Here is a 52,636-nt window from a genome sequence, read left to right on the forward strand (position 1 = left end):
GCGATTTCACGAGTCATGCTCAGTTCCTTGCGCAGCGGTTGCGGTGGCTTCGGCCACGTCCAGCAATGAGGTGTGGATCAGGTGCAGATCGGTCAGCGCCCGCTGGATGCGCGCGGCGCGTTCGGGTTCCGCCAGCGCCAGATGGGCGCGCAGCGCCGGTCCGGCCGCGCGCATGGTGGCGATGGCCTGTTGCAGCCGTTCCGGCGACGGCGCGGCGAAATAGCGTTCCAGCTGCGCCACCGTGTGTTCCAGATCGGCGCGCAACTGCGGCGACGGCGATTCCGCGGTCAGCGCGCGCAGATTGATCACCGCCAGGCCCAGCTCCAGCAAGGTGATGGCTTGGGCGGTGATCGCCTGTTTCAGTTCGGCCTGGGCCGGGCTCAGCGTGTTCAGCAGATTGAGCAGGTCGCGGATGCGGTTCTCGTAGCGCTGCTTCAAGTGGGGCAGCTTGGCGTCGCAGGCGCGGCGCGCTTCCCGCCACAGGGCGGCGGCGATGTGGCGCGGCGAACCCATGGTGTGCTCGGGCAGCACCAGCTGGAAGAAGGCCGCCGCCAGCGCCAGCCCGAGGATGCGGGCGATGCCGTTGTTGAGAAAGGCCACGATGTCGTAATTCATCGGGTTTTGCGGGTTGACGGCGCTGGCCAGCACGATGGTCATGCCGGCGCCGACGCCGGCGTATTTGGGCAGGCATTTCAGATAGCTGCCCAGCGCCAGGAAGGGCAGCAGGCCCAGCATCAGTATCGGGAAGCCGTTGCCCTCGCTCAGCAGCCAGAACAGGCTGACATAGGCCAGCGGCGTGCCCAGCGCGAAGCCGGTCAGGAATTGTTTGACCATCAGCACCGGCCGCGGCGAGGAGGCGGCGAGACCGCAGAGCACGGTGGCCAGCAGCACCGCCTCCAGCGCGCTGGGCCAGGCCAGCCAATACCAGGCGACGGACAGGGTGCCCAGGGTCAGCGCCGCGCGCACGCCGCCGGCGACGGCCACCGGCAGCGGCGTGCCCGGCACATAGGCGGCCAGCGCGTCGATCTGCTGCGGCGTCTTGCTGGCGAAGCCGTGGTAGACGCCGACGAAGGCGTGCATTTCCTCGATGAAGCGGCTCAGCAGCTCGGTGGCGGTGTCGAAGTCTATCCGCCAGTGCTCGGCCCGCTCGCCGCCCGGCAGCAGCGCGCGGGCGGCGTCTATGCGGCGCGGCCAGCCGGCGCGGAGCCGGCCCAGCTGCGCCTCGGTGTCCCGGGCTTCCGCGGCGTTGCGCGCCGGGCCGTCGACGCCGCTGAGCACGGCGGCCACCTCGGAGAACAGCGGCAGCAGCAGGCCGGGCAGCGGCGAGTCCGCGTCGCGGCGCAGCCGTTCCATTTGCCGGTGCAGGGTGTGGAAGGTGGTCAGCGCGGCCATGAAGGTGGCGTTGAAGGCGTGCAGCTGATTGCTGCGCGAACGCACGTGTCCGGCTTCGAAAAAAGCCGTGGCGCGGCCGGCCTCCAGCGCGGCGATGTCGGCGGCGAACTTGAGCTGGGCCTGCTCCAGATCGCTGGCGTGCAGCTTCTGCGCCAGCGCGTCCTGGCACAGCAGGATGAAGCGCAGATAGCGGCCGCGCACATTGCTGACCACCAGCTCCGCCTGGTAGCGCGGAAACACGATGTCGTAGACCACCGCGCTGCAGATCAGGCCCAGCGAGATTTCCGAGACCCGGGTCACCGCCAGGTCGAACACCGTCAGCGGGCGGCCGATGGCCGGCAGCGCGATGATGCAGGCGGTGTAGCCGGCCAGCACGAAACCGTAGGAACGCGAGTTGCGGTACAAGGTGGCGCAGCCGGCGCACAGGCCTATCCAGAGCGACAGCGCCGCCAGCAGCAAGACCGGCTGCGAGGCCAGCATGCCGACCAGGATCAAGGCCGCCGCGCAGCCGGCCAGCGTGCCCAGGAGCCGGTAAAAGCCTTTTTCCAGCACCAGGCCGCTTTGCGGCGAACCGACGATGAGCACGGTGATCAGCGCGGTGCCCGGCGAATCGAAGCCCAGGCGGAAGGCCAGCCACAGCGCGGCGAAGCAGGCCAGCAGCGTCTTGAGGATGAAGATCCAGCGCTCGCCCTCCTGCCGCAGCCAGTCCTGTCCGGCGCCGCGCAGCGCCCGGCCCAGCCAGCGGCGCCGGGCGGCGAGGCTAGTCGTGCTCATCGTTGGGCGCCGCCTGGTTCAAATTGCTGAGCTGGCGCAGGTAGAACTGTTCCTGCTGCTGCATTTCCTCGGCGCTGAAGCCGGCGAAGGTATTGCCCAGGTTGCCCCAGACATCGGGCAGCAGCTTGCGGATGCGTTCGCGGCCGGCGTCGCTGAGGGTGACGGCGACCGCGCGGCGATCGTCGCTCAGGCCGCCGCGATGGATCAGGCCCTGCTTTTCCAGGTCGTTGCAGATGCGGGTCATATTGGCCGGTTTTTGCGAGCAGGTTTCCGCCAGAGAGCCGGGCGTCGTCGTCTCTTGCTCGGAGCCGTAGAGCACCGCCAGCACCAGATAGCTGCTCTCGGTCAGCCCGTGTTTGCGCAGGGCGGCGTTGGTCAGGTCCTGAAGGCGTTTTTGCACATGGTAGTTCAGCCGCGTCAAGGTCAGCAGCGCCAGCGGAAATTCCGGAATTCTGGTCTTGACGCGGAGCAGGCGTTTGCGGGTTTCTTCGAAGTGGCTCATGGGCTTTCTCCGCCGACGATGGGATTGGGGGATTCGACGCCGCCGCCCAGCACGGCCATCAGAGCGGCGTAGCTGTCCAGGCGCTGGGCTTGGGCCTGAGCGCGCTTTTGCCGGGCGGACAGCTCGTTCAGCCGCAGCTGGCGCACCGCGCTCTGATCGCTGAGGCCGGCGCGGTAAGCCTGTTCGGCCAGCGCCCGTTCGCGGCTGGCGGCGTCCAGCGCCTGTTCGGCCTGCCGGCTTTGCTGGTCCGCGGAGCGGGCGCGGACGATGGCGCTGGCGGTTTCGCTCAGGGCGTTGATCAAGGCGGCGTTGTAGCTTTCCACCGCCTGATCGTAGGCGGCGGTTTGGGCGCGCAGCTGGCCGCGCAGGCGGCCACCTTCGAATATCGGCAGGCTGATCGCCGGGGCGAAGCCGCGCAGAGTGGCGGCCGGGGACAGCAAGTCGGCGAAGCCTATCGCCTGATAGCCGGCGAAGGCGCTGAGATTGATATTGGGATAGAAGGCGGCGCGGGCGACCTTGATGCGCGCGGCCTCGGCCTCCACCCGCCAGCGTTGCGCGCTCAGGTCCGGCCGCCGGCCCAGCAATTGGGCCGGCACCGCGGCGAGCGGGTCCAGCGCCTGGTCCAGACGCAGCGCGGGGCGCGTCGGCCGGTTTCCGGCGTCGGGCGCTTGCCCGCTGAGCGCGGCCAGCTGATTGCCCAGGGTGGCGATGCGTTCGTCGATTTGAGTCAGCTGGACGCGGCCGGCCGGCAGCCTGCCGCGCTGCTGTTCCACCTCCGGCTGGGCGGCCAGCCCGGCGGCCTTGCGGCGCAGGCTGAGGTCCAGCAGCGCCTGCTGCTGTTCCAGTTCCGCCGCCGCCAGATCTCGCTGCTGATATTGCTCGGCCAGCTGCAGATAGCCGCGGATGATGGCGCTCTCCAGGTTCAGCGCGCTTAGCCGGGCGTCGGCCGCGGCCATCTGGGCGTCGCTCAGCGAGGCGGACAGCGCCTGGCGTTCGCGCCCCCAGGCGTCCAGATCGTAGCTGAGGTTGACGGCGGCGCGGGTCTGCCAGTCGTAGTTGCCGTGACCCGCCGGCACCACCAGGTTTTTCTCCGCGTGCAGCTGCCGGGTGCTTTGCCATTGCGCGTTGATTTGCGGCTGGGAGGCGGCGGCGCTGACCTCGCTCAGCGCCTGAGCCTGGCGCAGCCGCGCCTCGGCGCCGCGCAGGCCGGGGTTGTCCTGCAAGGCCTGGCGGATCAGCCGCTCCAGTTGGGGATCCCGCCATTGCCGCCACCAGGCCGCCGCGGGCATGCCGGCCCAGGGCGCGTTCACGGCGGGCGGCGTTTTGAGCTGGGACTGCGGTTTGACGGCGTCCATTTGGGCGCAGGCGCTGAGCAGGAGCGCGCCGGCAAGGGCGAGGGTGGCGGAAAACGGCTTCATCTGTCTATCCATGTTTTACATCTGTGTATATTTTATTTGTAGATATTACATTTGTAAAATATAAAATCGATGCGGTATCGCGAAGCGGCCAAGTCATGCGCCTGGCCGGGCCGCTTGCGACTGACGCAAATCAAGCATATGTCATTAATCATGGCCAGCTGATTAATGACGGGTGTATTATTTGGGTTTGCTTAATAAAACCAGCGAATAAACCGGACCGCCGCGGCATGCCTGCGACCCGGTTTGCCGCCTCGTCAGCGATTTTGGAGACATCATGCAAGCGGGCCTTTCCTTGAAGCAGCGTTTGTTGTTATTGATTTTTAGCGTGATCGCGTTGACTTGTCTGCTGGGCGGCCTGGTGCTGCGCAGCATGCATCAGCAAATGATGGCGGACCGGCAGGATCTGATCCGCGGCCAGGTGGAGAACGCCTTGAGCCTGGTGGCCAATTACGAGGAGCGGGCGGCGGCCGGCGCCATGCCGGAGGCGGAGGCGCAGCGCCAGGCGCTGCAGGCGCTGACCCGGCTGCGTTTCGCCGGCAAGGAGTATTTTTTCACCCTGGACAAGGGGCTGGTCTGGCTGGCGCACGGGGTCAACCCCAAGCTGGTGGGCAAGGACATGCACGCGGTCAAGGATTCCAGCGGCAGCAGCCTGGGCGACAAGTTCGACCAGACCCTGAGGCAGGGGCAGGGCAAGGGCTTCGCGGAATTCGTCTGGGACAAGCCCGGCTCGGCGGAGCCGCAGCCCAAGCTGGCGTATTTGCAGTCCAGCCCGCGCTGGGGCTGGGTGGTGGGCACCGGCCTGTATATGGTCGACGTCTGGGCGGCCTTGCGCGTGCAATTGCTGGGCGTGGCGGTCCAGGTGCTGCTGATCGCCGCGGTGTGCGGCGGCCTGGGCTGGTGGCTGTTCCGCAGCGTGATGCGGCAATTGGGCGCGGAGCCGGCGCAGACCGCGGCCGTGGTGCGGGAAATCGCCGGCGGGCGGCTGGATGTGCCGGTGCCGGTGCGGGCGGGCGACGCGGACAGCCTGATGGCCAATATCGCCCATATGCAGCAGGCTTTGCGGCAGATGGTGGCCGACATCGTGGCCAGCGCCGGCGAACTGGGGCGGCTGAGCGAGGAGGTGGTGACCGGCGCGCAGGCGGTGGCGGACAACTCCCAGCAGCAAAGCGAGAGCGCCACTTCGATGGCGGCGTCGATCGAAGAGCTGACGGTGAGCATCAACCACATCTCCCAATACGCGCAGGACGCGCGCCAGGTGTCGCAGCAGTCCGGCAGTTTGTCGGACGAGGGCGGCGAAGTGATCGCCAAGGCCGTGGCGGAGATGAAGGGCATCAGCGAGACGGTGGACCTCACCGCCGGGGCGATCTCGGCGCTGGCGGACAAGACCGCCACCATCTCCAGCATCATGCAGGTGATCAAGGACATTGCCGATCAGACCAATCTCCTGGCCCTGAACGCGGCGATCGAGGCGGCGCGCGCCGGCGAAACCGGCCGCGGTTTCGCGGTGGTGGCGGACGAGGTGCGCAAACTGTCCGAACGCACCGCGCAGGCCACCGAGGAGATCGCCGGCATGATAGACGAGATCCAGCTCAGCTCAGATCAGTCGCGCGCCAATATGAGCCAGACCGTGGAGCGGGTGCGCGCCGGGCTGGCGCTGGCCGAGCAGGGCGGGGAGATGATTCAGCAAATCCGCGGCAGCGCCGGCCAGGTGGTGCAAGTGGTGCGCGATATCTCCCATGCGCTGCAGGAGCAAGGCGTGGCCAGTCAGGACATCGCCCGCCACGTGGAGCAGATCGCCCAGGTGGCCGCCGGCAACGCCGCCGCCGCCACCCAGGCGTCCAGCGGCATTCAGAGCATGGACGAGGTGACCGGCGGCCTGCGGCAGACGGTGGCCGGATTCCAGGTGTAGCGCGGTAGACGGCGCGCGGCAGGCCGGCGAACAGATTCTTACGGGAAGTTTGCGTCTTGGCGATAGGGTTAAGAGCGGTTTGCCGCTACAATACCGCCTCGTTGAATAGACACCAACCCGTACTGGAATTCAAGATGTTGCGCATTACCGAATTGAAACTGCCGCTGGAACACGCCCCGGAAGAGCTGAACGCCGCGATCGCGGCTTATCTGGGCGTGCCGGAGCAGGACATCCGCCAGGTCGTTGTCTTCAAGCGCAGCTACGACGCGCGCAAGGGCATGATGAACCTGGCCTACATCGTCGACATCGACGTGGCCAACGAAGCCCGTCTGCTGGCCCGCTTCAAGGCCGACAAGCACGTGATGCCGACGCCGGACACCCAATATCACTATGTGGGGCAGGCGCCGGAAAACCTGGAGCGCCGCCCGGTGGTGGTGGGGTTCGGCCCCTGTGGCATCTTCGCCGCGCTGCTGCTGGCGCAGATGGGCTTCAAGCCCATCGTGCTGGAGCGCGGCAAGAAGGTGCGCGAGCGCACCAAGGACACCTGGGGCCTGTGGCGCAACAAGGTCTTGAACCCCGAGTCCAATGTGCAGTTCGGTGAAGGCGGCGCCGGCACCTTCTCCGACGGCAAGCTGTACAGCCAGATCAAGGACCCGCGTCATCTGGGCCGCAAGGTGCTGACCGAGTTCGTCAAAGCCGGCGCGCCGGAGGAAATCCTCTACGTGGCCAAGCCGCATATCGGCACTTTCCGCCTGGTGAGCATGGTGGAAAAAATGCGCGCCGAGATCGAGGAGCTGGGCGGCGAAATCCGCTTCCAGCAGCGCGTCGCCGACATTCATCTGGAAGACGGCCCGGACGGGCGCAAAGTGGCGCGCGGGCTGACCTTGGCCAGCGGCGAGCAGATCCGCGCCGATCACATCGTGCTGGCCCTGGGCCACAGCGCGCGCGACAGTTTCGAGATGCTGCACGGCCACGGCGTGTATATGGAAGCCAAGCCGTTCTCGGTGGGCTTCCGCATCGAACACCCGCAGACGCTGATCGACAAGGCGCGCTGGGGCAAATACGCTGGCCACCCGCTCTTGGGCGCGGCGGATTACAAGCTGGTGCACCACGCCGGCAACGGCCGGGCGGTGTACAGCTTCTGCATGTGCCCGGGCGGTCAGGTGGTGGCCGCCACCTCGGAAGAGGGTCGCGTGGTGACCAATGGCATGAGCCAATACTCGCGCGCCGAGCGCAACGCCAATTCCGGCCTGGTGGTCAGCATCGGTCCGGACGATTATCCGGGGGATCCGCTGGCCGGCATCGCCTTCCAGCGCGAGCTGGAAAGCCGCGCCTATGTGCTGGGCGGCGGCACTTACGAAGCGCCGGCGCAGCTGGTGGGCGATTTCCTGGCCGGCAAACCGTCCACTCAGGTGGGTTCGGTGCCGCCGTCCTATCAACCCGGCGTGCACTGGACCGATCTGGCCGCGGCCTTGCCGGATTATTGCATCGCGGCGATGCGCGAGGCGCTGCCGGAGTTCGGCAAGAAAATCCGCGGCTACGATATGCACGACGCGGTGCTGACCGGGGTGGAAACCCGCACCAGCTCGCCGCTGCGCATCACCCGCGGCGAGGATTGCCAGAGCTTGAACGTGCGCGGCCTGTACCCGGCCGGCGAGGGCGCCGGCTACGCCGGGGGGATTCTGTCCGCCGGAGTGGACGGCATCAAGGTGGCGGAGGCGGTGGCGCAGGCCATCGCGGCGGAGCGCCGTTAAGGAAGGCGTTTAGGGGTCATTGCCGCAATGCCTTGAATCCGCCGCTTGGCTGAGGACGCGCTGAAACGGCCCGCAATCGCGGGCCGTTGTCTTTGGCGCTAGGGACTTCCCGCCGCATGGCCTTTCACGCCGCCGGCCGGGCGCTCGCGCCCGCCTGGGCGCCAAGCTTTGGGGATGGACAACAAGGGCGGCGCGCCCTCCGGCCGGCGGCGTTCCAGCAGCAGCCATAGGCCGATCGCCGCCATCAAGGGCAGATGCCCTGGCCCCGCGAGCAAAGGCGGCAACATCCAGGCCCAGCAGGCGCCCGCGCACCAGACGCCGGCGGCGAGGCCGGCGCGCAGCGCCGACAGCGCGGCCGGCCAGCCGAACGGCGACAGCCTGGGCTGGCGGTGGCAGGCTTGCAGGCAGCGCAGCCGCTGCGGCGCCGCCTGCCAGAGCCCCGCGACGCCGCAGGCGACGACGAAGGCCTGCCATGGCGCGGCGCTGAAGGTCAGCAGCGCCAGGCCGAGCAGGTGCAGCAGCAGGCCGGCGACGAGCCAGGGCACTAGATAGCCGCAGCAGAACATGGCCAGCGCCAGCGCGCGCTTGCGCGCCAGGCTGCGCAGCCACAGTTGCCGCAACGGGTCGGCCAGCAGCGGCGCCATCATCGCCAGCAGCATCAACAGCCAGGACGGCAGCCATTGCGCCGGCGGGTTCAGCCACAGCGCGCCGGTCAGCGCGTCCCAGCCGCCGCCGGGACGCTCCAGAACCCAGGCGCCGCAATAACCCGGCGCGGTCAGCCGCCGCTCCAGGGCGATCAGGCCGAGCCAGCCCAAGAGGCTGGCGCAGCGCAGCGGCCAGGGCGTGTCCCGCAGCGCGGCGATCAGGGTCTTGACCGGCATGGACGCTTACTGGCCGTGGCGGTAGACGCTGATGCGGCCTATCGTCACCTCGTCGTCGTCCTCGATGTCGGACACCGGCACCAATTGCACCCCCATCGGCGCTGTGTCCAGCGTCTGGCTTTGACACATGCGGTCCACGATGTCGGTGATCTCCAGCGTCTGGCTGACGCCGTTGCCGCCGTGCTCGGCCAGCGAGGCCTTGCGCGCGCCGAACAGCGCGATAGTGCCGGCCAAGTTCTGCGGGTGTTGCGCCGGGTCGGCGCCCTGGGGCAGGCCGACGTAGACGTTGAACGTGCCGCCGTCCACTTTGCAGCGTATGTTCTCCAGGCTGAGAAAGACGCGGTCCGGCTCTTGCGGCGCGGCGTCTGGCTGGGCCTTGAACTGGCGGGCGGCGGCCTGGCTGGCCTGGAAGCTGCTCAGCACCTTGTTCTTGGCGTCGTCGTCCAGCTGCATCTGCGCGTGGACGGTGTTGTTGCCCAGTTTGATCGCCGCCGCGTTGGCGCCCAGCAGTTCGGTTTTCGGATTGTTCGCCATGGTGTTTGCCGCCGCGGTGTCGGGATGGATGGCCGCCAGCGTCTGCATGCGCTGCGCGACACGGCTGGCGCCGCCGAGAGGGTCCGATACGTCCTGGTAGACGTAGTTCAGGTTCGGCGCCTGGGTGTTGAGCATGTCCTTGGCGACAAAGGTGTAGCCGCTGCCGTTGGGGCGCGGCATCGCGAACTTGCGGTTGACCGGGCCTTCCAGCCAATTGTCGTTGCTGGGGTTTTTGTGGCCGGGATTGCGATTGAGCCATACCTGCCACAGCCGGTCGATATTGGAGTGGTGGATCCAGAACACCGGGTCCAGGCCGGCGAGGTCGGGGTCCGACATCAGGCCGTTGCGGCCGCCGATATTGGTGTGCACCGGATTGTGCGGCAGGTTTTCCAGCCCGCCGCTATTGCCGCCGCCGTGCCAGAACGGCGTTTGCGGCCCGCCGTAGCCCGGCGGAATGCCGTTGGCGGTGCCGATGAACTGCGCGTCCTTCAAGGCGGTGAGCTGCACGGTTTCCGGGCGCAGCGTGATGTGATTGGGCTGGTTGTTCCAGCCGTAGCGTTGGGCCAGCCACAAGGGATTGGCGCCGCCGTCCGGCAAGGTCTTGGACTGGAAACAGGTGGGCAGGTCGCGCGCCTTGGCGTTGGCGCCGTCGCTGTAGTTCCAATAGGGCAAGGCCCAGTCGGCGGGGCCGCCCAGCTTGACGACCTCCGCCAGCACAATGGCTTCGAAGGCCGCCAGATAGCCGCGGTGCCAGGGCATGAAATACCAGCTCTGGTGCTGGCATTGCCGCCAGTAGGTGTTCTGATCGGCGGCGCTGGGCAGCGCTTCGCCGGCTTGCAGATAACCATGTTGTTGCCAGAGCTGGGAGTCGAAGCCGTGGATGGCGGCCAGGTAACGCCAGCTGGTGGGGTCCTTGATCGGGCGTTTCTGCATTTCCCGCACCGCCCGCGCGTACCACAGCACGGTGGGGTCCCAGGGATTGCTCATTTTCAAGATGTCTTTGCGGACGCGAGCCATGTCGTTCTCCTCGATGCGAACGCCGTTCCGGCGCGGCCGAGGCGGGAGTGGCTAAGGCTGGCGGTGAGGCGGTGTATTCGGATTAGCAAACCGCAAAGCTTTCGAACTGTCCTAAAGAACAGTTTTTGCCTCGGGGCAATTACTTATTTGAAGCGCCGCTTGCAAGTGGCCGGGCTTTGGCGCGGTAAGGGCTTGAAAGCGCGCCGGCGGGAAGGCGCCAAGCTGGTATCCTTGACCGGTTTTGATTTGGATCGCAGACATGAAACGATGGCATTGCCTTTGGGGCGTCTGGCTGGCGCTGTGCTGGCTTCTGCCGGCGGCCTTGGCCGCGGCGGCGCCGGCCTACGGCCCCTTGTTCACCTTCAGCAAGCAGGGCCGCACCCATTATCTGTACGGCACCATGCATGTGGGCCGGCCCGGCTCCGACGCGCCGGACTGGGGCTTGAAACAGGCGCTGAGCGCCAGCGACGCGCTGGTGCTGGAATTGGACCCGACGGCGGAGGCTGCGGTGGCCGAGGTGACGGCGCTGGCCGGCGCCGCCGCGCCCAGGCAGTGGCGGCAGCTGGACGCCGCCAGCCGGGACTCCTTGCTGAGTCAGTTGGATCAGATGGGCGTGGCGCGCGAGCAGGCGCGCGGCCTGGCGCCCAGCCTGTGGCTGATGCAGCTGGCGCTGCGGGAATACCAGCGCATGGGGCAGCAGGCGCAGCACAGCCGCGAAGCGATGTTGCTGGAGATGGCGCGCGCGGCCAGGCGGCCGGTGCTGGCCCTGGAAACGGCCGGCCAGCAGAGCCGTTTATTGTTTGAGATGCCGGCGCCGGCGCTGCGCGAATGGGTGCGTCAGAGCGCCGAATGGCAGGGTGCGGAGGAGGCGGATCGTTATTACCGGGATTTGATTTCAGCTTGGGAGCGCGGCGATCTGGACGCCTTGCAGGCCTTGGTGGCGCTGCCCGGCTATCCGCGGCTCAGCGCCTGGACCCAGCATGAAATGCTGGACCGCCGCAATCTGGCGATGGCGCGCCGCATAGACGACTGGGCGGCTTCAAAGCGGCTGTTCGTGGCGGTGGGCGCGCTGCATCTGGCCGGCCCCCAGGGCTTGGTGCGCCAGCTGCGGCAGCGCGGCTACCAGCTGAGGCCGGCGCCGCGCGCGCCGTGAGCGGGCTTTAGCTCGCGTCCTTGAGGTTCTTGGGTCCGAAAGCGCCCGGCAGCAGCACTTTCAGCGTGGTGTCTATCTGATCCTCGCCGTCGCAGATGGCGCGCACGCGCATGGACGGGCCGAATTCGTTCAGCACCTGGCGGCAGGCGCCGCAGGGCGGCGTAGGCGTGGCGGTGGGGGTGTAAATGCAGACCGCCAGGACATCCTGGATGCCGTGGTTGGCGCGCGCGGCGTAGATCGCGGTGCGCTCGGCGCAATTGGTCAGGCCGTAGGAGGCGTTTTCCACATTGCAGCCAATGTGGATCTTGCCGGCGCCGTCCAGAATGGCGGCGCCGACGGCGAACTTGCTGTAAGGGACATAAGCCTGGCGAGCCGCCAGGCGGGCGGCCATTTCCAACTCGGCCCATTGCTCGTTGTTGGGTGTGTTGCCGGTCATATTGCCTCCGTTGCGGTTGGCGTGGCATGTTGCGCCGCGCGCGGCCGGGCTGTCAATATCCCGCCGCGGCGCGCGCGTCCGGCTTCAGTACAGCAGAGGCGTCCGCTCCGGCGCAAGCCGCGCCGACTGGTCATTGGCGCAGGTGGTCCCGGCAATGCCGCGCCATCGCGTCGGCCAGCGCCTGCGACAAGGCCGACTCCACCCGCCAGTGGTGCCAATACAGCGGAATGTCCAGATGCTGCTGCGGAAACAGGTCGATCAGCCGGCCGGAGGCGATGTCATCTTCCAGCATCAGTTCGGGCAGCAGGCTGTAGGCCAGGCCCTGGCGGGTGATTTCGACGAAGCCCTGCGGCGTGGGCACCGTCAGATAGGGGAAGCCGCCGTGATAGGACACGGTGTGCAGCAGAAATTCGCGATGCACGTCGTCCTTGCGGCTGTACAGAATGGTGGGCGCGGCGGCCAGCGCCGTTTCGGTGACGCCGTCCGGAAAGTAGCGGCGGGCGAAATCGTGGGTGGCGACGCATAGATAGCGCATATGGCCCAGGAACAGACTGTCGCCGCCCTGGATAGGCTGCGGCCGGGTGCTGACGCAGCCGACCACGTGGCCGGCGCGCATCAACTCATGGGTGTAATCCTGATCGTCCACCATGATGTCCAGCAGCACCGGCTGGCTGTCCAGCACCGGCTGCACCGCCTGCAAGAACCAGGTGGCCAGGCTGTCGGCGTTGACGGCGATGGCGAGGGTGGTGAACTCCGGCCGCGGCCCGCTGGGCAGCAGGGTGTTCATCAGCTGGTTTTCCATCAGGCTGATCTGGCGGAAGTATTGCAGCAGCTGGCGGCCGGCCTCGGTGGGTTCGGCCGGGATGGTGCGGGTCAGCACCGGCTGGCCCAGTTGTTCTTCCAGCTGGCGGATGCGTTGAGAAATGGCGGACTGAGTCAGGAACAGCTTTTTGGCCGCCTTGTCGAAGCCTCCGGTTTCGGCGACGGCCGATAAGGTTTCCAGTTGTTTCGGATCAAGCATGTTTTTACGTCCTTGCCGTGATAATTCCACGGTGTTTCTTGCCTTATCGCCGCCACCTATGGCATGTTGTGCTGCTTCGTCCGAACACGGACGGTGCAAAGGTTTGCCTGCACGCGGTGGCGGCATAAAAATAATTAGAGCGGCTGGCGGCGACGGTTCTGATCGGCTGGCGCCGGCGGCTCATGGCCAATGACAGGCATGTTGAAGATGCAAGCAGATAATAAGGCACTATTGGATGGCATGTGCCGTTTTATCGGAGTTCGGGCGGATCATATGGCGACGCTCAGCGCCCATGCTCCGTTGTTGTTGTCGCGCAAGGAGGCCTTGGGCAAGGAGTTCTACTGGTATGCGATGAAATGCCCGGACACGCTGGCGCTGCTGAGCGAGCGCCTGCCGGGCGGCATCGATTCGCTGGTGGACGCCTTATTGCAGTATTGCGAGCGGATGCTGACCCGCCCGGTCAACGGACGCGCCGCCCGGCGCGTGGTGGAGCAAGGGCGTTTGATGCGCCAGCTGGGCGTGGGCCTGATGTGGGTGGTGGGCGCTTACGAGCGCTGCCAGGCGCATTTCCTGGCGCGCTTGACCGAGGCCGGGCTGGCCCTGGACGAGCTTGCCGCGCTGTCGCGGCTCTTGCGCAAGCGCATTCTGCTGGACCAGATGCTGCAACTGCACGGCCACCAGCAGTCCTTGCAGGAGGCGGTGGACAGCAAGCACCGCCATTTGCAGACCATGTCCGGCCTGTACGCCACTCTCAGCGGGGTCAGCATGGCCCTGGTGCGCTGCTCTGAGCGCCGCGAACTGTTCCAGGCGATTTGCGACGTCTGCGTCCGCGAGGGCGATTTCTCCCATGCCTGGGTGGGCCTCTTGGACGCCGACTCCCAGTGCGTGCGCCCGGCGGCGATGGCCGGCGTCCACGCCGAAGCCTTCATTCCCCGGCTGCAAGTCTCCGCGCTGTCCGAAAGCCTGCATGGCCGCGGCCCCAGCGGCCGGGCCATCCGCGGCCTGGCGGTCCAGGTGGTCAACGACTGCGGCGAAGACCCGTCGATGCAGCCGTGGATGCGGGTGCTCAACGCCAGGAATGTGCGCAGCGCGCTGGTGGCGCCGCTGACGCTGCGCGAGCAGGTGATCGGCACCTTGTCGCTTTACTCCGGCCAGCCGGGGTTTTTCGACGACACCAAGGTGGCGCTGGTGGACACCATGGCGCGGGAGATCAGCCGCGCGCTGGAGCGCCAGGACGCGCTGGAGCGCAGCCATCGCGCCGAATCCGAATTGGCCTTCCTGTCCTTCCACGATCCGCTGACCGGCCTGCCCAACCGGCACCTGATGAAGGAACACATCAACAAGCAGCTGCAGATCCGCCGCGCTAACGCGCGGCTGGCGGTGCTGGTGCTGTCCATCGAGGGCTTTCACGAAATCAACGCCCGCCTGGGCCACGAAGGCGGGGACGCGGTGCTGTGCGAGGTGGCCAACCGGCTGCGGCGCTGCATCTATCCCTATGGCTACGTCGGCCGGGTGGGCGCTTCGCGCTTTGTCGCCTGCAGCGACCGTCACGAGCAGCTGGACCAATTGGTGGACAGCCTGATGGGCAGTCTGCAGCAGCCGGTGGACTGCATGGGGGTGGTGATCCACACCCGTTGCAGCATGGGCATCGTGGTGGAGCCGGTGAACGGGCGCAGCGACGCCGCGGCGCTGCTGCGGCGCGGCGAGCTGGCGCTGAGCCGGGCCAAGGAAGCCGGCGGCGGCCACTGCCGTTACTACCATGTGACCATGGACGAAGAAATCCAGCACATGCACGCGGTGCGCAACGCCTTCGCCGTGGCCATCGCCCGCGATGAACTGGCGCTGTTCTACCAGCCCAAGATCAATCTGCGCGACAACCGCATCGAGGGCGTGGAAGCGCTGGTGCGCTGGCGCCGGGACGGCCGGCTGGAAATGCCGGGCGCCTTCTTCCCGGCGATAGAAAACACCGATCTGATGCGGGAGCTGGACTGGTGGGTGCTGCGCGAGGCCTTGCGCCAGTCCGGCGAATGGCTGGCGGACGGCCGCCATATTCCGGTCAGCGTCAATCTGTCCGCCATCACCTTGAAACACGAGGGCTTCGTGCCCGGCATCCAGGCCTTGTTGCAGGCCTACCCCTTGCCGGCCGGTTATCTGGAGCTGGAGGTGCTGGAGAGCGTGACCCAGCAGGAGGCGGAGCAGATCACCGCCAAGCTGGAGCATTGCCGCGACCTGGGCCTGTCCATCGCCTTGGACGATTTCGGCACCGGCGCGTCTTCGCTGGTGCATTTGCAGCAGCTGCCCTTCGACACCATCAAGATCGATCAGCGCTTTGTCCGGCTGTTGCTGGATACGCCGGGCAACGAGGCCATCATCCGCAGCATGGTGTCCTTCGCCCATTACACCGGCCGCAAGCTGGTGGTGGAGGGCGTGGAGAGCCGGGCGATCTGGGACCGTCTGCTGGAGATAGGCTGCCTGGACGGGCAGGGCTACGAGATTTCGCCTCCGGTGGACCCCAAGCACTTGCCGGCGTGGATCGCGGATTGGGAGCGGCGGGTAAGTATTAATTCAGCTTATATATAATAATTTTTATTAGTTTTACTTTGATGCGTCGCTCCCTTAGTCTGTGTCCAAACTTTCCGGGAGCGGTACGTGTTCAACTTCAGCGTTTATCTGTCTGCCCTTGGGCTATCCATCGGGCAGATCGTCGGCATTGGGCCGCAGAATGCCTTCGTGCTGCGGCAGGGCATAGGCCGCAGCCACATCCTGCCCATCATCGCCATCTGCATCGTCGCCGACGTGTTTCTGATCGCCTGCGGGGTGATGGGGGTGGGCAAGCTGCTCAACGCCATTCCCGGCTTCATCGTCACCGTGACCTGGCTGGGCGCGGGCTTCATCCTGTGGCTGGGCTACAAGGCCTTCCGTTCCGCGCTGACGCCGGGCGCGATGTCGCTGGCCGGCGGCGTGGAGCGGGACCGCAAGCGCGCCATCCGCACCGTGCTGGCGGTGACCCTGCTCAATCCCTATACCTGGCTGGATACCGTGGTGTTGATCGGCGGCGTGTCCGCCATCTACGGCGAGAGCGCCGCGCCGTCCTTCCTCTTGGGCAGCCTCAGCGCCTCGGTGCTGTGGTTCGGCGGCATCGGCTGCTTCGCCGGCAAGCTGGCCCCCTTGTTCCAGCGGCCGCAAAGCTGGCGGGTGCTGGATTGCGTGATCGGTCTGGTGATGTTGTTCACCGCCTTCATGTTGTTGCGCAATTACGGTTTTGAAGGAATGGCCTGAGCGGCTGAGACGGCGTTTGACGCACGGTTTTTTGAAAGTGACGGCTTGCTTTTGGGCAACCCGTCACTTTTTCATATGCGGTTTGTCGTGACAAGGTAATTTTTCACTGCGTAAATATTCATTTGGAATTGCAAAATAACTTTGTAAATACCAAATCATTTACCATAACTAAATCTCCGTTGTGAACAACATAAGGAGAGTTAGTCATGAAAGCTTTGATTCAAGCCAGTCTGATGGCGGTTTCCGTGTTGGGCGGTCTGTCTTCCCCGGTGGTGGCAGCCCCGGTGAACAACAGTTATATCCAGTCCAGCGCCAATGAGATCCGCGGCTTCCTCGGCGGCTACGCGCGGCCGACGGTCTACGTCAACCAGTATGCCTGCCGCGAGCCTCAACTCAGCGCGATGGCGTGCGGTCCTTACACCATCAGCGTGGGCACCGGCTTCCTGCAGCAGCAGGAAAACAGCTATGGCAACTATGTGGCCAAGTTCATCCTGGCGCACGAATGGGGCCATTCCATCCAGTTCACCCATAACATCTACCGTCAGGCGCCGATGCAGGAGCTGCAGGCCGACTGCGTGGGCGGCACTTTCGCCAAGTACGCCGAAACCAATCTGCGTTATCCGAGCTTCATCGAGAACGCGGTGGCTTCGGCGCGCAACGCCGCCGATTACGGCGAGCACGGCACGCCGTCGCAGCGCGATTACTATTCGCGCTACGGCCACGCCAACGGCCTCAACGCTTGCCTGAACTCGATCTGATCGATAATGGGCAAGCGAGCGTGGGGGCTGGCCGGCGGGCTGGCCTTGCTGGGCTTGGCCTGGCTCAGCCTGCCTGAGCCGGTCCGCGCGCGGCTGGGTCTGAGCGAGCCGGCGCCGGAGGCTCCTGCGGCCTTTGTCGCCGCTCAGTCGGGGACTGCCGCGCCGGCCAAGGGCGCCGGTCCGGCGCGGGCTTACCAGGGCCTGAGCTTCGCGGTGGGCGACGGCCCGCCGCCGGCCGCGGCCCCGGCGGAGCCCTTGCCGGAGAGCAAGGCCGAACGCCAGCGCAAGCAGGCCTTGCGCCAGCTGGGCTATGCCATCGACGAGCGCTTCTACCGGATGTCCCTGGCCGACTTGCGCAAGCTGGCCGCCGCCGGCAATGTCCAGGCCCTGACCCATCTGGCCGAACGCTATTTGTTCGAGCTGGACGGCAAGCCGCAGCGGCCCGGCTTCGAGCCGGAGATGCGTTACCGCGAGGAGGCGCGCGCCGCCTTGCAGCAAGCGTATCGGCTGGGCAACCGGCATGCGGCGGCGATGATCTCCGAGAGCTATCTGCTGGAGAGGCAGCCCTTGGAGGCCGCGGCCTGGAATCTGGTGGCGCGGCGAGCCGGGGACGCGCTGAGCGCGGACTGGTTTCTGACCACCAAGGACTACCGGCAGTTGAACGCCGGGCAGAAAGCCGCGGCGGCGGAGCGGGCCGAGCAGATCTGGCGCGAACTGCATCCGGGCGCGGTTCAGTCCAAGGGCTAGCGGTCGCAAAAAACCGGCGACATCCGCAAGGGTGTCGCCGGTTTTCTCCTTAGAGCCTGTTCAAAGTCTCGCGAGCAATGGCGAGACAAGGCGAAAACAAGCGAAAAAGCGGAATGTACTCGTGGTACATGAGCATTTTGAGGATGTTTTCAACGCCGTATCGCCGAAGCACAGCAGACTATGAACAGGTTCCTAGCCGAAGCTTGGCGTTATCCACGCCCTTGTCCAACAATTCCGCTGGAGCGCAGCGGACTTTGACACGTTTTTACTGCGCGTCGGCGGCCAGACCGGCCACCAGGTCCTCGCGGGTGATCAGGAAGACGAAGCCGTCGCCGCTTTCGGTTTCCATCCACATGAAGGGCAGGGTGGGGAAGCATTCTTCCAGCATGTCGCGGTTGTGGCCGATTTCCACCAGCAGCACGCCCTTGTCGTTCAGGAAGTCCGGCGCGCGGCGCAGGATTTCGCGGGTGGCGTCCAGGCCGTCTTCGCCGGAGCCCAGCGCCAGTTCCGGTTCGTGCAGGTATTCCGGCGGCAAGGCGTCCACCGATTCGGCGTCGACATAGGGCGGGTTGGAGATGATCAGATCGTACTTGTCCTCGATGCCCTCGAACATATCGGTGTGGATCAGCTGCACGCGCTCGTCCAGGCCGTAGTTCTGCACATTGATGGCCGCCACTTCCAGCGCGTCCAGCGAAATGTCCACCGCGTCGATTTCCGCGTCCGGGTAGTGGTGAGCCAATTGAATCGCCAGGCAGCCGGAGCCGGTGCACAGATCCAGCGCGCGTTGGACCAACTCCGGGTGTTCGATCCACGGCTGCAGCGGCTCGCCCAGCAGTTCGTAGATGAAGGATCGCGGCACCAGCACGCGTTCGTCCACGTAGAAGTTGAAATCGCCCTGCCAGGCTTCGTGGGTCAGATAGGCCACCGGCACGCGCTGTTCGGCGCGGCGCTCGATCATGTCGATCACGTCCTTGACCTCGGTGGGCAGCAGTTTGGCGTCCAGGAAGGGCTCGAGCTGGTCCACCGGCAGCTTGAGCGCGGACAGCGTCAGATAGGCGGCTTCGTCGTAGGCGTTCTGGGTGCCGTGGCCGTAGAACAGGCCGGCGTCGTTGAAGCGGGATACGGCGAAACGCAGCAGGTCGCGCAAGGTGTTGAAGCTGGATGCAGCCTGGGCGTACATGGTTTTCCTTTCAATACAACAGGGACATGGCGGCGGCCATGTCCCCGGCGGTGTGGGTTCGCGCTCGCGCGGAGCGTGGTCAATGTGGCTGGGCCGTCGGCGTCAGAACGGCAGCTTGGCGTCGGTGGCGGTGCCCAGCACGCGGCGGAAGTCGCCCTTGATGCGTTCCAGCGCCGCGTCGTTGTCGGCCTCGAAGCGCAGCACGATGACCGGCGTGGTGTTGGAGGCGCGCGCCAGGCCGAAACCGTCCTTGTATTCCACGCGCAGGCCGTCCAGGGTGTTGACCTCTTCGGCACCGTCGAAGCGGGCGGAAGCCTGCAGCTTGGCGATCAAGGCGTGGTTTTCGCCTTCCTTGGCCATTTTCAGATTCAATTCCGGCGTGGACACCGCATTGGGCAGCGCGTTGAGCAGTTCGCTCGGGTCGTCCACGCGGGACAGCACTTCCAGCAGACGGGCGCCGGCGTACATGCCGTCGTCGAAGCCGTACCAGCGCTCCTTGAAGAAGACGTGGCCGCTCATCTCGCCGGCCAGCAGCGCGCCGGTTTCCTTGATCTTGGCCTTGATGAAGCTGTGACCGGTGCGCGCCATCACCGGCACGCCGCCGTTCTGTTTGATCCAGGGCTTGAGCAGACGGGTGGATTTCACGTCGTAGATGATCTTGGCCTTGGGGTTGCGCTCCAGCACGTCGGCGGCGAACAGCATCAGCTGGCGGTCCGGCCAGATGATGGCGCCGTCCTTGGTCACCACGCCCAGGCGGTCGCCGTCGCCGTCGAAGGCCAGGCCGATTTCGGCGTCGGTCTTCTGCAGCGCGTCGATCACGTCCTGCAGGTTTTCCGGCTTGGCCGGATCCGGGTGGTGATTGGGGAAATTGCCGTCCACGTCGCAGAACAACTCGCGCACGCGGCAGCCCAGGCGGCGGAACAGCACCGGGGCGAAAGCGCCGGGCACGCCGTTGCCGCAGTCCACCACGATGTTGAGCGGGCGCTCCAGCTTGATGTCGGAGGTGATGCGATCCAGATAGGCTTCCGCGATGTCGTGGGTGCCGTAGCCGCCTTCGCCGCTGGCGAGATCGCCGTCGACGATGCGCTGGTACAGCTTCTGGATGTCGTCGCCGGCCAGGGTGTTGCCGGCCAGCATCATCTTGAAGCCGTTGTAGTCCGGCGGATTGTGGCTGCCGGTGACCATGACGCCGGACACCGAACCCAGCTCGTGAGCGGCGAAGTACAGCATGGGGGTGGCGACGCGGCCGACGTCGATCACGTCGACGCCGGCGGCCTGGATGCCTTCGGCCAGCGCCTGGCACAGATCCGGGCCGGACAGGCGGCCGTCGCGGCCGACCACAACGGTTTTCACTTTGCGGGCCTTGGCTTCGGACCCGACGGCCTGGCCGATCTGGCGGGCGACTTCATTGGTCAGAGTCTTGCCGACGATGCCGCGGATGTCATAGGCCTTGAAGATGTCTTTGGACAGTTTGCTCATGGCGTTCTTATGCAATCGAAATGAAAGAGGCGCGCGGAGCGGCGGCGCTCCGCGTCGGAAATTAGGGGCTCAGGCGGCCAGCGCGGCGCTCAGGCTGATCAATTGGTCCAGCTTGGCGCGCGCCTGTCCGGAGTCGAGCGCTTCGCGCGCCATGGTAACACCGTCGGCCAGGGTAGGGGAAACGCCGGCCGTGTAGATGGCGGCGGCGGCGTTGAGGCAGACGATGTCGCGCGCCGGGCCGGCTTGGCCGTCAAGCACCGACAGCAGAATGTCGCGCGAGGCGGCGGCGGTGTCCGCGCGCAATTGCTTGAGTTCGGCGAAGTCCAGGCCCAGCTCGCGCGGGTCCAGCTCGTACTCTTCGATTTGCCCGTTCTTTAGTTCAGCCACCATGCTGGGGCCGGACAGGGTCAGCTCGTCCAGGCCGTCCAGGCCGTGCACGATCAGCGCGTGGCGGCTGCCCAGCTGTTTCAGCACCCGCGCCTGGATGCCCACCAGGTCCGGGTGGAACACGCCCATCAACTGGTTTTCGGCGTCGGCCGGATTGGTCAGCGGCCCGAGGATGTTGAAGATGGTGCGGGCGCCCAGCTCCTTGCGGATGGGGGCCACGTGGCGCATCGCGGTGTGGTGGTTGGGGGCGAACATGAAGCCGATGCCGATTTCGTCGACGCAACGGCCCACTTGCTCGGCGTTCAAACTCAGCTTGACGCCCAGCGACTCCAGCACGTCGGCGCTGCCGGAGCTGGACGACACCGAGCGGCCGCCGTGCTTGGCCACGCGGGCGCCGGCCGCCGCGGCGACGAAGGCGGAGGTGGTGGAGATGTTGAAGGTATGCGATTTGTCGCCGCCGGTGCCGCAGGTGTCCACCAGGTGGTCGCGTTGGCTGATGGGCACCGGGGTGGCGAACTCGCGCATCACCGTGGCGGCGGCGGCGATTTCCAGCACCGACTCCACCTTGACGCGCAGGCCGATCAGGATGGCCGCGGTTTGCGCCGGCGTCAGTTCGCCGCGCATGATCTGGCGCATCAAGTCCAGCATTTCGTCATAGAACAGCTCGTTGCCGTCGATCAGACGGTTCAGCGCGGCCTGCGGGGTAATCATCGGGGGAGTCCTTTTGCTTGCGTGGGCGGCGTCGCGCGAAGGCTCGCCGTCCGGTGATTCAATTGCCGGCGTGCGCCGCCAGTTGGGAGAGGCGCTGCTCGATCAGATCGACGCGGCAGGCGGTCCGCGCCTGATCCGCGCCGTTGCCGCTGGCGTAGCTGCTGGCCACCCAGCGGCACTGCTTGTCCAGATAGGTCTTGAAGGCGCGGCCGGATTGGCTGAGCGCCAGCCGGGCACGGTAGCGGTTGCCGGTGATCTGGTCCAGTTCGCGCATCGCCGCGGCGGCCTGGTTCTCGCCGCGGCTCAGCTCGGCCTCGGCCTTGCTCAAGCGCTGTTGCAGACAGACGGACACGGCCGGGCTTTGCGCCTCGGCCCGCATGCAGTCGTCCAGCGCGCCGGCGCCGCAGACGGCCGGCAGCGCCAGGGCGGCCAGCATCAACATCCTCTTCATCAGGCGAACTCTTTCAGGAAGTTGTCCAGCATCGTGTGGCCGTGATCGGTGAGGATGGATTCCGGGTGGAACTGCACGCCTTCGATCGGCAGCGTCTTGTGGCGCACGCCCATGATTTCGCCGTCGTCGGTCCAGGCGGTGACGTCCAGGCAGTCCGGCAGCGTCTCGCGCTCGATCACCAGCGAGTGATAGCGGGTGCAGGTCACGGGATTGGGCAGGCCGCGGAACATGCCGACATCGCGGTGTTTGACCGGCGACACCTTGCCGTGCATCAGTTGTTTGGCGTGGACGATGCGGCCGCCGAAAGCCTGGCCTATGCCCTGATGGCCCAGGCACACGCCCATGATGGGCAGTTTGCCGGCGAAGTGCCGGATGGCCGACACCGATACGCCGGCTTCGTTGGGCGTGCAGGGGCCGGGGGAGATCACCAGGTATTTGGGCTGCAGCGCTTCGATTTGCTGCAAGTCGATTTCGTCGTTGCGGAACACCTTGACCTCCTGGCCCAGTTCGCCGAAGTACTGGACCAGGTTGTAGGTGAAGGAGTCGTAGTTGTCGATCATCAATAGCATGTTTGGCTTAAACCTTTGATTTCACTGGCCTTAAAGGGTTTGCCAGCTATTTGATGCCTCCGGCGGCGTCCGCGCGTTTGAGCGCGTGCCGAACGGGGAGGCGGTTGGAGCATGAGAATCAATATACCGGATCGGGCAAAAGTGCGCAGCTAGCTTGGCGGCCTGCCTATTCGGCGATCGGGTCAAGGTCCGCCGCCGCGGCCTGGCCGCGCTCCGCCCGCGCCAGATCGACGACGGCCTGGATCGCGGCCCTGGCCTGCGGGCTGTTGTGCCAGCAGCTGGAGCCCATCATGTCGGCGATCTGGCGGGTCAGCAAGGCCGGGTCCTGGTCCGCCAGTTGCGGCAAGGAAGAAAAGCCGATTTGCTCCAGCCTTGAAACCACGGTGGCGCCCACGCCTTTCAAAGCCACCATCTTGTCTTTTTCATTTGCGCTGAAACCCATGCGGCCTCCCGGTCTTGATTGCGGTCCGCCTCACAGGATACACGCGCAGCGCGGTTTGAATGAGAGGCGGCGGAGATGTTTCGCGCCGAGGCCGCTCTTAGAACGTGTTTACGATCTCGCGAGCTAGAGCGAGACAAGGCGAAAACGGCTGAGAAAGCGAAATGTACAAGGGGTAGATGAGCATTTCGAAGCGGTACTCGCCGTGTCACGTTTTACGACGCGCAGCGGATCGTAAACAGGTTCTTATTCCCAACTCATCGCCCAGGCGTACAGCGCAATCATCATCATGACTTCCATCATCAGGCTGCCCAGTATGAAGAGCAGGGGCATGAACAGCAGCGAGCCGTAATGCAGCACCAAGGCGGCGGCGAAATAATGCAGCGGCGCTTCCAGCAACAGGTAGGCGAGGGACGCACCGCTCAGGGCAAGCTTGTGCCAGAGCGGCTTTTCCAGCACGTGAAAGGTCAGCGCGTGCACCCAGGGCATCAAGAACAGCAAGGTCAGCACAAAGGTCAGGCAGGAGCTGTGATATTCGGGAAGCGAGTGGCTGAAGGCCGCCGGCAAGAAGGCGAAGTACACGCAGGCGCAAGCCTGGATGATGACGAATAAGCGCAACAGATAGCGCAGCGGCATGTTTTCCGGGCTGATCAAGAACGACAGCAACAGCAGCAGCAAGCCGGCAAGCCCATTGCTCCACCATTGCCAGAACGAGGGCACCGAGGCCGGCAGATCCAGCCACGGCAGCCATAAACCCGGTATCCGCCCGTCCAGTATCTCCAGGCGGGAGAGCTGGGCGGGCACGCCGGTCGCCGCGATGCTCCACTCCGTAACCGCCTGCCAAAAGGCGAGCGTCTGCGGCAGGAAGGCGAGCAGCAAGAGATTGAACAGCAGCGGCAAGCCGAGGATTTCCAGCCAGCGCAGACGCCGGAACGGCTCGGTGCGCATGGCCCGGTGCAGGGAGATGCGCTCGCCGCCGTGACCGGTGTGGCGGACCGCCTTGAAGTGTTGCAGACGTTCTTGAAGGCTCATGGCAGGTTCCAGAACACGGCGGTGGTGATGCCGGAGCGGTCGTAATAAGGGCTGTGGTAGCGCTCGACCCCGACATGGATGCCCCAATGCCGGCCTATCCATTCCCTCCAGCTCAGTTGATAGAGCTGGCTGTCGAAGCTTTGCTTGGGCTGGTCGACGCCGATGGGCATATAGCCCTCGCCGCCGGCGTTGACGGCCAGGGTGATCAGGCGCCAGCGGTCGCGTCCATAGGTCACCGCGCCGTAAGCCTGCATCGAACTCACGCTGCCGGGATTGCTCAGCGTGCGGTGCACGCCGCCTTCCACCACCCAGGGCGAGTCGAAGTAATAAGCCATGCCCAGGGTCAGAATGCGGTCGCTATAGCCTTGGCGGTTGTCGTTGTAGGCCAGGCCGAAGGAGCTGACCAGATTGCGGCCGGGCAGCCATTTGCGGTTGAGGGCGGCGCCGTAATGGGTGCCGGGCCAGAAGGTGCCGCTGCTGCTGCGCCCCAATTCCAGCCGGCTGTACCAGTCCGGGTTGATGTCGTGGTTCCAGCCCGCGTTCAAGGCGATGCCGTGTTCGCCGAAACGGCTGTCCTGCTCCGCGATCCAGTCGAAGACGTTGCCGGCGTCGGTTTGCCATACCCCGGACAGATAGACGCCGTTCCAGGCGGGATTGTTTGCGGTGAGGCTGGAATGCTGTCCGCCGACTTCGATGCTGCGCGCCCAGGAGTACGGCTCCGGCGTTGATGCTTCCGTCTCGACATCGGCGGCGGTCGGCGAGGCTTCGGCCGCCTCCGGGGCGGCGGCCTCGTCGGCGCGGGCTTGGCCGGCAAGGCAGCAGGCCAATAGGCAGAGGTGGGCGAGTGGTTTACTGAGCATGGCGGGTCTCCGTCGTGTCGCTCGTTGTTTGCAGATAGTCAAAGCGCAGGTCCTGCCCCGATTGGGCGCTGACGCGCCAGGCGTCCGGCAGCGCTTCTATCTCCGCTTTGCCGGAGCGCAGCACCGGTCTTGCCGAGCTTTTGGGCAGCAGCCAGCTTTGCCGCGCCAGGCTGCCTGGGTTGTGCGCGCTCACGCTGACCCAGGACGCGTCCCGGCCTTCCGCCGGCGCGACTTGCCATTGAGTCAGTTCGCGCTGGGACAGGAAGCGGGACAGCTGGGTCATCGTGTACCAGTGAAAGACGCCCTGGTCGCGCAGCGCCCGGGTTTGAGCCAGCCATTGCTTGACCGTCTGCTGATAGAAGTAGACGCCCGGCGGGTGGAAATAGACCAGGCGCGCCACTCGCTGTTGCACGGCGAAGCGGGTCATGTCCTGCAGCCAAAGCGTCATTTGCTCGCTGGGCAGCTTATTGCGTACCGCTTCTTCGAAGGAGGCGATGCCGCCGTTGGCCGATACCGGGAAGGCCCAGGGCCGGCCATGCATGTCGGCGGGGTCGATATAGGTCCGGGTGGGGCCCATGGACAGATCGCCCACATAGTAATAAGCCAGCACCCCGTGTTGGCGCAGCCAGGCGGTCACCCAGTCCGGATGGTGGCCGTTGGGCGCCGAATACTCGGTGAGCGCTTGCTGGGTGAGGTTTTCCAGGTCTTGCTTGTTGTTGGCGAGATAGGACGCCCACTGCTTGCCGTTGTGCTCGTTGATGTTGAAGGCGAAGTAGTTGTGCATCCAGCCGCCGTGCGCGCCGATGTCGTAACCCAGCGCCCGCAAGCGGCGAACCCAGTCCTGGGCTTGCGCGTTATGGGCAAGGTCCATGCCCCGGCGGTCGCCGGGCTGATTGGTGTCCGGACCGGTGGTGAAATGGACGGAATAGGGGCCTTGCTCGAGAAAGCCCAGTTTTTTCAGCAGGTCCAGATAGGGGATGGCGTTGGCGTCGTCCACGTGCCAGTTCATCACCAGGCCGCCGACGCCGTCCGGCACCGAGGCGAGCTGAGGCAGATGCAGCACCCGCGTATTGAAAAAGTTCAGATAGGACTGCAGCCACAGGCCGTCGGTGCGTATCTTGAGAAAAGTGACCGGCAGGTTGACGAACAAGACTTTGCCGCGGCCGTAATCCCGCAGGCCGGCAATCAAGGTGCCGTCCGGGCCTTCGGCCAGCACCCGTCCCTGGAAAGAACCGCGGGTCGCCAGATAACTGAAGGCGGCCTGGTCGTAGCCGTAGGTCGAGGCCTGCAGCAAGGAGGGCTTGCCGCCGGCATAGGGCTGGAAGCGGCCGGGGGTGATGCCGAGTTCGGCCACCGCGGACGGCGACATCAGCATCAGGTCCCTGCGCACCATCTGCTTGCCCAGTTCCCGGTACAGCAGATAATCCACGCCCACCATGCGAGCGAGCGTCGGCTTGTCCAGAAAACGGCCGCCGGCGTTTTCGCTGGCGGCGTCGTAATTGATCCATAAGGCGCCGCCCGCCTGCACGTATTCCTCCAGCACCCCGGCCAGCGCCGCGTCGACATGGCGGTGAATGGTGTCCGGCAAGATGATGCCGCGGATGCGGGCGCGTTGTTCCGGCTCCATGTCCACCAATTGGCTGGCGGTGATCTGCATCATCGCCACGCCGCCTTCGTTGGCCGCGTCCTGCCAGGCCAGCGCGTATTTGTTGCTGGCCGGCTTGTCGGGCAGCAATAGGGCGATGAAGGCCCTGGGCGGCGGCGTCCGGCTTGCGCTCAGCTTGTGCCAGATCGCGCTTGCCGCCAGTAATAGTCCAAGCAATAGGATGATGAACACCCAAAGAGGACATGATCGAATCTTGTTCATTCTTCCTGCCTTTGTTCTTGCTCCGCCGCTGTCGCCAGGCGGTGCGTCAATCCTTGAAAAACCGCTTCCTCCAGCACGTTCCAGCGCGGCGTTCCGCGCGCCGGCGCCGCCTGACGAAGCCAGGCGCGCGCCGCGTCCTCGCGGCCGCCTCTCAGCGCGGCCAGGGCCAGCACGCCCCAGGGAAAGTCCAGATGAGCCTTGTCCTGGACAAGCCAGGGCCGGCCTTCGCCGCGCAGCCAGGCGTCGAAGGAGGCTTGACCGGGCATCGCCGGCAAATCCGCCATGTCGGGGAAGAGTTGCGCGGCGGCTTCCGGGTAGAAGGCGATGGGAGGGATGTCGCGGCTGGCGACGCGCCAACGCCGGGTTTTCGCCTCCCAAAAGGTCTTGGGCAGCGCCGCGGCCAGCTGGCGCATCCTCCGGCAGCTGGCGCCGGCGTTGACGCAGTCGTCGCGCAGCGCCGCGTAGACCTCGACGTTGTCCATCAGGTAAGCCAGCTTGGCGCCGGCTGTGTAGTCGTAAACGCCGCTGCGCGCTTGCCTCAGCCGCCACAACGCGCGCCGGGCGCGCGCCAGCGAGGCCTGCAGGGCCGGCGGCATTTCTTGTCGCCGGTAGCGCCGGTTCAGCAAGGAAATCCACATGGCCAGCGTGGAGTCGTCGGCGTCGGCGTCGGCCGCCCGACGCCAAACGCCGTCGGCCTGGCGTTCGAAACGGGGAAAACTGCCGTTGCTTTCCTGTCTGGGCGCCAGCCACGCCGTCCAGGCGTCCGCGGCGGAGGCGATGGACAGGCCCAGTTCGTCGGCCGTCAGCAAGGCTTTCATCGCGAAATAAGGGTCGACATGGCGACCATGCGCTTGCAGCAGGATGGCACCGTCCTCGTCTTGATAGCCGGGCCAGCTGAGCAGGCCGGCTGCGGCCTGTCCCGCCCCGCAGCACAAGGCCAGCAGCAGATAGAGACGCTTCATCATCCGCGCACCTTGCCGCGGACGCGGGCCCAGATGGTGCCGTGCGCGCGCAGAGGCGGCGTCAGCAAGACCCGGCGCGAAGAAACGGTGTTGGGCGCGTCCGGCGCGCCCAGCGCGGAATGAGCGCCGATGGCGACGAGCCGGTCCGCCACGACCGGGCCCAGCAGCTGGCAGTGTTCCCGGCAGATGATGGAGTGGTCGGATACGACGGCGCCGGTCACGACCACCCCGCGGGCCAGGCGCACCGGCCCGCTGGCCTTGACGCTGCCTTCTATCCGGCAGCCGGCGCCGATGCGCAAGCCGCCGCGCACCACCAGATGGCCGCGCAACAAGCTGTTTGCCGGCAACTGGAAATCGCCGTCCACCACCGCGCGGCGCATTTCCGCGTTAAAGGGATGGGTCGCGGGCAAGCCGCCGATGTCCACCTCCCTGAGCGGCCCGGCCGCGGCCTGCTGCGGCGGCGCGTCTCCCAGGCGTATGCTTGCGGCTTGGATGCGTTGGAACAGGATGGGGCCAGCAATGTCCAGCGTCTCCTCCGCCACGGCCCGTCCGAACAGCTGGCTGTCCGGTTCGATGCGGACGTTCCGGGCGCCGGCCCAGCGCAGGATGGAGCTGCCTTGCCCCAGGCTCAGCTCACCGTCGGCCAGGACGCTGCGCAGGATCGCGCCCGGGCCGGTGGCGATGTCGTCATCGCAATGGATTTCCTTCAGAAAGCTGAAGTGGGCGGGGATGCGCAACGCGCCCGCGGCCAAGACTTCTTCGTCCACGACGGGGCGGGGTGTTTGTCCGAGGGCTTCCAGGCGGGCGTTCCAGTCTTGCCGCCATTCGCCCGAGTCCAGCGAGTCCAGCCGCTGCCGATAGTTGCGGGCGAAGACGTTGGCTGTGCCGATATGCAGCCGGTTGATGCCCAGCGCGGAGGTGTCGGTCTTGCGCAGCAATTCCAGCAGGCCGGGCAAGAGCGGCAGGGCGACCAGCGGCGCGACGCCCAAGATATAGATCAAGGCCATCATCCCGGCTGCCTCCGATAACGCTTGGTTTTGTCCCAATGCAGCGTTCTGTTTTTCTTGAAGGGTTCGATCAGCGACTGCTGCAGCGTGGCGCGGGAAATGGTGACCAGGCTGACGAGAAAACCCAGAATGGCGAAAGGCAAAATGCGCAGCCTTTTGCCGTTGCCGTCCAGATAACAGGCGACGCCGATCTCGAAGAAGGCGGCGAAATTGCCCATCGCGCTGTAGCAGACCAGGGCCAGGATCAGCAGCACGCCGGGAGACGGCAACATGCTGTCGAAAAAGAACAGCAGCAAGGTAATGGCCCAGCCCAGCAGCAAGAGCGGGGACATGGCGTAAGTGCCCAGCAGCAAGAGCCCGTCCAGTTTTTCCCGCTTTTGCACCCCGCGGGTGCTCAGCAGGCGGCCGACGTGCCGCGCCAGCGCCTGATTGTGGCCGCGCGTCCAGCGCATCAATTGCCGGATGCGCACCGGCCAGCTTTCCGGCACCTCCTCGTAACACTCGGAGCGATTGGTGTAGACCGTGAGCCAGCCGCCGATCAGCAGCCGGTAGGTCAGATCGGTGTCTTCGGCCAGCACGTCGTCGTGCCAGCCGCCCACGCTGTTGAGCGCGGCGACGCGGATGCCGCCGACCGTGCCGCCGTACTGCGGCACCAGTTTCATATTCATCCTGGCCTGCTGGTCCACCTGATAGCCGCCGGCGCGCTCCATGTCCAGCATGCGGGTCAGCAGATTGGCGCCCGGATTCAAGGGCACCACGCGGCCCATCACCGCGCCGACCTCGGGATCGAAAAACGGCGCGATCAATTGCTTGAGCAAGCCGCGGCTTGGCAGGTAATCGGCGTCGAAGACGATGAACAGCTCGGTGTCGATCAAGGCCGTCGCGTCCTTCAGCGCCGCGGCCTTGCCGGGCTTGCCCTGGCTGCGGTGGAAGGGCCTGATCACGTCCGGCCTGCGCGCCGCGATGCGGTCTATGATGGCGCGGGTGCCGTCCGTCGAGCGGTCGTTGACCGGCATGATGATCATTTGCCCCGGCGGGTAGTCGGATTCGAGCAAGGCCTCCATCGCATCGGCGATCACGGCCTCCTCGTTGTGCGCCGCGATGAAGACCGTGACTTTGGGCCAATGCGCCGTCTCAATGTCCAGATAAGGATGACGCTGATGGCCGAACAGCCGGTTCAAGGTGAAGGCCATATGCCGCGCCGCGTACACCATGATCAGGAGCACCACGCCGTACAGCACCATGTTCAGCGCGCGCAAGGGCCAGATGAAGGGTTGGGCGCTGGCGCGCAGCAGCAGAGGGTCGTCCTCCTGGCTGACCGTGCGGCGGCGCGCTTCTTCGATCTGATCCAGGATCAGCTGCTGGGTATGGCGCAGGTCGACGTTGTCCGACGCCCCCTTGATGCTGACGGAGGGACGGACGGCGGCGGGGAGCGCGTCCGGGTCCATGGGCAGCGCCTCCATGGCGGCCCGGCTTTCCGACGACGCGGCCGCGCCGCGCCGGGAAGCGTGATGGCCGGCGGCGGCCGGCTCCTTGGCGGACCAGACCGGCGAACAGAAAATCAGCAGGATCAGCCAGAGCAGGGCTCGCGGTGCCATTCCTATCTCCCCGGCGCGGAGGCGAGAGCGCTGGCGGCCTGCCGCGGGCGCGGCAAGGCGGAGAGAATGGCGGCGATGCGTCTGCCGGCGCTGCCGTCGCCATAGGGGTTGTGGGCTTGAGACATGCGCTGGTAAGCGGCCTGGTCGTCCAGCAAGGCGCTGGCGTGGCGGACGATAAGATCCGTTTCGGTGCCCACCAGCTTGGCGGTGCCGGCCGCGAGCGCTTCAGGCCTTTCCGTGGTGTCCCGGGTGACCAGAACCGGTTTGCCCAGCGCCGGCGCCTCTTCCTGTATGCCGCCGGAGTCGGTGATGATCAGGTGGCAACGGGCCATCAGGTAGACGAAGGGCAGGTATTGCAGCGGCTCGATCAGGTGAATGTTGCGCACCCGGGACAGCAGCGCGTACACCGGTTGGCGAACATTGGGATTCAAATGCACCGGGTAGACGATGTCCACGTCCGGATAACGTTCCGCCAATTGGACCAGCGCGCGGCAGAAGCTTTCGAACTTCTCGCCGAACTTCTCCCGGCGGTGGCCGGTGACCAGCACCACTCTCGCCTCCGGCCGCAGATAGGAGAAGGCGGCGGCGACGACGGCCTTGAGCTCCGGCTGCTGCTCCAATTTCTTCACCGTCAGCAGCAGGGTGTCGACGACGCTGTTGCCGGTGATGAAGATCCGCTCGGGGTCGACCTTTTCATTGCGCAGATTGAGACAAGACTCCTCTGTCGGGGCGAAATGCCAGGACGCCAGAATATCGGTGACGCGGCGGTTCATCTCCTCCGGCCAGGGGGAGTACAAGTCCCCGGTCCGCAAGCCCGCTTCCACGTGTCCAATCGGAATCCTGCGGTAAAACGCCGCCAGGCTGGCGCCCAGCGTGGTGGCGGTGTCGCCGTGCACCAGCACGACGTCGGGCTGGACTTCCTCCAGCACCTTGTCGACGGTTTCCACCAGTCTGGCGGTCAAAGACGCCAAGCCCTGAGCCTGTTGCATCAGCTTCAGGTCGAAGTCCGGCTTGATCTCGAAAAAATCCAAGACCTGATCCAGCATCTCGCGGTGCTGGCCGGTCACGCACACTTTTGACGCCACGCCCGGGCAGTCTTGCAGCGCGTGGATCACGGGCACCATCTTGATGGCCTCCGGACGGGTGCCAAAGATTGTCAGTACAGTAAACATATTGTCTCCATTGCAGCGATTCCAGGGCCTTGATACGGCTGACTTTGTTTGTTTTGTTAAAACTACTGTTTTTGTTTGTTTAAATTAAGCTAGCACAGATCTCGCTAGAAACAAAGTTAAATATTTGTTTAAATCAAGTGGTTTAATATTGAGCGAGTCAGTCGCCTGTTCGCCAGCGGGCCGAGGCCGTAGCGGATTGGGCGGATCCGCAGGCGTCGATCGCAGGATTCCGCCGGAATGCACCTGACCGAAGCGCTAGTGCCCGGGCCGGGATTACGGTGTGAAACTGCAATGGCATTTTTTTGTTAGCATGCGAGGACATATGCATGCGGGCGCTAATAACGTTTGAGAAGCGGGTCCGAAGCGCCGGAGAGCGCGGTCGGCTTCAATCTGGGGAGTTGTGCCCATGGAAAAGAAACAATGTCTTCATTGCGGGTACTGGCGCGGCGACGCGCCGCGCGATAGGCGGGCGCCGGCTTACGCCTGCCCGCTGTGTCAGGCGCCTTATCAGGAAATGTATCCGCAGCCGTTGCCGCGGCGCGAGCCGGAGCCGGCGTCCCGGCTCAAATGGGCGCATGCGGGCGCGGTGATCGTCGTCCTGCTGGCCGGCGCGGCGGGCTTGACGTACACGGTCTGGCCCAGCCAGCGGCAGGCCGAGGCCAGGAACGAGGCGGAACTGAGGGACATCGCCGGCGTGGTGTTGCCGGGCGCGGAGCAGGCCAAGGAGGAGCTGTGCGGCGGCGAGGCTTTCGCCGCCGGCGCTTTTTGCCGCTGGGCGCCGGAGCTGGCGGAGGTGGGGCGCCGGGCGACGCTGGCGCGGAACTGCATGGAGGTGGTCTCCGTCCGGATTCATCCGGGGAGCAAGAGCCCGGAACGGCCCGATTTCGCGGTGGGGTGCCGGGACGCCGCCGGGGAGATGATGGAAATGAGTTTCAACGAGGAGGACTTGAAGGCCGGCGGCGCGGCGCCGGCCGAGTAGGGCCCGTTCAAGTCTCGCGGGCCGGGCCTGGGGCGTAGCTTCGCCGTTTGAACAAGAGGGCGACGGCGATGAGCGCGGCCGGCAACAGCAGCATGCTGAAAATCCAGTCCGGGCGCACCTGCTGACGCATCAGTTCGGCGCCGGCCAAGACTCCGAAGATGGCGCCGCCGCGGCCGACGCCGTACATGCCGCCCACTCCGCTGGCGCGGCAGCGGGTTGGATAAAAGGCGGCGGACAGCGAGGCCAGCGCCGATTGCCCGCCGCCGGAGGCGAAGCCCATGCAGAACACCAGCAAGCCCAGCTGTCCGCCTTGCTCGCCCTGGGCGACGGCGGCGCCTATCGCCCAGGCCAGCAGGCCGGCGACGGCGAAGTTGGCCGCCAGCAGGCGGTGCGGCTCGGCGCGGCCCATCCACCAGCCCAGCAGAATGGAGCCGACGCCGCCGCCCAGCGGAAACAGCGCGCTGATCCAGGCGAAGCGGCTCAGCGAGAGGCCGGCTTCCTTCAACAGCAGCGGCATCCAGTTCACCACCAGGTAATAGATCAACATGCTCATGAAGCAGCTGAGCCAGAGCAGCAAGGTGCCGGCCGTCAAGGGCCGGCTCAGCACCGCGCGCAGGCCGGCGCGCGGCGCGTCGCCGTCGTCGCCCAGGCGGAAAGCGACGGCTTGCTCCAGTTCCGGCGTGGCGGCGAGGCGGCGCAGCCGCGTTTTAATCTCGTTGACTGAGCACCGGCGCGCCGCCAGATAGCGCACCGACTCCGGCAGCCAGCGGTATAGCGCCAGCGCCAGCAGCAGCGGGAACACGCCGCCCAGCCACAGCGGCGCGCGCCAGCCGTAAGAGGGAATCAGCCAGCCGGCGCACAGGCCTCCGGCGCCGGCGCCCAGCGGAAAGCCGCACAGCATGGCGCTGACCAGCAGCGCCCGGCGTCGCGCCGGGCTGTATTCGGACAGCAGGGTGATGGTGTTGGGCAGCGCCGCGCCCAGGCCGACGCCGGTGAACAGGCGGTAGACGGTGAGCGCGTTCAGCGAGTCCGCCGCCGCGGTCAGCAGGCTGCCGAAGCCGAACAGCAGCGTCGACGCGATCACCGCGGGCTTGCGGCCCAGGCGGTCGGCCAGCGGCCCGCCCAGCAAGGCGCCGCCGGCCAGGCCGAACAGGGCGGCGCTGAGCGCCTGGCCCAGCTGCGGCTTGCTCAGCCCCCATTGCTCCATCAGCGCGGGCGCGATGTAGGACAGGGCCGCCAGGTCGTAGCCGTCGGCGAACATGACCAGAAAGCACAGCGTCAGCAAGACGGCGTGAAAGGGTCCCAGGCGGCTTTGGTCGATGAAGCGGTCAACATCCAGGGCGGCGGACATGGCGGCGTTCTCCCGGCGCGTCACAGCTTGACGCAGACATTGCTGATGTCGGAGTAGAAATCCAGCGAATGGCGGCCGCCTTCGCGGCCGAGGCCGGACAGCTTGCTGCCGCCGAAGGGGGTGCGCAGATCGCGCGCGTACCAGGCGTTGACCCAGACGATGCCGACCTGGACGCGCCGCGCCAGCCTGTGGGCGCGGTCCAGCCGCTGGGTCCACAAGGCGCAGGCCAGGCCGTAGGGACTGTCGTTGACGCGGCGCAGGATCTCCTCATCGTCGTCGAAGGGCGCGATGTGGCAGACCGGGCCGAAGATTTCCTCGCGCACGCAGCGGGCGTGGTCAGGCAGGCCGGTCCAGATCGTCGGGCGCACATAAGCGCCTTGATCGCGCGCGTCGCCGAACTGCGGCGTTTCGCCGCCGGAGACCACCACCGCGCCTTCCTCGCGCGCCAGCGCGAAATAAGACAGCACCTTCTCGCGGTGCTGGCGCGACACCAGCGGGCCCAGGTCCACGCCGTCCTCGTCCGGATAGCCCAGTTTCAGGCCCTCGGCGCGGGTTTTCAGCGCGGCGACGAAGCGATCGAAGATAGGGCGCTCCACATAGACCCGCTCGGTGCACAGGCAGACCTGCCCGGTATTGAAGAAGGACGATCTGGCCACCCCGGCCACCGCCGCGTCGAAGTCGGCGTCGGCGAACACCACGGCGGCGTTCTTGCCGCCCAGCTCGAAGGAGATGTCCTTCACGCCGTCGGCCACCGCCTTCATGATGGCGCTGCCGGTGCGCGATTCGCCGGTGAAGGACACGGCGCTGATTTGCGGCGCGCGGGTCAGGTGTTCCCCGGCCGAGCCGGGGCCGAAGCCGTGCACCAGATTGAACACGCCGGCGGGAACGCCGGCCGCGTCCATCACCTCGGCCAGCAGGGCGGCCGACGACGGGGTTTCCTCGGAGGGCTTGCACACCACGGTATTGCCCATCGCCAGCGCGGGGCCCAGCTTCCAGGTCAGCAGCAATAGCGGCAGGTTCCACGGCGCGATCACCGCCACCACGCCCAGCGGCTTGCGCACGGTGTAGTTGAACAGCAGGCCGCCGTCGGCCTGCGGCGTTTCGCAGCAGTCGCCCACCTGGGCGACGGCGAGATCGGCGAAGGTCCGGAAATTGGCGATGGCGCGCGGCAGGTCCAGCGTGCGCGCCAGGTGCAGCGGCCGGCCGGTGTCGGCCACCTCGGCGGCGACGAAGTCGTCGAAACGCGCCTGGATGCCGTCGGCCACCTTGTGCAGCAGCGCGGCGCGCTCCGGCGCGCTATAGCGGCCCCAGGGCCCTTGCAGCGCGTTGCTGGCGGCCTGGACGGCGCGGGCCACCTGGGCGGCGTCGGCTTCTACCGCCTGGTTCAACAGCCGGCCGTCCACCGGGCTGATATTGTCGAAGCGCTGGCCTTCCTCTTCGAATCGGCCATTGATGTACAGCGGCAGCAGGGCGGGGCGGCTCATGGTTTCTATCCTCGTCAACGGGGGTGGACGCCGCGGTCTTAGAACCTGTTTACGATCTGCTGCGCGTCGGCGATACGGCGTTGAAAATGGTTTCGAAATGCTCATGCACCGTCTGTACACTCCGCTGTCTCAACCGTTTTCGCCTTGTCTCGCCTTAGCTCGCGAGATCGTAAACACGTTCTTAAGGGGCGACGCAATATTGGCGAGTGTAGGAAAGGCGGCCTTGGGCGCGAAAATGAATAAATCGAGTCTTGCTATTCCGCGCGTTTATACCTGATCCGCCGCGTCCAGCGCGGCGGCGGCCAGTTTCAGGCTGTCTATCATCTGCCGGGCCGCCGGCGTCAGCGGCTTGTCGGCGCGCACCGAGTAGCCGACGGCGGTGGGCGGCCCCACCTCGTCCAGCGGCAGCACCGCCAGCAGCTTGGCGGCGGCGAAGCGGCGCGCCGCCAGCCGCGGCATCAGGCCCAGGCAGTCCGAATCCACCAGCAGATTGACATTGGTCAGCAAGGACAGCGATTCCAGCAGATTGTCCGGCAGCGGGAGGCCGGCGTCGTGGAAGAACTGCTCGGCCACCAGGCGGGCCGGCGAATCCGGCGGCGGCAGAATCCACGGCCAGTCGCGCAGTTCGGCGAGGCTGGACGGCGGCGCGGCCAGCAGCGGATGGTGGCCGCCGGCCACGATGCACAGCCGGTTCAGATAGAGCGGCTGGTGGCGCAAGGGCAGCTTACGGGTGAGCGGCGCTTCCGGGTCCGGCAGGCGGCCCACCACCAGGTCCAGTTCGCCGGCGGCCAGCGCCGGGAACAGATAATCCTGCGGTCCCTCGCGCACGGTGACCAGCAGCTTGGGCGCGTGGGCCTTCAGCCGCAGGATGGCCTGCGGCAGCAGGCTGGCGCTGGCGGAGATCTGGGTGCCGATGATGACATGGCCGCAAATGCCGCCCTTGAAGGCGTTGATCTCGTCGGTCAGATAGCGCAACTCGGCGATCACCGCCTTGACGCGCTCGCCCAGCAGCAGCCCGTATTCGGTGGGTGTCACGCCGCGGTTGCCGCGCAGGAAGAGCGCGGTGTCCAGCTGCTGCTCCAGCTCGCGTATCGCCTTGGTCACCGCCGGCTGGGTCAGGTGCAGCTCGCGCGCGGCGCGGGCGATGGACTGGCAGCGCAGCACCCGGTCGAACACCAAGAGCGGCCGCAGCTTGAGCCGGTTCAACACCATATCGTGAACGGAAAAGGGCGTGAGAGGGTCCATCGGCGCTCCTGTGCGGTTGGGACGGCGCGGCAGAAGACTATGGCATAACTTTAGGGAATAGCAGAAGCCCGGATATTCATTTTCTCCTTATCGCCGCGCTCCATAGACTGAACGCGTCCCACTGATACGGCGCGGTTTGGTCCGCGCCGGAGCGCTTGAATAAGGAGAACGCCTTGAGCCCAGTTCCACCATCCGCATTGCAAGCCGCCGCCGAGCAGCTGCGTCGCGCCGCCGACGCCGGCCAGCCCTGCGCGCCGGTGCGCGGCCTGCTCGGCGAGGGAGACGTCGACGCCGCCTATCAGGTGCAAACGCTGAATGTCCGGCATGCGCAGGCCCAGGGCCGGCGGCTGGTGGGCAGCAAGATCGGCCTGACCTCGGCCGCGGTGCAGCGGCAGCTGGGCGTGGCGCAGCCGGATTTCGGCCGCCTGTTCGCCGACATGGCGGTGTGCGACGGCGAGGAGATCGACAGCCGGCGGCTGCTGCAGCCCAAGATAGAGGCGGAAGTGGCGCTGCTGCTGGGGCGCGATCTGGACCATGACAAACATACGCTGGCCGATCTGTTCCGGGCGGTGGACGCGGTCTTGCCGGCGCTGGAGATCGTGGACAGCCGCATCGCCGGCTGGGATATCCGCATCAGCGACACCATCGCCGACAACGCGTCCAGCGGCCTCTTCGTGCTGGGCAACCGGCCGCGGCGGCTGGCCGACGTCGATCTGCTCGGCTGCGGCATGACGCTGGAGCTGCGCGGCGAGCCGGTCTCGGTGGGCGCCGGCGCGGCCTGTCTCGGCAATCCCTTATTGGCCGCGCTGTGGCTGGCGGACACGATGGCGCGGCGCGGCGAGCCGCTCAAGGCCGGCGACATCGTGCTGACCGGCGCTTTGGGGCCGATGGCGCCGGCGCGCGCCGGCGACGTGTTCACCGCCCGCATCCAGGGCCTGGGCGAAGTGTCGGCCCGCTTCGCCCCACTTCAGGGAGCATCCTCATGAGCCATCCCGCTCGCGTCAAAGCGGCCATCATCGGTTCCGGCAATATCGGTTGCGATCTGATGGTCAAACTACTGCGTCACGGCCAGCAGCTGGAATTGGCCGCCATGATAGGCATCGATCCGGATTCCGACGGCCTGGCCCGCGCGCGCCGCCTGGGCCTGGCCACCAGCCACCAGGGCGTGGAAGGGCTGTTGGCCATGCCCGGCGCCGCCGACATCCGCCTGGTGTTCGACGCCACCTCGGCCGGCGCCCACGCGCGTCACGAACAGCTGCTGCGGCCGCGCGGCGTCCGGGTGATAGACCTGACGCCCGCCGCCATCGGCCCCCATGTGGTGCCGGCGGTGAACCTGGACGCGCATCTGGACGCGCCCAATATCAATATGGTCACCTGCGGCGGCCAGGCCACCATTCCCATCGTGGCCGCGGTGGCCGCGGCGACGCCGGTGTTCTACGGCGAAATCGTCGCCTCCATCGCCAGCAAATCCGCCGGCCCCGGCACGCGCGCCAATATCGACGAATTCACCGAAACCACCGCCCAGGCGATTGTCGGCGTCGGCGGCGCGCGCAGCGGCAAGGCCATCATCATCCTGAACCCGGCGGAGCCGCCGCTGATGATGCGGGACACGGTGTTTTGCCTGACCGCGCCGGCGGACCGGGACGCCATCGCCCGCTCGGTGGCCGCGATGGCGGACAAGGTCAGCGCCTATGTGCCCGGCTACCGGCTGAAGCAGGAGGTGCAGTTCGAGGCGCTGCCGGCGGAAGCGCTGACGGCCTATCCGGAACTGGCGCGGAGCGGCGGGCTCAAGGTGTCCGTCTTCATCGAGGTGGAAGGCGCGGCCCACTATCTGCCGGCCTACGCCGGCAATCTGGACATCATGACATCGGCGGCGATGGCCTGCGGCGAACGCGTCGCCGCCCGCCTGCTGCAAGCCTGAGGAGCCCGGCATGGACAAACTGTATATTTCCGACGTGACCCTGCGCGACGGCTCGCACGCGGTCCGTCACCGTTATTCGCTGGCCCAGGTGCGCGCCATCGCCGCGGCGCTGGACGCGGCCGGGGTGGACTCCATCGAGGTGGCGCACGGCGATGGCTTGGAGGGTTCCAGCTTCAACTACGGCTTCGGCGCCCATAGCGACGTGGAGTGGATCGCCGCGGCGGCCGAATCCGTGCGCAACAGCAAGATCGCCACCTTGCTGCTGCCCGGCATCGCCACCGTGCGCGCCTTGCGCGAGGCCTACGACGCCGGCGCGCGCATTGCGCGCATCGCCACCCACTGCACCGAGGCCGACATCGCCAGACAGCACATCGGCTACGCGCGGGAACTGGGCATGGACGCCGTCGGCTTTCTGATGATGTCGCACATGACCACGCCGCAGCGATTGGCCGAGCAGGCCAAGCTGATGGAAAGTTACGGCGCCCATTGCGTCTACGTGGTGGATTCCGGCGGCGCTCTGCTGATGCAGCAGGTGCGCGACCGCTTCCGCGCCTTGCGCGACGTGCTGCGGCCGGAGACGGAAACCGGCATCCACGCCCATCACAATCTGTCCCTGGGCGTGGCCAACAGCATTGTGGCGGTGGAAGAAGGCTGCCGCCGCGTCGACGCCTCGCTGGCCGGCCAGGGCGCCGGCGCCGGCAACGCGCCGCTGGAAGTGTTCATCGCCGCCGCCGAGCGCCTGGGCTGGAACCACGGCTGCGAGCTGATCCGGCTGATGGACGCCGCCGACGATCTGGTGCGGCCCACCCAGGACCGCCCGGTGCGGGTGGACCGCGAGACGCTGGCGCTGGGCTACGCCGGCGTCTACTCCAGCTTTCTGCGCCATGCGGAAACGGCGGCGGCGCAATACGGCTTGAAAACCCTGGACATCCTGCTGGAAGTGGGACGCCGCCGCATGGTGGGCGGGCAGGAGGACATGATAGTCGACGTGGCGCTGGACTTGCTCAAGGCCAAAGGAGGCGCGGCATGACGGACTTTGTTCAAAACTGCGCCCGCGAACTGGACATCGCGACCCAAACCGGCGAAGCCGTCGATCAACTGAGCGCGCGGCGGCCTTTCGATCTGGCGCAGGCCTATCGCATCCAGCAGGCCGGCATCGCGCTGCGCCAGCAACGCGGCGAGCGCGCGCTGGGCTTGAAGCTGGGCTTCACCAGCCGGGCCAAGCGCGTGCAAATGGGCGTGGACGCGCTGATCTGGGGCGAGCTGACCGACGCCATGCAGCTGGCGGACGGCGGCGAGCTGGCGCTGGGCCGCCTGATCCATCCGCGGGTGGAGCCGGAAATCGCCTTCATCACCGCGCAGGAGATCTCGCGGCCGCTGTCCCTGGCCGAGGCCGGGCTGGCGCTGGCCGGCGTGGCGCCGGCGCTGGAAATCATCGATTCGCGCTACCGCGACTTCCGTTTCAGCCTGGAGGACGTGGTGGCGGACAACTGCTCATCGTCCCATTTCGTCGTCGGCCCGCGGAGCCCGCCGGACACGCCGCTGGACAATCTGGGCGTGACGCTGCGCTTCAACGGCCGGCCGGTGCAGCTGGGCAGCAGCGCCGCCATCCTGGGCCAGCCGCTGCGCGCGCTGATGGAAGTGTCCGCGCTGCTGCACGCGGAAGGGCGCACGCTGCCGGCCGGCTCCTTGCTGCTGGCCGGCGCGGCCACCGCGGCCGAACCCTTGCGCGCCGGCGTGCACGTTGGCGTGGAGATCGCCGGCCTGGGCCGCTGCGAGTTTGAAACCGAAGGGAGCGCCTGATGAGCACCCAAGCCACCACCGTCAGCGGCAAGGCCGCGCCGCGCGGCCGCTTTCCGCACTTGAAGCGGGCCGGGGACTTCCTCTTTGTCTCCGGCACCAGTTCGCGGCGGCCGGACAACAGCATCGCCGGCGCCGAGGCCGACGCCATGGGCGCGACGCGGCTGGACATCGCCTTGCAAACCCGGGCGGTGATCGAGAATATCCGCGACATCCTGGCCACGGCCGGCGCCGGGCTGGCCGATGTGGTTGAAATCAGCGCCTACCTGGTGGATATGAACGATTTCGCCGCATACAACCGGGTTTACGCCGACTACTTCGACGAGGAAGGGCCGACGCGGACCACGGTGGCGGTGCATCAGCTGCCGCATCCGCATTTGCGCATTGAGATCAAGGCGATCGCCTACAAGCCGCTGTAGAACGTGTTTACGGCGGCGAGTAGGTTCTTTTAGGTGTAATCAAGCACAAGAGAAGGAGAGAGGAGATGGAACTGCAATACGGCATGCCGCTCAATCTGCTGGACTGGGCGCAGCGCAACCAGGGTCTGCTCAAGCCGCCGGTGTGCAATGCGGCCGTTTGGTCGGACGGCGACTACATCATCAATATGGTGGGCGGGCCGAATACCCGCACCGATTTTCACGACAACCCCACCGAGGAAATCTTCTACCAGATCCAGGGCAACGCCTATCTGGAGATATGGGACCGCGGGCGCTTCGATCGCATCGAGCTGCGCGAAGGCGACGCCTTCCTGTTGCCGGCCCACGTCATCCACTCGCCGCAACGGCCCGAGCCCGGCCTATGCCTGTTGGTGGAGAAGCCGCGGCCGGTCGGCCAGTACGACAGCCTGCAATGGTACTGCCCGGTCTGCGCCGCCGAGATCTGGCGTTTCTCCAAGCAGCTGGAAAGCCTGGTGGACGATCTGCCCAAGGCCTATCAGCTGTTTTACGCCTTGAGCGAGGACGAGCGCCGCTGCCGCCATTGCGGCACCGTCCACCCCGGCAAGGATTACGCCGCCTGGCACGAGTTGCGGCAGCGTTCCCGTCATTGAGCGCCCGTTCCATGACCGCCGCGTTCCCGCCCTAGCTCGCAAGACGGGAACCGATTCTTGAAGCAAGCTTAATTAACCGAGAAACGCAGCCATGATAGACATCCACTCCCATTTCTTCCCGCGGATCAGCCAGGCCGAGGCGGCCCGGCTGGACCCGCGGCGCGGGCCCTGGCTGGAGACCTCCGGCCGCAACGGGCAGATCATGGTGGGCGAGCAGCCGTTCCGGCCGGTGCACGACGCGCTTTGGGACGGCGCGCGCCGGCTGGCCTGGCTGGACGAGCAGGGCATAGACATCCAGATCATGTGCGCGACGCCGGTGATGTTCGCCTACGCCGCGCCGATAGAACGCGCCTTGCCTTGGGCGCAGTTGATGAACGACCGCGCGCTGGACATGGCGGCCATCGCGCCGCAACGCTTGAAAGTGCTGGCGCAAGTGCCCTTGCAGGACGTGGACGCCGCCTGCCGCGAAGCCAGCCGCGCCCGCGACGCCGGCCACATCGGCGTGCAGATCGGCAACCACGTTGGCGAGCGGGATCTGGACGACGCGGGCCTGCTGACGTTTCTCAGCCATTGCGCGGCCGAGAACATCCCGCTGCTGGTGCATCCATGGGACATGATGGGCGCCGGCGCGCGGATGAAGCGCTGGATGCTGCCCTGGCTGGTGTCGATGCCGGCGGAAACCCAGCTGGCCATCCTGTCGCTCATCCTGTCCGGCGCTTTCGAACGCCTGCCGGCCAGCCTGAAAATCTGCTTCGCCCACGGCGGCGGCAGCTTCGCCTATCTATTGGGCCGGGTGGACAACGCCTGGGAGCAGCGCGACATCGTGCGCGAAGACTGTCCATGGCGGCCGTCCAGCTATCTGGACCGGTTTTACGTGGATTCCGCGGTGTTCGATCCCGGCGCGTTGCGGCTATTGATCGCCACCATGGGCGCGGAGCGGGTGATGCTGGGCTCGGACGCGCCCTTTCCGCTGGGCGAGCAGACGGTGGGCGGCCTGGTCCGCGAGACGGTGGCGGACGCCGAGGTCCGCCGGCGGCTGCTGGCGGACAATGCGCGGGCCTTCTTCAGTTTATAGGGCGGCTCAACTCAGCAGCCAGCCCAGCAACAAGCCGCCGAACAACAGCCATTTCAGCGCGTAATAGCCGAGGCGGCTCTGCGCCTTGATGCGCTTGCCGAACAGCCGCACCGCCTGCACATAGCGGAACAGGCGGTTGAGCGCGCCGGTGCGGTCCCCGTCCTGATTGGGGGCGCTGGCGGCGCCCAGCAGCAGGCGGCTGAGCCGGCGGTTGAACCAGGCGGCGAGCCGGAAGCGCATCGGCCGTTCGATATCGCAGAACAGGATGATGCGCTGGTGCTTGGTGGCGTTTTCGGCGTGGTGCAAATAGGTTTCGTCGAACAGCACCGCCTCGCCGTCGCGCCAGCTATAGCGCTCGCCGTCCACCTCGATGTAGCAGGCCTCGCTTTGCGGCGTGGACAGACCCAGGTGGAAGCGGACCGATCCTGCGAAGGGGTCGCGGTGGCGCACCAGGCGGCTGCCCGGCGGCAGGCTGGCGAACATCGCCGCCTTCACCGTGGGAATGCCCTCCAGCAAGGCGGTGGTGTACGGACACAGCTTGGCCGCGGACGGGTGCGGCTGGTCGTACCACTTGAGATAGAAGCGCTTCCAGCCGGTTTTGAAGAAGGAATTGAAGCCCAGATCGTCGTAACGGTCGGAGGCCTTGATCGCGCCGCCGTCGGACAGGGCCAGCGCCTCGGTGCGGATGCGCTGCCAGTTGTCGTTCAGCGTCCGCAATTCCGGAAACTGTTGCAAGGGCAAATAGGGGCGGGCCGGCAAGGTGGAGAACAAGTAGCAGAAGCAGTTGATCGGCGCCATGAAGGTGGAGTGATCGGTCAACTGCCGCCAGAAACCCAGACGTTGGCGGCCGCGATAGTGGATGTAGACGGTACAGAGCGCGAAAACGAGGAGGATGGAGAGTTTGATATACGGCATATGGGCTCGCCTGTGCATGGATATGCTCAATTTCAAGCAAATACCGGTTTTGGACGACTGGTAGTTGGGATAGTTTAGCAAAATCCTGCCGCCGCCGCCCCCCGCGGCGGGCCGCGCAAACGGCTGTATCGGGCCGGAAAACAGCCGAAACCGGCTGTGCCGGCCGCCGCATACGGCCGACACCCGCAAGGGGCGCTGCCTAGAATGGTTCGAGCGAGAACGGCCCCGCGCCGTCCCCGGCAATCATTCGCTTGCCGGGCCGCCCGACCAAGGAGCCTGCCCATGCATTTCACCCACGCGATCACCCGTTTGCCGGCCGACACCGTGGCCGGCGGCCTGACCACCGCCGATATCGGCGCGCCGGACCCGGCGCTGACCCGCGCCCAGTTCCGCGACTACGTGGACATTCTGCTGAGCCTGGGCCTGACCGTCAGCACGCTGCCGGCCCAGCCCGATTATCCCGACGCCCATTTCGTTGAAGACACCGCGGTGCTGATGCCGGAACTGGCGGTGCTCACCCAACCCGGCGCGCCGTCCCGCCGCGGCGAGGTGCGCAGCATCGCGCCCCTGGTGTCCCGCTTCCGTCACGCGGTGTGGATGGACGGCGACGCGCGCATGGACGGCGGCGACGTGCTGATGATAGACAAGCGCTTCTTCGTGGGCCTGACCAGCCGCACCAACGAGGCCGGGGTCAGCCAGTTCGCCGCCGCGGTGGAAAAGTTCGGCTATGTCGTCACCGCGGTGGAAGTCAGCGCCGGCCTGCATTTGAAATCCATCGTCAACTACGTGGGCCGCAACACGCTGATCCTGTCCGAAGACCGCGCCGACGATCCGGTATTCCGCGGCTATCAGCAGATCGTGCTGGCCAGGGACGAGGAATACGCCGGCAACACCCTGTGGATCAACGACACCCTGATCACGCCCAGCGGCTACCCGGACACCCTGCGCAAGCTGAAGACGCTGGGCCTGCCCATCATCGAGACCGACACCAGCGAAATCCGCAAGATGGACGGGGGCTTGACCTGCATGTCCCTGCGCTTCTGAAAAACCGTTCCATTCGCCACCGGCCGCAGAGCCGGGAAGATTCAGAACCTGTCGCCGACGCTGAGCCGGCGAGGAACAGGCTCTCAAGGAGAAACCAGATGAAAACCATCAGCATCGCGCTCTTGCTGGCGCTGAGCGCCGGCCCGTCGCTGGCCAAGGACATCCAGCAAATCCGCTGGGGCGTGGACGGCGGCTACCCACCCTTCGACGTGCTGGCGCCCAATGGCGAGATCACCGGCTTCGATCCGGACATCGCCAAAGCCGTCTGCGCCGAACTCAAGGCCCGCTGCGTCTTCGTCAAGCAGCCGTTCGACAGCATGATAGCCGCGCTCAACGCCAATAAGTTCGACGCCGTCATCGCCTCGCTGAACGTGACGGCGGAGCGGCGGAAGCAGGTGGATTTCAGCGACAAATACTACGCGTCCGCCTCGCAGCTGGTGGCGCGCAAGGGCAGCCCGCTGCGGCCCACGCCGCAGTCGCTGGCCGGCAAGACCGTGGGCGTGCAGTCCGGTTCGGTGCACGAGCAGTACGCCAAGGCCAATTGGGGCGGCGGCAAGGTCAAGATCGTCACCTACGCCAACCAGGACAATGTCTACCTGGACCTGGCCTCCGGCCGCATCGACGCCGCCTTGCAAGACAATATCCAGGCCGAGACCAGCTTTCTGCGCACCGAGCGCGGCCGGCAGTTCGCCTTCGCCGGCCCCAAGCTGGGCGAGTCCAATCCGGTGGCCGTCGCGGTGCGCAAGAACGATCCGGAACTGAAGGCGGCGATCAACCGCGCCATCGCCGCCATCCGCGCCAACGGGGTGTACGAGGGGATACGCAAGAAGTACTTCGGCTTCGATATCTACCACTAAGCACCTGTTCATCGTCTGCTGCGTGTCGCGGCGCGCGCACGGCTTCCATCCCTATCCACCCCCGGCCGGCGCCCGCCGGCCGCTTCCCCAAGGAGGGCGGCCATGGTGGCGTCCTATCTGCCCCTGTTGCTGAGCGGGGCCTGGCTCAGCCTGCGCGTGGCGCTGGCCGCGCTGGGGCTGGCCCTGCTGTTCGGCCTCGCCAACGCCTGCGTCAAGCTGTTCGGGCCGCGCTGGCTGCGGGCGGCGTCCATCGCCTACACCACGGTGATCCGCGGCATTCCGGAGCTGGTGATGATGCTGCTGCTGTTCTACGGCGGCGAGAAAGTCTTCAATCTGCTGCTGGCGGCCTTGGGGCTGCCGGCGGTGGAGTTCGACAAATTCCTGGCCGGGGTGCTGACCATAGGCTTCATCTTCGGCGCCTATTACACCGAAACCTTCCGCAGCGCCTTCCTGGCGGTGCCGCGCGGCCAGTTGGAGGCCGGCGTCGCCTACGGCATGCGGCCGTGGCGGCTGTTTCGGCGCATCCTGTTTCCGCAGATGCTGCGCCACGCCTTGCCCGGCATCAACAACAACTGGCTGGCGCTGATGAAGTCGGCGGTGCTGGTGTCGCTGATCGGCCTGGAGGACATGGCCTGGCTCGCCGAGCAGGCCGGCCGCGCCACCCAAATGCCTTTCCTGTTCTATTTCCTGGTCTGCCTGGTCTATTTGCTGTTCACCGCCGCCTCCGGCGGGGCGTTCCGCTGGCTGAGGCTGCGTTACAGCCGCGGCCTGCTTTGAGGGGAAAACGATGACGCTAGACGAAATCCTGCGCGCCTTGCCCAGCTATCTATGGGGAGAGGGCGGCCAATGGAGCGGGCTGGCGCTCACCGCCAAGCTGTTCCTGGTGTCCGGCGGCCTGGGCATGTTGCTGGCGGTGCTGCTGGCGCTGCTCAGGGTCTACGGCCCGGCGCCGCTGCGCTGGGCGGTGGCCGCCTTCAGCTATTTCTTCCGCGGCACGCCCTTGTTCATGCAGCTGATGCTGATCTATTACGGCGTGTCGCAATTCAGCTGGGTGATAGAAGGCTGGCAGGCGGAAGACCCGTTCTGGCTGCTGTTCCGCGACGCCACTTTCTGCGCCATCCTCGCCTATGTGTTGAACACCGCCGCTTACGCGCAGGAAATCCTGTCCGGCGCGCTCGCCGGCTACCCGCGCGAGGAAATCATGGCGGCGGAGGCCTTCGGCATGTCGCGGGCGCAGGTCATTCGCCGCATCGTCCTGCCCGGCGCGCTGCGGCGCTCGATACCGGTGCTGAGCAATGAAATGGTGTTTTTGCTGCACGCCACCGCCTTGTCGTCCACGGTCACGCTCTTGGACGTCACCGGCGTGGCGCGCGCCTTGTACGCGGCCACCTACGCGCCGTTTTTCCCCTTCCTGATGGCGGCGGCGATCTACCTGGGCTGCACCTTCGCGCTGCTGGCGGGCTTTCGTCAGGCGGAACGCCGCTGGCTGAAGTTCCTGCGGCCGCGCTCAGCCTAGCGCGCCGGCGCTGCGCTTGATCTCCTGCAGCTCGGTGATGGTGATGATCTTGTCGATCTTGAAGGCGGCGCTGTTCAGCCATTGCTCGGCCAGCTCGCGGTATTGCTGGATGTCGCGACAGCCGACGCGCACCTGGAAATCGAAGCTGCCGGCCACCAGCCAGGCGTCCAGCACCGCCTCGCTGCGTTGCAGTTCCTTGATGAAGGCCTGCTGCGACAGCGCGTGATCGGCCAGCGCCACCTGGGCCACCACGATGACGGGGTAGGCCGGTTCCGGCAGCTGCACCACGGCGCGGTAGCCGCGGATCACGCCGGCTTTTTCCAGCCGGCGCACGCGCTCCAGGCAGGGCCGAGGCGTCAGGTTGACCTGCTCGGACAAACGTTGAAAGGACATGCGGCCGTCGGCTTGCAAAGCGGCGAGGATTTTCAGGTCGATACGGTCCAGGCTGGGTTTCTTGTCGTTCATGGCGGGTTTCAGGATGGATGGGCTGCCTGATGATTTGAGCCTCAGGCGCCGACAGTGTCAAGGCGGCGCGTCCAGCGTGGTTTTGATATTTCAATGACATGGAAAGGGAGGGCGTTTTATGGAGCTCGTCACCCAGGTGTTGCCGCAGGCCAGCATAGGCATGCGGCGCGAACTCTTGAGCCTGCATTACGGCCGGCGCGGCGCCGGGCCCAAGGCCTATTTGCAGGCCAGCCTGCACGCGGACGAACTGCCCGGCATGCTGGTGATCCACCATCTGCGCCGGCTGCTGGACCAGGCCGAAGCGGCCGGCCTGCTGCGCGGCGAAATCGTGCTGGTGCCGGCGGCCAATCCCATCGGGCTGGCCCAGGCGCTGTTGCAGCAGCAGCCCGGGCGTTTCGAACTGCGCAGCGGCGAGAACTTCAACCGCCGCTTCACCGATTTCCACCCGCTGCTGCGCCCCGGCCTGGAGGCCGGCCTTGGCGATGACGCCGCCGCCAATCTGCGGACGGTGCGCGCCCGGATGCGCGCCGCGCTGGACGCGCAAACCCCGGTCACGGAACTGGAGGCGCTGCGCCTTGCCCTGAGCCGGCTGGCGCTGGACAGCGACCTGGTGCTGGACCTGCATTGCGACAGCCAGGCGCTGCTGCACGTGTACGCCGACGCGCCGTTCTGGCCGGCGCTGGAGCCGCTGGCGCGCTATCTGGGCGTGGCCGCGGCGGTCTTGAACGAGGCGCCGGGCGGCACGACTTTCGAGGAATCCTGCGGCCAGAGCTGGTGGCGGCTGGCCGGCGAACTGGGGCCGGCGCATCCGCTGCCGCTGGGCTGCGTGGCCGCCACGGTGGAACTGCGCGGGCAGGGCGATCTGGACCACGGCCAGGCGCGGCGGGACGCCGAGGCTTTGTACGCCTATCTGCAAAGCCGCGGCCACATCGCCGGCGCAGCGCCGGCCTTGCCGCCGCCGGTGCCCGCGCCATGGACCTGGCGCGGCATGACCAGCGTGAGCGCGCCCGCGCCCGGCCTGGTGCTGCGCCATTGCGCGGTCGGCGCGGAAGTGGAGCGCGGCCAGCCGCTGCTGGAGCTGATCGACCCGCTGGAAAACCGGGTCGTCCCGGTGCTCAGCCCGGCGGCGGGGCTGCTCTACGTCAGCCACCCGCTGCGCTACGCCCAGGCCGGCATGGAGCTGTGCCGCATTCTGGGCCGGGCCGACGCCGGCGCGCGCGTGTCGCTTGCTTGAACGTTCGCGTCATGTTTCCGGCATGGCCGCAACGCGTACTGTCAGTAGAATGATTTGCCGCCCGCGGGCGGCCATGCGAACCCCCACCCAAGAGCCGCCCACCATGCAAGTCCAAGCCATCGCCGCCGCCGACGCGCCGGCGCAAGAAAACCTGGAGCCCATCTGGCTCCGCGCCAGACAAGGCCAATTGGCCCGCGCCGTCGTGATGGTGCGCCCTCACGATTTCGCCTTCAATGAACAAACCGGCGCCGACAATGTGTTCCAGCACCGGCTGCAACTGCCGCCGGCCCAGGTCACCGCGCGGGCGCTGGCGGAATTCGACGCCATGGCGCAGCGGCTGCGCGACCGCGGCGTCGAAGTGCTGGTGCTGGAAAAAAGTCCGGACGGCTATCCAACGCCGGACGCGGTGTTTCCCAACAACTGGTTCAGCACCAGCGTGGATGGCAGCCTGCACGTCTACCCGATGCACACGCTGAACCGCCGCCGGGAACGGCGGGTGGAGGAACTGTGCCAATTACTGCTAAGCCACGGCTACGAGGTGGAGCAAGTGGTGTGGGCCGGCCATCCGCTGGAAGAGGAGCTGATCCTGGAAGGCACCGGGGTGATGGTGTTCGACCATCCGCGCAAGCGCGTGTACGCGGCGCGCTCGCAGCGCTGCCATCCGGGCGCGCTCTACCGTTACGCGCGCCGGCGCGGCCTGGAAGCGGTGCACCTGTTCGACACCGTGGACAGCCGCGGCGTGCCCATCTACCACACCAATGTGATGATGAGCGTGGGCGAGGGCTTCGCGGTGATCTGCTCCGAAAGCCTGCACCGGCCGGAGCAGCGGCGGCAAGTGCTGAGCGCGCTGAGCGAACATCACGAGGTGATCGACATCAGCCTGGCCCAGGTGGAGCGCAGCTTCTGCGGCAATATCCTGCAACTGCGCGGCGCCGGCGGCCAGCCGCTGATCGCGATGTCGGAGCAGGCCTGGAACGGCTTCACGCCGGCGCAGCAAAGAACGCTGGAGCGCCACGGGCAGCCGGTGGTCAACCCCATTCCCACCATAGAGGCGGTGGGCGGCGGCAGCTGCCGCTGCATGCTGGCCGAGCTGTTCCTGCCGCGCGTCCGCTAGCGGACGCGTTGCGGTTTCTTTGTTTGGCATGGCGTGGGTGGGTAGAGCCTCAGTCCTCTTCCGCGTCTTGCGGCCGGGGCGGCATCCATTCGCCGCCGCGTTGGCCTACGGTTCGGTCGAACTTTTGCTGCCATTCCACCTTGCGGCCATTCTCGATGTCGTAGCCCCAGCGCTTGAGGTATTTGCCGTCCTTGTCATTGCTGATCCATGCTTCTCTTTTGATGACATAGGTGGTTCGCATGGCAGAGTGGACCTTGCCCTCTTGTACCCACAGTTCGATGTGGCGCTGTTCTTCCAGTACATCCCGTTCCGGGCGAGGGAAGCCGGCGCTGCCATCGGGCAGAACGCCGAGCAGATAGCGGCCATCGGCCTTGATGCCGAGGATTTTAAGGGGGATGTCGGCGATGAAGGGTTCGGCTTGGGCCTCATAATCAATGGTGTGATCGGTGTCATCCCGGCCCCGCTCGGTAAAGGTGGCAAGCCAAGCACGTTTGCGGCCCGTTGGCCAAATCCGAAAGCCCTTGATCTCTTTGAGAGAGCCGCTTGATTCCCAGTAATTCATCTGGGCACGGCCTATACGGGTCCGAGTGACTTTTTCTGCTGAGCGGACCTCGGCAACAAAGATGTCAGCCTTGATGTAGACCGGTTCCAATAGCGCTTGCTCTACGTTCAGCAGTTGGTTGAGCTGTCCATCCGCATCCAGGCCGAAGAAATAGATGCCGTTGACCTTGATGCCGAAGCGCTCATAGTCGATGGGGCCGGTATAAGGTTCTCGTTTTGAAATACGGCTCTGTCTATAGGCGATTTTTTGGTTTTGATTAATGGCAATCTGGGCAACGCCATCACTGAGTTCCGCTGCCTCAAAACTCAGAATTTCACCATCGAAATAATTGGTGGAGAAGGTACGTGGCCATTCTCGGACGTAGTAGGGGGTATCGACGTGCAGGCGCTCGCCGTTGGAATCAGTGGTGTAGGTGAGGCTCATGGGGAGTATCCATAAAACCAGCCATCGGACGGCTGGGTATTGTTGAATGTGATAGCCAAGCAGGCCCAGCAACATGAGCAGCAGTACGCCGATCAGTGAGGCTTTTTGCCAGGTACGCACGGGCTTAATCGTCCTGCTCATCTTGCGGCCTCGGAGGCACCCATTCGCCACCGCGCTGGCCTATGGTTCGGTCGAGCTTTTGCGCCCACTCCACCTTGCGGCCATTCTCGATGTCGTAGCCGTTACGCCGTTCTAAATTGCCTTTATCGTTGTAGAAGGTCCATTTCTCGCCAGTGACGACATAGGTGGTCAGCGTTGCGCGATAGACCTGGCCATCTTTTACCCAGAGTTCGATGTGACGCTGGTCTGCCAGCGCATCGAGTTCTGGGCGGGGGAAGCCGGCGCTGTCATCGGGTAGGACGCTGAGCAGGTAGCGGCCATCAGTCTTGATGCCGAGGATTTTAAGGGGGATGTCGGCGAGGAAGGGTTCGGTTTTGGCTTGGGAAAAGGTTGTATGGTTTGTTTGTTTTCTATTTTGTTCGGGGTAGTTGACTAGCCAGGTTTTTTTGTAACCATTGGGCTGTACCCGAAAACCTGCTATTTGTTTCAATGCACGGTTGGACTCCCAGTAACTCATCATGATCTTACCAATACGGGTGCGAGTAACTATCTCGGCGGAACGAATTTTGGCGACATGGATGTTGGCTTTGATGTAAGCCGGCTCCAATAGTCCTTGCTCTATGTTCAACAGCCGGTTGATCTGGCCATCCGCATCCAGGCCGAAGAAATAGATGCCGTTGACTTTGATGTCGAAGCGTTCGTAGTCGATGGGGCCGGTATAGGGTTCCCGTTTGGAACCTCGGGTAAGCCGGTAGGCGATTTTTTGATCTTGATTGATGGCTACTTGGGTGGTACTGCTATATTGCTCCGCTGCCGTCAGTGCCAGGATTTCGCCATCGAAATAATCTGTATCGAATGTACGTGGCCATTCGCGGACGTAGTAGGGCGTATTGATGCGCAGGCGCTCGCCGTTGGAATCAGTGGTGTAGTTAAGGCTCATGGGGAGTATCCAGTTAAATAGTTGTTGGGCGAGCGGGGTGTGATGGACTTGGTAGATGAACAGCGCCATAGGCAGCAGCATGAGCAGCAGTACGCCGATCAGTGAGGCTTTTTGCCAAGCTTTCATAACCAGTTCCGTCGCTTCAGCTCGTCGCGCGTCATTGTGGTGCGCTCAGCCAATGTGTCGGCATAGTCGGGCTTGATGAGCCGGCGCGCGGCGCTGGTGACGGCTGCCACAGCAATGCCTGCCCCGCCATAGGCCGCACCCTTGGCGGTTTCTTTCAGCACCAGACCGCGCAGCTTTTCGAAGTGGGGGTCGATGTCGGCGTTGAGCAATTCCAGATCAATCAGCTGGCAGTCGTGCAGCAAGCGCCAGATGAAAGTGTGACAGTTGTTTTCACCGAAGCTGTCCAGCCGATAACTCCAGCGGCCGCCATATTGTTTCTTGTAAGCGGCGGCGAAGGCGCGGATTTCATCTATCACCGCAGCCTCCGCGCGTTGGTCGGTCAAGCCCAGGTAGAGAGGCTGGACGCTGCGGGTTTTAGGATTGCCGTGGTTGGGGTCGTAGGGGTAGGGTTTGTGGCCAATTCCCCTACCTGCGGCAAAGTCACTTCTAGGCTCTGAACCATCTTGTGGGTTATCGTTTTTGTCTTCGTCAGCTGCGCGTCGAGCCTTTGAGTCACCATTAATGCAGCCCTCAACATCCCACATCGCGCTGAGCTGATCCTTCTTGCTTTCCATGCCGGTGATATTCTCTGCCGGATACCAGCCGTAGCTTTCCTTGGTGTCGGGATCGTTGTGGTCAATTTCCACCCAGTAGTGGCCGGGGGATTTTTCCCAAAGCGCCCCGCCCTTGTGGGCGATACCCTTGCCCCAGAACGGAATTCGCTTGAGGCGGACGCGGCTTAGTTGGCGCGGGAAGTGGATGGCGGTGTAGCTGGCCAGGCTGGCGGCCTGGGTCACGCCTTCGCCGGTAATCCAGAAGTCCATGCTTATTCTCCTTGTGGCTCAAACACGATCTTGAGTTGGGATTTGGCGTAGCTGCTTTTGATGGTTTGGGTTTTGCCGCCGCTGTCCGTCAGGCCGCGATGGGTGACGCCATCCGGTTCGGTAATGGTGTAGGGCATGCCTGCATGCGGCTTGCCGGAGGAGGGGGTGCTGAGGGTGAAAAAGTGATCGCGCGGCTCCACCACCTTGGCGCTGGGGAAGTCGTAAGCCGGGGTGGGCATGGAGGCCGGGCCTGGGATGCTGAGCG

General features: G+C 65.8%; 51 protein-coding genes (1 of these 51 cut by a window edge). 21 read left to right on the plus strand and 30 right to left on the minus strand.

Annotation, left to right across the window (positions count from 1 at the left end):
• The 4 genes in view from QUG03_RS19100 to QUG03_RS19115 are tightly spaced (each overlapping or abutting the next) and all read right to left on the minus strand, a layout consistent with a single transcriptional unit that may run on beyond the window.
• On the minus strand, nt 1-17 hold the start of the coding sequence (locus tag QUG03_RS19100) for a DUF1656 domain-containing protein (RefSeq protein WP_500820678.1). 181 nt of this gene lie to the left of the window's left edge; the window shows 17 of its 198 coding nt (coding positions 1-17); the start codon lies at nt 15-17; its stop codon lies beyond the left edge, outside the window.
• Complete coding sequence (locus tag QUG03_RS19105; RefSeq protein ID WP_500820679.1) at nt 7-2,166, minus strand: FUSC family protein; 2,160 nt, start codon at nt 2,164-2,166, stop codon at nt 7-9. The genes QUG03_RS19100 and QUG03_RS19105 overlap by 11 nt, the downstream gene beginning before the upstream one ends.
• Nucleotides 2,153-2,668: a MarR family winged helix-turn-helix transcriptional regulator gene (locus QUG03_RS19110; protein WP_235088484.1), complete on the minus strand. Its 516-nt coding sequence runs from the start codon at nt 2,666-2,668 to the stop codon at nt 2,153-2,155. Before QUG03_RS19110 ends, QUG03_RS19105 begins: the two co-directional genes overlap by 14 nt.
• Entirely contained in the window at nt 2,665-4,086 is a 1,422-nt protein-coding gene (locus QUG03_RS19115) for an efflux transporter outer membrane subunit (protein WP_500820680.1), read from the minus strand. The genes QUG03_RS19110 and QUG03_RS19115 overlap by 4 nt, the downstream gene beginning before the upstream one ends.
• A 274-nt stretch (nt 4,087-4,360) precedes the next feature.
• Between QUG03_RS19115 and QUG03_RS19120 the strand changes: the two genes are divergently transcribed.
• The gene (locus tag QUG03_RS19120) at nt 4,361-5,995 is read left to right on the plus strand and encodes a methyl-accepting chemotaxis protein (RefSeq protein WP_500820681.1); all 1,635 of its coding nucleotides are present in this window, start codon (nt 4,361-4,363) and stop codon (nt 5,993-5,995) included.
• Between the two features lie 134 nt (nt 5,996-6,129).
• Nucleotides 6,130-7,749, plus strand: coding sequence for an NAD(P)/FAD-dependent oxidoreductase (locus QUG03_RS19125; protein WP_107798900.1), 1,620 nt, complete (start codon nt 6,130-6,132; stop codon nt 7,747-7,749).
• A 98-nt stretch (nt 7,750-7,847) separates the two neighbouring features.
• Here QUG03_RS19125 and QUG03_RS19130 read toward each other — a convergent pair whose 3' ends face one another.
• Both QUG03_RS19130 and QUG03_RS19135 read right to left on the minus strand, forming a co-directional pair.
• Complete coding sequence (locus tag QUG03_RS19130; RefSeq protein ID WP_500820682.1) at nt 7,848-8,630, minus strand: copper chaperone; 783 nt, start codon at nt 8,628-8,630, stop codon at nt 7,848-7,850.
• A 6-nt stretch (nt 8,631-8,636) separates the two neighbouring features.
• The gene (locus QUG03_RS19135; RefSeq protein ID WP_500820683.1) at nt 8,637-10,181 is read right to left on the minus strand and encodes a tyrosinase family protein; all 1,545 of its coding nucleotides are present in this window, start codon (nt 10,179-10,181) and stop codon (nt 8,637-8,639) included.
• Nucleotides 10,182-10,440: 259 nt separating this feature from the next.
• On the opposite strand from QUG03_RS19135, the gene QUG03_RS19140 reads away from it, so the two are divergent.
• Nucleotides 10,441-11,334: a TraB/GumN family protein gene (locus tag QUG03_RS19140; RefSeq protein ID WP_107798903.1), complete on the plus strand. Its 894-nt coding sequence runs from the start codon at nt 10,441-10,443 to the stop codon at nt 11,332-11,334.
• A gap of 7 nt (nt 11,335-11,341) precedes the next feature.
• Here QUG03_RS19140 and QUG03_RS19145 read toward each other — a convergent pair whose 3' ends face one another.
• Entirely contained in the window at nt 11,342-11,770 is a 429-nt protein-coding gene (locus QUG03_RS19145) for a cytidine deaminase (protein ID WP_107798904.1), read from the minus strand.
• A gap of 130 nt (nt 11,771-11,900) precedes the next feature.
• On the minus strand, nt 11,901-12,791 hold the full coding sequence (locus QUG03_RS19150) for a LysR family transcriptional regulator ArgP (protein ID WP_486637261.1): 891 nt from the start codon (nt 12,789-12,791) through the stop codon (nt 11,901-11,903).
• 207 nt (nt 12,792-12,998) lie between these two features.
• On the opposite strand from QUG03_RS19150, the gene QUG03_RS19155 reads away from it, so the two are divergent.
• The 4 genes from QUG03_RS19155 (at nt 12,999) to QUG03_RS19170 (ending at nt 17,575) form a co-directional block, all read left to right on the plus strand.
• Nucleotides 12,999-15,371 (plus strand): EAL domain-containing protein, encoded by a 2,373-nt coding sequence (locus QUG03_RS19155; RefSeq protein ID WP_158274256.1) that lies wholly within the window; start codon nt 12,999-13,001, stop codon nt 15,369-15,371.
• A 69-nt stretch (nt 15,372-15,440) separates the two neighbouring features.
• Nucleotides 15,441-16,070, plus strand: coding sequence for a LysE/ArgO family amino acid transporter (locus tag QUG03_RS19160; RefSeq protein WP_500820684.1), 630 nt, complete (start codon nt 15,441-15,443; stop codon nt 16,068-16,070).
• Nucleotides 16,071-16,276: 206 nt separating this feature from the next.
• Entirely contained in the window at nt 16,277-16,828 is a 552-nt protein-coding gene (locus QUG03_RS19165) for a neutral zinc metallopeptidase (protein WP_227103273.1), read from the plus strand.
• Between the two features lie 6 nt (nt 16,829-16,834).
• Nucleotides 16,835-17,575 carry a hypothetical protein gene (locus QUG03_RS19170; RefSeq protein ID WP_253313656.1) on the plus strand — a complete coding sequence of 247 codons (741 nt, stop codon included), beginning with the start codon at nt 16,835-16,837 and terminating at the stop codon, nt 17,573-17,575.
• Nucleotides 17,576-17,840: 265 nt separating this feature from the next.
• On the opposite strand, the gene prmB is transcribed toward QUG03_RS19170, so the two are convergent.
• From prmB to wecB, 13 genes are all read right to left on the minus strand, one after another.
• Nucleotides 17,841-18,755: a 50S ribosomal protein L3 N(5)-glutamine methyltransferase gene (gene prmB, locus QUG03_RS19175; RefSeq protein ID WP_107798910.1), complete on the minus strand. Its 915-nt coding sequence runs from the start codon at nt 18,753-18,755 to the stop codon at nt 17,841-17,843.
• A gap of 102 nt (nt 18,756-18,857) precedes the next feature.
• A complete protein-coding gene (locus tag QUG03_RS19180; RefSeq protein WP_488905571.1) occupies nt 18,858-20,234 on the minus strand; it encodes a phosphomannomutase/phosphoglucomutase in 1,377 nt (458 codons plus the stop codon).
• Nucleotides 20,235-20,303: 69 nt separating this feature from the next.
• The gene (trpD, locus tag QUG03_RS19185; RefSeq protein ID WP_107798912.1) at nt 20,304-21,332 is read right to left on the minus strand and encodes an anthranilate phosphoribosyltransferase; all 1,029 of its coding nucleotides are present in this window, start codon (nt 21,330-21,332) and stop codon (nt 20,304-20,306) included.
• Between the two features lie 58 nt (nt 21,333-21,390).
• Complete coding sequence (locus QUG03_RS19190) at nt 21,391-21,783, minus strand: lysozyme inhibitor LprI family protein (protein WP_227103268.1); 393 nt, start codon at nt 21,781-21,783, stop codon at nt 21,391-21,393.
• Nucleotides 21,783-22,352, minus strand: a complete 570-nt coding sequence (locus QUG03_RS19195; RefSeq protein WP_500820685.1) for an aminodeoxychorismate/anthranilate synthase component II — start codon at nt 22,350-22,352, stop codon at nt 21,783-21,785. The genes QUG03_RS19190 and QUG03_RS19195 overlap by 1 nt, the downstream gene beginning before the upstream one ends.
• A 166-nt stretch (nt 22,353-22,518) precedes the next feature.
• Nucleotides 22,519-22,794 carry a recombinase RecA gene (locus QUG03_RS19200; RefSeq protein WP_500820687.1) on the minus strand — a complete coding sequence of 92 codons (276 nt, stop codon included), beginning with the start codon at nt 22,792-22,794 and terminating at the stop codon, nt 22,519-22,521.
• Nucleotides 22,795-23,037: 243 nt separating this feature from the next.
• Complete coding sequence (locus QUG03_RS19205) at nt 23,038-23,823, minus strand: hypothetical protein (protein ID WP_107798918.1); 786 nt, start codon at nt 23,821-23,823, stop codon at nt 23,038-23,040.
• Nucleotides 23,820-24,683, minus strand: a complete 864-nt coding sequence (locus QUG03_RS19210; RefSeq protein ID WP_500820688.1) for a YaiO family outer membrane beta-barrel protein — start codon at nt 24,681-24,683, stop codon at nt 23,820-23,822. Before QUG03_RS19210 ends, QUG03_RS19205 begins: the two co-directional genes overlap by 4 nt.
• Nucleotides 24,673-26,550 (minus strand): polysaccharide deacetylase family protein, encoded by a 1,878-nt coding sequence (locus tag QUG03_RS19215; protein WP_500820690.1) that lies wholly within the window; start codon nt 26,548-26,550, stop codon nt 24,673-24,675. The genes QUG03_RS19210 and QUG03_RS19215 overlap by 11 nt, the downstream gene beginning before the upstream one ends.
• Nucleotides 26,547-27,515 (minus strand): hypothetical protein, encoded by a 969-nt coding sequence (locus QUG03_RS19220; RefSeq protein ID WP_500820691.1) that lies wholly within the window; start codon nt 27,513-27,515, stop codon nt 26,547-26,549. Before QUG03_RS19220 ends, QUG03_RS19215 begins: the two co-directional genes overlap by 4 nt.
• Complete coding sequence (locus QUG03_RS19225) at nt 27,512-28,522, minus strand: hypothetical protein (RefSeq protein WP_500820692.1); 1,011 nt, start codon at nt 28,520-28,522, stop codon at nt 27,512-27,514. Before QUG03_RS19225 ends, QUG03_RS19220 begins: the two co-directional genes overlap by 4 nt.
• Nucleotides 28,519-30,117, minus strand: a complete 1,599-nt coding sequence (locus QUG03_RS19230) for a glycosyltransferase family 2 protein (RefSeq protein ID WP_500820693.1) — start codon at nt 30,115-30,117, stop codon at nt 28,519-28,521. The genes QUG03_RS19225 and QUG03_RS19230 overlap by 4 nt, the downstream gene beginning before the upstream one ends.
• 2 nt (nt 30,118-30,119) lie before the next feature.
• The gene (gene wecB, locus QUG03_RS19235) at nt 30,120-31,289 is read right to left on the minus strand and encodes a non-hydrolyzing UDP-N-acetylglucosamine 2-epimerase (protein WP_500820694.1); all 1,170 of its coding nucleotides are present in this window, start codon (nt 31,287-31,289) and stop codon (nt 30,120-30,122) included.
• A 406-nt stretch (nt 31,290-31,695) separates the two neighbouring features.
• Here wecB and QUG03_RS19240 point away from each other — a divergent pair, with 406 nt between their 5' ends.
• Entirely contained in the window at nt 31,696-32,268 is a 573-nt protein-coding gene (locus QUG03_RS19240) for a hypothetical protein (protein WP_500820695.1), read from the plus strand.
• Between the two features lie 7 nt (nt 32,269-32,275).
• On the opposite strand, the gene QUG03_RS19245 is transcribed toward QUG03_RS19240, so the two are convergent.
• From QUG03_RS19245 to QUG03_RS19255, 3 genes are all read right to left on the minus strand, one after another.
• Nucleotides 32,276-33,619, minus strand: coding sequence for an MFS transporter (locus QUG03_RS19245; RefSeq protein WP_500820696.1), 1,344 nt, complete (start codon nt 33,617-33,619; stop codon nt 32,276-32,278).
• Nucleotides 33,620-33,639: 20 nt separating this feature from the next.
• On the minus strand, nt 33,640-35,103 hold the full coding sequence (locus QUG03_RS19250) for a 2-hydroxymuconic semialdehyde dehydrogenase (RefSeq protein ID WP_500820697.1): 1,464 nt from the start codon (nt 35,101-35,103) through the stop codon (nt 33,640-33,642).
• A gap of 267 nt (nt 35,104-35,370) precedes the next feature.
• Nucleotides 35,371-36,348 (minus strand): LysR substrate-binding domain-containing protein, encoded by a 978-nt coding sequence (locus QUG03_RS19255; RefSeq protein WP_500820698.1) that lies wholly within the window; start codon nt 36,346-36,348, stop codon nt 35,371-35,373.
• Nucleotides 36,349-36,521: 173 nt separating this feature from the next.
• Here QUG03_RS19255 and QUG03_RS19260 point away from each other — a divergent pair, with 173 nt between their 5' ends.
• The 7 genes from QUG03_RS19260 to QUG03_RS19290 all read left to right on the plus strand — a co-directional run bounded on the left by QUG03_RS19260 (nt 36,522) and on the right by QUG03_RS19290 (nt 42,192).
• Nucleotides 36,522-37,334, plus strand: coding sequence for a 2-keto-4-pentenoate hydratase (locus QUG03_RS19260; protein WP_107798928.1), 813 nt, complete (start codon nt 36,522-36,524; stop codon nt 37,332-37,334).
• Nucleotides 37,331-38,269 (plus strand): acetaldehyde dehydrogenase (acetylating), encoded by a 939-nt coding sequence (locus QUG03_RS19265; RefSeq protein WP_227103237.1) that lies wholly within the window; start codon nt 37,331-37,333, stop codon nt 38,267-38,269. Before QUG03_RS19260 ends, QUG03_RS19265 begins: the two co-directional genes overlap by 4 nt.
• Before the next feature lie 10 nt (nt 38,270-38,279).
• Entirely contained in the window at nt 38,280-39,299 is a 1,020-nt protein-coding gene (gene dmpG, locus QUG03_RS19270; protein WP_227103235.1) for a 4-hydroxy-2-oxovalerate aldolase, read from the plus strand.
• On the plus strand, nt 39,296-40,072 hold the full coding sequence (locus tag QUG03_RS19275; protein WP_500820699.1) for a 2-keto-4-pentenoate hydratase: 777 nt from the start codon (nt 39,296-39,298) through the stop codon (nt 40,070-40,072). Before dmpG ends, QUG03_RS19275 begins: the two co-directional genes overlap by 4 nt.
• A complete protein-coding gene (locus QUG03_RS19280; RefSeq protein ID WP_227103231.1) occupies nt 40,072-40,488 on the plus strand; it encodes a RidA family protein in 417 nt (138 codons plus the stop codon). Before QUG03_RS19275 ends, QUG03_RS19280 begins: the two co-directional genes overlap by 1 nt.
• Before the next feature lie 65 nt (nt 40,489-40,553).
• Nucleotides 40,554-41,117 carry a 3-hydroxyanthranilate 3,4-dioxygenase gene (nbaC, locus tag QUG03_RS19285; protein WP_107798933.1) on the plus strand — a complete coding sequence of 188 codons (564 nt, stop codon included), beginning with the start codon at nt 40,554-40,556 and terminating at the stop codon, nt 41,115-41,117.
• A 91-nt stretch (nt 41,118-41,208) separates the two neighbouring features.
• Complete coding sequence (locus tag QUG03_RS19290) at nt 41,209-42,192, plus strand: amidohydrolase family protein (RefSeq protein ID WP_500820700.1); 984 nt, start codon at nt 41,209-41,211, stop codon at nt 42,190-42,192.
• A gap of 6 nt (nt 42,193-42,198) precedes the next feature.
• Here QUG03_RS19290 and QUG03_RS19295 read toward each other — a convergent pair whose 3' ends face one another.
• Nucleotides 42,199-43,107, minus strand: a complete 909-nt coding sequence (locus tag QUG03_RS19295) for an aspartyl/asparaginyl beta-hydroxylase domain-containing protein (RefSeq protein ID WP_199225841.1) — start codon at nt 43,105-43,107, stop codon at nt 42,199-42,201.
• Between the two features lie 282 nt (nt 43,108-43,389).
• Here QUG03_RS19295 and QUG03_RS19300 point away from each other — a divergent pair, with 282 nt between their 5' ends.
• From QUG03_RS19300 to QUG03_RS19315, 4 genes are all read left to right on the plus strand, one after another.
• Entirely contained in the window at nt 43,390-44,151 is a 762-nt protein-coding gene (locus tag QUG03_RS19300) for a dimethylarginine dimethylaminohydrolase family protein (protein WP_107798935.1), read from the plus strand.
• Between the two features lie 98 nt (nt 44,152-44,249).
• Entirely contained in the window at nt 44,250-45,008 is a 759-nt protein-coding gene (locus QUG03_RS19305; RefSeq protein WP_486637248.1) for a transporter substrate-binding domain-containing protein, read from the plus strand.
• Nucleotides 45,009-45,110: 102 nt separating this feature from the next.
• Nucleotides 45,111-45,785 carry an ABC transporter permease gene (locus tag QUG03_RS19310; protein WP_500820701.1) on the plus strand — a complete coding sequence of 225 codons (675 nt, stop codon included), beginning with the start codon at nt 45,111-45,113 and terminating at the stop codon, nt 45,783-45,785.
• Nucleotides 45,786-45,795: 10 nt separating this feature from the next.
• Nucleotides 45,796-46,524, plus strand: coding sequence for an ABC transporter permease (locus tag QUG03_RS19315; protein WP_227103221.1), 729 nt, complete (start codon nt 45,796-45,798; stop codon nt 46,522-46,524).
• Here QUG03_RS19315 and QUG03_RS19320 read toward each other — a convergent pair.
• Nucleotides 46,516-46,989, minus strand: a complete 474-nt coding sequence (locus tag QUG03_RS19320; RefSeq protein ID WP_107798939.1) for an Lrp/AsnC family transcriptional regulator — start codon at nt 46,987-46,989, stop codon at nt 46,516-46,518. The genes QUG03_RS19315 and QUG03_RS19320 overlap by 9 nt on opposite strands.
• A 118-nt stretch (nt 46,990-47,107) precedes the next feature.
• Between QUG03_RS19320 and QUG03_RS19325 the strand changes: the two genes are divergently transcribed.
• Nucleotides 47,108-48,223: a succinylglutamate desuccinylase/aspartoacylase family protein gene (locus QUG03_RS19325; protein WP_500820703.1), complete on the plus strand. Its 1,116-nt coding sequence runs from the start codon at nt 47,108-47,110 to the stop codon at nt 48,221-48,223.
• 103 nt (nt 48,224-48,326) lie between these two features.
• Nucleotides 48,327-49,337, plus strand: coding sequence for an arginine deiminase-related protein (locus QUG03_RS19330; protein ID WP_500820704.1), 1,011 nt, complete (start codon nt 48,327-48,329; stop codon nt 49,335-49,337).
• Between the two features lie 49 nt (nt 49,338-49,386).
• Here QUG03_RS19330 and QUG03_RS19335 read toward each other — a convergent pair whose 3' ends face one another.
• The 4 genes from QUG03_RS19335 to QUG03_RS19350 all read right to left on the minus strand — a co-directional run.
• Nucleotides 49,387-50,442 carry a hypothetical protein gene (locus tag QUG03_RS19335; protein WP_500820705.1) on the minus strand — a complete coding sequence of 352 codons (1,056 nt, stop codon included), beginning with the start codon at nt 50,440-50,442 and terminating at the stop codon, nt 49,387-49,389.
• Nucleotides 50,443-50,446: 4 nt separating this feature from the next.
• Nucleotides 50,447-51,508 (minus strand): hypothetical protein, encoded by a 1,062-nt coding sequence (locus tag QUG03_RS19340; protein ID WP_500820706.1) that lies wholly within the window; start codon nt 51,506-51,508, stop codon nt 50,447-50,449.
• Nucleotides 51,505-52,371 carry a hypothetical protein gene (locus QUG03_RS19345; RefSeq protein WP_500820707.1) on the minus strand — a complete coding sequence of 289 codons (867 nt, stop codon included), beginning with the start codon at nt 52,369-52,371 and terminating at the stop codon, nt 51,505-51,507. Before QUG03_RS19345 ends, QUG03_RS19340 begins: the two co-directional genes overlap by 4 nt.
• Before the next feature lie 2 nt (nt 52,372-52,373).
• Nucleotides 52,374-52,636 (minus strand): hypothetical protein (locus QUG03_RS19350; protein WP_500820708.1); only part of this gene is annotated, 263 nt, incomplete at its 5' end.

Source organism: Chromobacterium sp. CCUG 30098, assembly GCF_059916605.1.

Bases quoted from the DNA above. Each gene is read 5' to 3' on its own strand.
- QUG03_RS19320 (WP_107798939.1), bottom strand. From the start codon at position 46,989: ATGAACGACAAGAAACCCAGCCTGGACCGTATCGACCTGAAAATCCTC.
- QUG03_RS19310 (WP_500820701.1), top strand. From the start codon at position 45,111: ATGGTGGCGTCCTATCTGCCCCTGTTGCTGAGCGGGGCCTGGCTCAGC.
- dmpG (WP_227103235.1), top strand. From the start codon at position 38,280: ATGGACAAACTGTATATTTCCGACGTGACCCTGCGCGACGGCTCGCAC.
- QUG03_RS19300 (WP_107798935.1), top strand. From the start codon at position 43,390: ATGCATTTCACCCACGCGATCACCCGTTTGCCGGCCGACACCGTGGCC.
- QUG03_RS19170 (WP_253313656.1), top strand. From the start codon at position 16,835: ATGGGCAAGCGAGCGTGGGGGCTGGCCGGCGGGCTGGCCTTGCTGGGC.
- QUG03_RS19225 (WP_500820692.1), bottom strand. From the start codon at position 28,522: ATGATGGCCTTGATCTATATCTTGGGCGTCGCGCCGCTGGTCGCCCTG.
- QUG03_RS19110 (WP_235088484.1), bottom strand. From the start codon at position 2,668: ATGAGCCACTTCGAAGAAACCCGCAAACGCCTGCTCCGCGTCAAGACC.
- QUG03_RS19180 (WP_488905571.1), bottom strand. From the start codon at position 20,234: ATGAGCAAACTGTCCAAAGACATCTTCAAGGCCTATGACATCCGCGGC.
- QUG03_RS19125 (WP_107798900.1), top strand. From the start codon at position 6,130: ATGTTGCGCATTACCGAATTGAAACTGCCGCTGGAACACGCCCCGGAA.
- QUG03_RS19215 (WP_500820690.1), bottom strand. From the start codon at position 26,550: ATGAACAAGATTCGATCATGTCCTCTTTGGGTGTTCATCATCCTATTG.
- QUG03_RS19150 (WP_486637261.1), bottom strand. From the start codon at position 12,791: ATGCTTGATCCGAAACAACTGGAAACCTTATCGGCCGTCGCCGAAACC.
- QUG03_RS19330 (WP_500820704.1), top strand. From the start codon at position 48,327: ATGCAAGTCCAAGCCATCGCCGCCGCCGACGCGCCGGCGCAAGAAAAC.
- prmB (WP_107798910.1), bottom strand. From the start codon at position 18,755: ATGTACGCCCAGGCTGCATCCAGCTTCAACACCTTGCGCGACCTGCTG.
- QUG03_RS19205 (WP_107798918.1), bottom strand. From the start codon at position 23,823: ATGAGCCTTCAAGAACGTCTGCAACACTTCAAGGCGGTCCGCCACACC.
- QUG03_RS19200 (WP_500820687.1), bottom strand. From the start codon at position 22,794: ATGGGTTTCAGCGCAAATGAAAAAGACAAGATGGTGGCTTTGAAAGGC.
- nbaC (WP_107798933.1), top strand. From the start codon at position 40,554: ATGGAACTGCAATACGGCATGCCGCTCAATCTGCTGGACTGGGCGCAG.
- QUG03_RS19295 (WP_199225841.1), bottom strand. From the start codon at position 43,107: ATGCCGTATATCAAACTCTCCATCCTCCTCGTTTTCGCGCTCTGTACC.
- QUG03_RS19250 (WP_500820697.1), bottom strand. From the start codon at position 35,103: ATGAGCCGCCCCGCCCTGCTGCCGCTGTACATCAATGGCCGATTCGAA.
- QUG03_RS19210 (WP_500820688.1), bottom strand. From the start codon at position 24,683: ATGCTCAGTAAACCACTCGCCCACCTCTGCCTATTGGCCTGCTGCCTT.
- QUG03_RS19145 (WP_107798904.1), bottom strand. From the start codon at position 11,770: ATGACCGGCAACACACCCAACAACGAGCAATGGGCCGAGTTGGAAATG.
- QUG03_RS19165 (WP_227103273.1), top strand. From the start codon at position 16,277: ATGAAAGCTTTGATTCAAGCCAGTCTGATGGCGGTTTCCGTGTTGGGC.
- trpD (WP_107798912.1), bottom strand. From the start codon at position 21,332: ATGATTACCCCGCAGGCCGCGCTGAACCGTCTGATCGACGGCAACGAG.
- QUG03_RS19245 (WP_500820696.1), bottom strand. From the start codon at position 33,619: ATGTCCGCCGCCCTGGATGTTGACCGCTTCATCGACCAAAGCCGCCTG.
- QUG03_RS19230 (WP_500820693.1), bottom strand. From the start codon at position 30,117: ATGGCACCGCGAGCCCTGCTCTGGCTGATCCTGCTGATTTTCTGTTCG.
- QUG03_RS19155 (WP_158274256.1), top strand. From the start codon at position 12,999: ATGCAAGCAGATAATAAGGCACTATTGGATGGCATGTGCCGTTTTATC.
- QUG03_RS19120 (WP_500820681.1), top strand. From the start codon at position 4,361: ATGCAAGCGGGCCTTTCCTTGAAGCAGCGTTTGTTGTTATTGATTTTT.
- QUG03_RS19220 (WP_500820691.1), bottom strand. From the start codon at position 27,515: ATGATGAAGCGTCTCTATCTGCTGCTGGCCTTGTGCTGCGGGGCGGGA.
- QUG03_RS19305 (WP_486637248.1), top strand. From the start codon at position 44,250: ATGAAAACCATCAGCATCGCGCTCTTGCTGGCGCTGAGCGCCGGCCCG.
- QUG03_RS19255 (WP_500820698.1), bottom strand. From the start codon at position 36,348: ATGGACCCTCTCACGCCCTTTTCCGTTCACGATATGGTGTTGAACCGG.
- QUG03_RS19130 (WP_500820682.1), bottom strand. From the start codon at position 8,630: ATGCCGGTCAAGACCCTGATCGCCGCGCTGCGGGACACGCCCTGGCCG.
- QUG03_RS19190 (WP_227103268.1), bottom strand. From the start codon at position 21,783: ATGAAGAGGATGTTGATGCTGGCCGCCCTGGCGCTGCCGGCCGTCTGC.
- wecB (WP_500820694.1), bottom strand. From the start codon at position 31,289: ATGTTTACTGTACTGACAATCTTTGGCACCCGTCCGGAGGCCATCAAG.
- QUG03_RS19105 (WP_500820679.1), bottom strand. From the start codon at position 2,166: ATGAGCACGACTAGCCTCGCCGCCCGGCGCCGCTGGCTGGGCCGGGCG.
- QUG03_RS19280 (WP_227103231.1), top strand. From the start codon at position 40,072: ATGAGCACCCAAGCCACCACCGTCAGCGGCAAGGCCGCGCCGCGCGGC.
- QUG03_RS19315 (WP_227103221.1), top strand. From the start codon at position 45,796: ATGACGCTAGACGAAATCCTGCGCGCCTTGCCCAGCTATCTATGGGGA.
- QUG03_RS19265 (WP_227103237.1), top strand. From the start codon at position 37,331: ATGAGCCATCCCGCTCGCGTCAAAGCGGCCATCATCGGTTCCGGCAAT.
- QUG03_RS19340 (WP_500820706.1), bottom strand. From the start codon at position 51,508: ATGAAAGCTTGGCAAAAAGCCTCACTGATCGGCGTACTGCTGCTCATG.
- QUG03_RS19240 (WP_500820695.1), top strand. From the start codon at position 31,696: ATGGAAAAGAAACAATGTCTTCATTGCGGGTACTGGCGCGGCGACGCG.
- QUG03_RS19290 (WP_500820700.1), top strand. From the start codon at position 41,209: ATGATAGACATCCACTCCCATTTCTTCCCGCGGATCAGCCAGGCCGAG.
- QUG03_RS19115 (WP_500820680.1), bottom strand. From the start codon at position 4,086: ATGAAGCCGTTTTCCGCCACCCTCGCCCTTGCCGGCGCGCTCCTGCTC.
- QUG03_RS19345 (WP_500820707.1), bottom strand. From the start codon at position 52,371: ATGGACTTCTGGATTACCGGCGAAGGCGTGACCCAGGCCGCCAGCCTG.
- QUG03_RS19195 (WP_500820685.1), bottom strand. From the start codon at position 22,352: ATGCTATTGATGATCGACAACTACGACTCCTTCACCTACAACCTGGTC.
- QUG03_RS19275 (WP_500820699.1), top strand. From the start codon at position 39,296: ATGACGGACTTTGTTCAAAACTGCGCCCGCGAACTGGACATCGCGACC.
- QUG03_RS19135 (WP_500820683.1), bottom strand. From the start codon at position 10,181: ATGGCTCGCGTCCGCAAAGACATCTTGAAAATGAGCAATCCCTGGGAC.
- QUG03_RS19325 (WP_500820703.1), top strand. From the start codon at position 47,108: ATGGAGCTCGTCACCCAGGTGTTGCCGCAGGCCAGCATAGGCATGCGG.
- QUG03_RS19140 (WP_107798903.1), top strand. From the start codon at position 10,441: ATGAAACGATGGCATTGCCTTTGGGGCGTCTGGCTGGCGCTGTGCTGG.